At 65.1% G+C, this 54,025-nt stretch carries 63 protein-coding genes, 1 tRNA gene and 1 riboswitch (1 of these 65 cut by a window edge); of the genes, 45 read left to right on the top strand and 19 right to left on the bottom strand.

Annotated elements, in window-relative coordinates; all coding sequences use genetic code 11:
- Positions 1-825, bottom strand: the 5' portion of a protein-coding gene (locus ACPYOD_RS07785; RefSeq protein WP_481301167.1) for an ABC transporter ATP-binding protein. The gene continues 108 nt to the left of window position 1, outside the view; only the first 825 of its 933 coding nucleotides appear in the window; the start codon lies at positions 823-825; the stop codon falls past the left edge of the window.
- A gap of 82 nt (positions 826-907) precedes the next feature.
- Here ACPYOD_RS07785 and ACPYOD_RS07780 point away from each other — a divergent pair, with 82 nt between their 5' ends.
- The 5 genes from ACPYOD_RS07780 to ACPYOD_RS07760 all read left to right on the top strand — a co-directional run bounded on the left by ACPYOD_RS07780 (position 908) and on the right by ACPYOD_RS07760 (position 8,929).
- A complete protein-coding gene (locus ACPYOD_RS07780; RefSeq protein ID WP_481301166.1) occupies positions 908-1,654 on the top strand; it encodes an FAD-binding oxidoreductase in 747 nt (248 codons plus the stop codon).
- A gap of 98 nt (positions 1,655-1,752) precedes the next feature.
- Positions 1,753-3,033, top strand: coding sequence for a peptidase MATCAP family protein (locus ACPYOD_RS07775; RefSeq protein ID WP_481301165.1), 1,281 nt, complete (start codon positions 1,753-1,755; stop codon positions 3,031-3,033).
- Positions 3,034-3,253: 220 nt separating this feature from the next.
- Positions 3,254-5,554, top strand: coding sequence for an NADP-dependent malic enzyme (locus tag ACPYOD_RS07770; RefSeq protein ID WP_481301164.1), 2,301 nt, complete (start codon positions 3,254-3,256; stop codon positions 5,552-5,554).
- Positions 5,555-5,782: 228 nt separating this feature from the next.
- Entirely contained in the window at positions 5,783-8,476 is a 2,694-nt protein-coding gene (gene aceE / locus ACPYOD_RS07765; RefSeq protein ID WP_481301163.1) for a pyruvate dehydrogenase (acetyl-transferring), homodimeric type, read from the top strand.
- 117 nt (positions 8,477-8,593) lie between these two features.
- Positions 8,594-8,929 (top strand): DUF4377 domain-containing protein, encoded by a 336-nt coding sequence (locus ACPYOD_RS07760; RefSeq protein WP_481301162.1) that lies wholly within the window; start codon positions 8,594-8,596, stop codon positions 8,927-8,929.
- Between the two features lie 56 nt (positions 8,930-8,985).
- Here ACPYOD_RS07760 and ACPYOD_RS07755 read toward each other — a convergent pair whose 3' ends face one another.
- The 4 genes from ACPYOD_RS07755 to ACPYOD_RS07740 form a co-directional block, all read right to left on the bottom strand.
- A complete protein-coding gene (locus ACPYOD_RS07755; protein WP_481301161.1) occupies positions 8,986-9,309 on the bottom strand; it encodes a hypothetical protein in 324 nt (107 codons plus the stop codon).
- A 95-nt stretch (positions 9,310-9,404) separates the two neighbouring features.
- Complete coding sequence (locus ACPYOD_RS07750; RefSeq protein ID WP_481301160.1) at positions 9,405-10,088, bottom strand: glutathione S-transferase; 684 nt, start codon at positions 10,086-10,088, stop codon at positions 9,405-9,407.
- Between the two features lie 72 nt (positions 10,089-10,160).
- Positions 10,161-11,462 (bottom strand): thioredoxin family protein, encoded by a 1,302-nt coding sequence (locus ACPYOD_RS07745; protein WP_481301159.1) that lies wholly within the window; start codon positions 11,460-11,462, stop codon positions 10,161-10,163.
- 62 nt (positions 11,463-11,524) lie between these two features.
- A complete protein-coding gene (locus tag ACPYOD_RS07740) occupies positions 11,525-12,784 on the bottom strand; it encodes an MFS transporter (protein WP_481301158.1) in 1,260 nt (419 codons plus the stop codon).
- A 107-nt stretch (positions 12,785-12,891) separates the two neighbouring features.
- On the opposite strand from ACPYOD_RS07740, the gene ACPYOD_RS07735 reads away from it, so the two are divergent.
- Positions 12,892-13,611: a hypothetical protein gene (locus tag ACPYOD_RS07735; RefSeq protein WP_481301157.1), complete on the top strand. Its 720-nt coding sequence runs from the start codon at positions 12,892-12,894 to the stop codon at positions 13,609-13,611.
- Positions 13,612-13,623: 12 nt separating this feature from the next.
- On the opposite strand, the gene ACPYOD_RS07730 is transcribed toward ACPYOD_RS07735, so the two are convergent.
- Positions 13,624-14,445: a ferritin-like domain-containing protein gene (locus ACPYOD_RS07730; RefSeq protein WP_481301156.1), complete on the bottom strand. Its 822-nt coding sequence runs from the start codon at positions 14,443-14,445 to the stop codon at positions 13,624-13,626.
- A gap of 72 nt (positions 14,446-14,517) precedes the next feature.
- Complete coding sequence (locus ACPYOD_RS07725; RefSeq protein ID WP_481301155.1) at positions 14,518-14,931, bottom strand: universal stress protein; 414 nt, start codon at positions 14,929-14,931, stop codon at positions 14,518-14,520.
- A gap of 187 nt (positions 14,932-15,118) precedes the next feature.
- Between ACPYOD_RS07725 and ACPYOD_RS07720 the strand changes: the two genes are divergently transcribed.
- From ACPYOD_RS07720 to ACPYOD_RS07700, 5 genes are all read left to right on the top strand, one after another.
- Positions 15,119-15,574 (top strand): hypothetical protein, encoded by a 456-nt coding sequence (locus ACPYOD_RS07720; RefSeq protein ID WP_481301154.1) that lies wholly within the window; start codon positions 15,119-15,121, stop codon positions 15,572-15,574.
- A 121-nt stretch (positions 15,575-15,695) separates the two neighbouring features.
- The gene (locus ACPYOD_RS07715) at positions 15,696-16,223 is read left to right on the top strand and encodes a peroxiredoxin (RefSeq protein ID WP_481301153.1); all 528 of its coding nucleotides are present in this window, start codon (positions 15,696-15,698) and stop codon (positions 16,221-16,223) included.
- Between the two features lie 23 nt (positions 16,224-16,246).
- The gene (locus ACPYOD_RS07710; protein WP_481301152.1) at positions 16,247-16,768 is read left to right on the top strand and encodes a hypothetical protein; all 522 of its coding nucleotides are present in this window, start codon (positions 16,247-16,249) and stop codon (positions 16,766-16,768) included.
- A 62-nt stretch (positions 16,769-16,830) separates the two neighbouring features.
- Positions 16,831-17,583 carry a DUF2884 family protein gene (locus tag ACPYOD_RS07705; protein WP_481301151.1) on the top strand — a complete coding sequence of 251 codons (753 nt, stop codon included), beginning with the start codon at positions 16,831-16,833 and terminating at the stop codon, positions 17,581-17,583.
- Positions 17,584-17,649: 66 nt separating this feature from the next.
- A complete protein-coding gene (locus tag ACPYOD_RS07700; RefSeq protein WP_481301150.1) occupies positions 17,650-18,084 on the top strand; it encodes a PA2169 family four-helix-bundle protein in 435 nt (144 codons plus the stop codon).
- A gap of 25 nt (positions 18,085-18,109) precedes the next feature.
- Here the strand turns inward: ACPYOD_RS07700 and ACPYOD_RS07695 are convergent, their stop codons facing one another.
- A complete protein-coding gene (locus tag ACPYOD_RS07695) occupies positions 18,110-18,331 on the bottom strand; it encodes a hypothetical protein (RefSeq protein ID WP_481301149.1) in 222 nt (73 codons plus the stop codon).
- 493 nt (positions 18,332-18,824) lie between these two features.
- On the opposite strand from ACPYOD_RS07695, the gene ACPYOD_RS07690 reads away from it, so the two are divergent.
- Positions 18,825-19,463 (top strand): response regulator, encoded by a 639-nt coding sequence (locus ACPYOD_RS07690; protein ID WP_481301148.1) that lies wholly within the window; start codon positions 18,825-18,827, stop codon positions 19,461-19,463.
- A 112-nt stretch (positions 19,464-19,575) separates the two neighbouring features.
- Positions 19,576-20,418, top strand: coding sequence for a DUF2884 family protein (locus ACPYOD_RS07685; protein WP_481301147.1), 843 nt, complete (start codon positions 19,576-19,578; stop codon positions 20,416-20,418).
- 12 nt (positions 20,419-20,430) lie between these two features.
- Here the strand turns inward: ACPYOD_RS07685 and ACPYOD_RS07680 are convergent, their stop codons facing one another.
- The 3 genes from ACPYOD_RS07680 to ACPYOD_RS07670 form a co-directional block, all read right to left on the bottom strand.
- Entirely contained in the window at positions 20,431-21,381 is a 951-nt protein-coding gene (locus tag ACPYOD_RS07680; protein ID WP_481301146.1) for a D-2-hydroxyacid dehydrogenase family protein, read from the bottom strand.
- A gap of 118 nt (positions 21,382-21,499) precedes the next feature.
- Positions 21,500-22,003: a DoxX family protein gene (locus ACPYOD_RS07675; protein WP_481301145.1), complete on the bottom strand. Its 504-nt coding sequence runs from the start codon at positions 22,001-22,003 to the stop codon at positions 21,500-21,502.
- A 144-nt stretch (positions 22,004-22,147) separates the two neighbouring features.
- Entirely contained in the window at positions 22,148-23,179 is a 1,032-nt protein-coding gene (locus tag ACPYOD_RS07670; RefSeq protein WP_481301144.1) for an aldo/keto reductase, read from the bottom strand.
- 188 nt (positions 23,180-23,367) lie between these two features.
- On the opposite strand from ACPYOD_RS07670, the gene ACPYOD_RS07665 reads away from it, so the two are divergent.
- Genes ACPYOD_RS07665 through ACPYOD_RS07650 form a run of 4 tightly spaced genes read left to right on the top strand, consistent with a single transcriptional unit; the run spans position 23,368 to position 26,624 of the window.
- Positions 23,368-23,964, top strand: a complete 597-nt coding sequence (locus tag ACPYOD_RS07665; protein ID WP_481301143.1) for an anthranilate synthase component II — start codon at positions 23,368-23,370, stop codon at positions 23,962-23,964.
- A gap of 12 nt (positions 23,965-23,976) precedes the next feature.
- Complete coding sequence (trpD, locus tag ACPYOD_RS07660) at positions 23,977-25,008, top strand: anthranilate phosphoribosyltransferase (RefSeq protein ID WP_481301142.1); 1,032 nt, start codon at positions 23,977-23,979, stop codon at positions 25,006-25,008.
- 49 nt (positions 25,009-25,057) lie between these two features.
- Positions 25,058-25,909 (top strand): indole-3-glycerol phosphate synthase TrpC, encoded by an 852-nt coding sequence (trpC, locus tag ACPYOD_RS07655; RefSeq protein ID WP_481301141.1) that lies wholly within the window; start codon positions 25,058-25,060, stop codon positions 25,907-25,909.
- Positions 25,910-25,916: 7 nt separating this feature from the next.
- The gene (locus ACPYOD_RS07650; protein ID WP_481301140.1) at positions 25,917-26,624 is read left to right on the top strand and encodes an HAD family hydrolase; all 708 of its coding nucleotides are present in this window, start codon (positions 25,917-25,919) and stop codon (positions 26,622-26,624) included.
- Positions 26,625-26,640: 16 nt separating this feature from the next.
- On the opposite strand, the gene ACPYOD_RS07645 is transcribed toward ACPYOD_RS07650, so the two are convergent.
- Positions 26,641-27,387: a sulfite exporter TauE/SafE family protein gene (locus ACPYOD_RS07645; RefSeq protein ID WP_481301139.1), complete on the bottom strand. Its 747-nt coding sequence runs from the start codon at positions 27,385-27,387 to the stop codon at positions 26,641-26,643.
- A gap of 136 nt (positions 27,388-27,523) precedes the next feature.
- Between ACPYOD_RS07645 and ACPYOD_RS07640 the strand changes: the two genes are divergently transcribed.
- Positions 27,524-28,474, top strand: a complete 951-nt coding sequence (locus ACPYOD_RS07640) for a bifunctional helix-turn-helix transcriptional regulator/GNAT family N-acetyltransferase (protein WP_481301138.1) — start codon at positions 27,524-27,526, stop codon at positions 28,472-28,474.
- 17 nt (positions 28,475-28,491) lie between these two features.
- On the opposite strand, the gene crp is transcribed toward ACPYOD_RS07640, so the two are convergent.
- Positions 28,492-29,169, bottom strand: a complete 678-nt coding sequence (gene crp, locus ACPYOD_RS07635; RefSeq protein WP_481301188.1) for a cAMP-activated global transcriptional regulator CRP — start codon at positions 29,167-29,169, stop codon at positions 28,492-28,494.
- 353 nt (positions 29,170-29,522) lie between these two features.
- Between crp and speD the strand changes: the two genes are divergently transcribed.
- Positions 29,523-30,308, top strand: coding sequence for an adenosylmethionine decarboxylase (speD, locus tag ACPYOD_RS07630; RefSeq protein ID WP_036109987.1), 786 nt, complete (start codon positions 29,523-29,525; stop codon positions 30,306-30,308).
- A 165-nt stretch (positions 30,309-30,473) separates the two neighbouring features.
- The gene (locus tag ACPYOD_RS07625; RefSeq protein WP_481301137.1) at positions 30,474-31,160 is read left to right on the top strand and encodes an extensin-like domain-containing protein; all 687 of its coding nucleotides are present in this window, start codon (positions 30,474-30,476) and stop codon (positions 31,158-31,160) included.
- On the opposite strand, the gene coq7 is transcribed toward ACPYOD_RS07625, so the two are convergent.
- Positions 31,157-31,798 (bottom strand): 2-polyprenyl-3-methyl-6-methoxy-1,4-benzoquinone monooxygenase, encoded by a 642-nt coding sequence (gene coq7 / locus ACPYOD_RS07620; protein ID WP_481301136.1) that lies wholly within the window; start codon positions 31,796-31,798, stop codon positions 31,157-31,159. The genes ACPYOD_RS07625 and coq7 overlap by 4 nt on opposite strands.
- Before the next feature lie 263 nt (positions 31,799-32,061).
- Between coq7 and rplM the strand changes: the two genes are divergently transcribed.
- The 4 genes from rplM to ACPYOD_RS07600 all read left to right on the top strand — a co-directional run bounded on the left by rplM (position 32,062) and on the right by ACPYOD_RS07600 (position 34,339).
- Entirely contained in the window at positions 32,062-32,490 is a 429-nt protein-coding gene (gene rplM / locus ACPYOD_RS07615; protein ID WP_166699779.1) for a 50S ribosomal protein L13, read from the top strand.
- A gap of 9 nt (positions 32,491-32,499) precedes the next feature.
- Positions 32,500-32,892: a 30S ribosomal protein S9 gene (gene rpsI / locus ACPYOD_RS07610; protein WP_481301135.1), complete on the top strand. Its 393-nt coding sequence runs from the start codon at positions 32,500-32,502 to the stop codon at positions 32,890-32,892.
- A gap of 66 nt (positions 32,893-32,958) precedes the next feature.
- Positions 32,959-33,032, top strand: a tRNA-Gln gene (locus ACPYOD_RS07605).
- 254 nt (positions 33,033-33,286) lie between these two features.
- Entirely contained in the window at positions 33,287-34,339 is a 1,053-nt protein-coding gene (locus ACPYOD_RS07600; RefSeq protein WP_481301134.1) for a class I SAM-dependent methyltransferase, read from the top strand.
- Positions 34,340-34,386: 47 nt separating this feature from the next.
- Here the strand turns inward: ACPYOD_RS07600 and ACPYOD_RS07595 are convergent, their stop codons facing one another.
- On the bottom strand, positions 34,387-34,938 hold the full coding sequence (locus ACPYOD_RS07595; RefSeq protein WP_481301133.1) for a winged helix-turn-helix domain-containing protein: 552 nt from the start codon (positions 34,936-34,938) through the stop codon (positions 34,387-34,389).
- A 117-nt stretch (positions 34,939-35,055) separates the two neighbouring features.
- Here ACPYOD_RS07595 and ACPYOD_RS07590 point away from each other — a divergent pair, with 117 nt between their 5' ends.
- The 10 genes from ACPYOD_RS07590 to ACPYOD_RS07545 all read left to right on the top strand — a co-directional run bounded on the left by ACPYOD_RS07590 (position 35,056) and on the right by ACPYOD_RS07545 (position 40,110).
- Entirely contained in the window at positions 35,056-35,820 is a 765-nt protein-coding gene (locus tag ACPYOD_RS07590) for a response regulator (protein WP_481301132.1), read from the top strand.
- A 115-nt stretch (positions 35,821-35,935) separates the two neighbouring features.
- Positions 35,936-36,484, top strand: coding sequence for a glycoside hydrolase family 108 protein (locus ACPYOD_RS07585; RefSeq protein ID WP_481301131.1), 549 nt, complete (start codon positions 35,936-35,938; stop codon positions 36,482-36,484).
- 12 nt (positions 36,485-36,496) lie between these two features.
- Positions 36,497-37,030 (top strand): DUF2589 domain-containing protein, encoded by a 534-nt coding sequence (locus tag ACPYOD_RS07580; protein ID WP_481301130.1) that lies wholly within the window; start codon positions 36,497-36,499, stop codon positions 37,028-37,030.
- 68 nt (positions 37,031-37,098) lie between these two features.
- Entirely contained in the window at positions 37,099-37,734 is a 636-nt protein-coding gene (locus tag ACPYOD_RS07575; RefSeq protein WP_481301129.1) for a DUF2589 domain-containing protein, read from the top strand.
- 106 nt (positions 37,735-37,840) lie between these two features.
- Positions 37,841-38,101: a hypothetical protein gene (locus ACPYOD_RS07570; protein ID WP_481301128.1), complete on the top strand. Its 261-nt coding sequence runs from the start codon at positions 37,841-37,843 to the stop codon at positions 38,099-38,101.
- A 22-nt stretch (positions 38,102-38,123) separates the two neighbouring features.
- A complete protein-coding gene (locus ACPYOD_RS07565; RefSeq protein WP_481301127.1) occupies positions 38,124-38,468 on the top strand; it encodes a hypothetical protein in 345 nt (114 codons plus the stop codon).
- A complete protein-coding gene (locus ACPYOD_RS07560; protein ID WP_481301126.1) occupies positions 38,465-38,857 on the top strand; it encodes a hypothetical protein in 393 nt (130 codons plus the stop codon). Before ACPYOD_RS07565 ends, ACPYOD_RS07560 begins: the two co-directional genes overlap by 4 nt.
- A gap of 12 nt (positions 38,858-38,869) precedes the next feature.
- Positions 38,870-39,196, top strand: coding sequence for a hypothetical protein (locus ACPYOD_RS07555; protein WP_481301125.1), 327 nt, complete (start codon positions 38,870-38,872; stop codon positions 39,194-39,196).
- Positions 39,193-39,489, top strand: a complete 297-nt coding sequence (locus tag ACPYOD_RS07550; RefSeq protein WP_481301124.1) for a hypothetical protein — start codon at positions 39,193-39,195, stop codon at positions 39,487-39,489. Before ACPYOD_RS07555 ends, ACPYOD_RS07550 begins: the two co-directional genes overlap by 4 nt.
- 129 nt (positions 39,490-39,618) lie before the next feature.
- Entirely contained in the window at positions 39,619-40,110 is a 492-nt protein-coding gene (locus ACPYOD_RS07545) for a hypothetical protein (protein ID WP_481301123.1), read from the top strand.
- Positions 40,111-40,161: 51 nt separating this feature from the next.
- Here ACPYOD_RS07545 and ACPYOD_RS07540 read toward each other — a convergent pair whose 3' ends face one another.
- From ACPYOD_RS07540 to ACPYOD_RS07530, 3 genes are all read right to left on the bottom strand, one after another.
- Positions 40,162-41,097, bottom strand: a complete 936-nt coding sequence (locus ACPYOD_RS07540; protein WP_481301122.1) for an MASE1 domain-containing protein — start codon at positions 41,095-41,097, stop codon at positions 40,162-40,164.
- 209 nt (positions 41,098-41,306) lie between these two features.
- Positions 41,307-41,948 (bottom strand): DUF1109 domain-containing protein, encoded by a 642-nt coding sequence (locus ACPYOD_RS07535; RefSeq protein ID WP_481301121.1) that lies wholly within the window; start codon positions 41,946-41,948, stop codon positions 41,307-41,309.
- Entirely contained in the window at positions 41,945-42,541 is a 597-nt protein-coding gene (locus tag ACPYOD_RS07530; protein ID WP_481301120.1) for a sigma-70 family RNA polymerase sigma factor, read from the bottom strand. The genes ACPYOD_RS07535 and ACPYOD_RS07530 overlap by 4 nt, the downstream gene beginning before the upstream one ends.
- Before the next feature lie 221 nt (positions 42,542-42,762).
- Here ACPYOD_RS07530 and ACPYOD_RS07525 point away from each other — a divergent pair, with 221 nt between their 5' ends.
- The 11 genes from ACPYOD_RS07525 (at position 42,763) to pnuC (ending at position 52,558) form a co-directional block, all read left to right on the top strand.
- A complete protein-coding gene (locus ACPYOD_RS07525) occupies positions 42,763-43,041 on the top strand; it encodes a BufA1 family periplasmic bufferin-type metallophore (RefSeq protein ID WP_481301119.1) in 279 nt (92 codons plus the stop codon).
- A gap of 4 nt (positions 43,042-43,045) precedes the next feature.
- The gene (bufB, locus tag ACPYOD_RS07520; RefSeq protein WP_481301118.1) at positions 43,046-43,879 is read left to right on the top strand and encodes an MNIO family bufferin maturase; all 834 of its coding nucleotides are present in this window, start codon (positions 43,046-43,048) and stop codon (positions 43,877-43,879) included.
- A complete protein-coding gene (locus ACPYOD_RS07515; protein ID WP_481301117.1) occupies positions 43,876-44,610 on the top strand; it encodes an HvfC/BufC family peptide modification chaperone in 735 nt (244 codons plus the stop codon). Before bufB (ACPYOD_RS07520) ends, ACPYOD_RS07515 begins: the two co-directional genes overlap by 4 nt.
- Positions 44,611-44,621: 11 nt before the next feature.
- A complete protein-coding gene (locus ACPYOD_RS07510) occupies positions 44,622-45,089 on the top strand; it encodes a DoxX family protein (protein WP_481301116.1) in 468 nt (155 codons plus the stop codon).
- 121 nt (positions 45,090-45,210) lie between these two features.
- Positions 45,211-45,474, top strand: a complete 264-nt coding sequence (gene bufA2 / locus ACPYOD_RS07505; protein ID WP_481301115.1) for a BufA2 family periplasmic bufferin-type metallophore — start codon at positions 45,211-45,213, stop codon at positions 45,472-45,474.
- A 53-nt stretch (positions 45,475-45,527) separates the two neighbouring features.
- On the top strand, positions 45,528-46,370 hold the full coding sequence (bufB, locus tag ACPYOD_RS07500; protein ID WP_481301114.1) for an MNIO family bufferin maturase: 843 nt from the start codon (positions 45,528-45,530) through the stop codon (positions 46,368-46,370).
- Positions 46,367-47,101 carry an HvfC/BufC N-terminal domain-containing protein gene (locus ACPYOD_RS07495; protein ID WP_481301113.1) on the top strand — a complete coding sequence of 245 codons (735 nt, stop codon included), beginning with the start codon at positions 46,367-46,369 and terminating at the stop codon, positions 47,099-47,101. Before bufB (ACPYOD_RS07500) ends, ACPYOD_RS07495 begins: the two co-directional genes overlap by 4 nt.
- A gap of 185 nt (positions 47,102-47,286) precedes the next feature.
- Positions 47,287-48,474: an AAA family ATPase gene (locus ACPYOD_RS07490; RefSeq protein ID WP_481301112.1), complete on the top strand. Its 1,188-nt coding sequence runs from the start codon at positions 47,287-47,289 to the stop codon at positions 48,472-48,474.
- A gap of 10 nt (positions 48,475-48,484) precedes the next feature.
- Positions 48,485-49,618: a phosphotransferase enzyme family protein gene (locus ACPYOD_RS07485; protein WP_481301187.1), complete on the top strand. Its 1,134-nt coding sequence runs from the start codon at positions 48,485-48,487 to the stop codon at positions 49,616-49,618.
- A gap of 21 nt (positions 49,619-49,639) precedes the next feature.
- Positions 49,640-49,736, top strand: a riboswitch (TPP riboswitch).
- 55 nt (positions 49,737-49,791) lie between these two features.
- The gene (locus ACPYOD_RS07480) at positions 49,792-51,969 is read left to right on the top strand and encodes a TonB-dependent siderophore receptor (RefSeq protein ID WP_481301111.1); all 2,178 of its coding nucleotides are present in this window, start codon (positions 49,792-49,794) and stop codon (positions 51,967-51,969) included.
- Positions 51,959-52,558: a nicotinamide riboside transporter PnuC gene (pnuC, locus tag ACPYOD_RS07475; RefSeq protein WP_481301110.1), complete on the top strand. Its 600-nt coding sequence runs from the start codon at positions 51,959-51,961 to the stop codon at positions 52,556-52,558. The genes ACPYOD_RS07480 and pnuC overlap by 11 nt, the downstream gene beginning before the upstream one ends.
- Before the next feature lie 174 nt (positions 52,559-52,732).
- Here the strand turns inward: pnuC and ACPYOD_RS07470 are convergent.
- Positions 52,733-54,025, bottom strand: a 1,293-nt coding sequence (locus ACPYOD_RS07470; protein ID WP_481301109.1) for a calcium-binding protein, incomplete at its 5' end; no start/stop codon positions are given.

Below are 54,025 nucleotides of genomic sequence, written 5' to 3'. Positions count from 1 at the left end.
CGCGAACAGGGAATTGAGGTCGTGGGCCCGGGACATTTCGGCCTCGATGGTGTGGTCGTCGAGCTTGCGCAGGGTGACGCCCGGCAGGGAGGGCAGGGTATCCGGCACGTTCGACACGTCGAGCACGAAGGTCTCGACGTCGAGCGTGGCGAGGAGGCTGCGCATCGTGGTGTTCTTGACGATGCGGCCCTGGTCGATGATGGCGATGTTGCGGCAGAGCTGCTCGGCTTCCTCGAGGTAATGCGTGGTGAGGATCACCGTGGTGCCGGCGGCATTGATGCCGCTGACGAACTGCCACATGGAACGGCGGATCTCGATGTCGACACCCGCGGTGGGCTCGTCGAGGATCAGCAGCTTTGGCTCGTTCATCATGGCGCGTGCGATCATCAGGCGCCGCTTCATGCCTCCGGAGAGCATGCGCGCCTGATGGTGCGCCTTGTCCCACAGGCGCAGTTCCTTCAGGTACTTCTCGGCGCGCTCCGAGGCTTCCGCGCGACCGATGCCGTAGAAACCGGCCTGGTTCACGCAGATGTCGAAAGGTTTCTCGAACTGGTTGAAGTTGATCTCCTGGGGAACCAGGCCGATCAGGCGCATCGCCTCGCTGCGGTGCTTGTGGATGGACACCCCGAAGACCTCGGCGTCGCCCGAGGAGGCGTTCACGAGGGAGGACAGGATGCCGATGAGGGTGGACTTGCCGGCGCCATTGGGGCCGAGCAGGGCGAAGAAGTCCCCCGGCTGGACGGTGAGGGAGACACCCTTCAGGGCCTCCACGCCGTTTCCGTAGGTCTTCCGTAAATCGTTGACGTGCAAAGCGGGAGTGGTCATGGGCTGCGCCGAAATGACAAGCCGCCTATTATACCGGGCTTTGCCGAGTCGCTTTGTTCCCCGGCGTCAACAGAGACTTTCCATGGCCGAACAGTTCCAGCTCCGCCTCGTCGACAGCTTCATGCTGGCACCGACGGTGCGCCACCTCTCCTTCGAGCGGGCTGACGGCCAGCCGCTGGCCTTCGTCCCTGGCCAGTTCCTCCAGGTGCATTTCCATTACGACGACGGCAAGCCGACCAAGCGCAGCTATTCGGTGGGCACGGTGGGCGACGGAAGCGGTCCGGTGCAGCGGATCGAGATCGCCGTGAGCTACGTGGATGGCGGCGCGGCGACGGCCCTCCTGGGTGGGCTCGAGCAGGGCGGCACGGTCGACGCGAGCGGGCCCTACGGGCGGTTCTGTCTCATGGACGGTGATACGAACAGCCGTTACATCCTCATCGCCACCGGTACGGGCGTCACGCCGTACCGGGCCATGCTCCCGCAGATGGAGGCGCTCATGGCGTCGCGTGGCTGCCGCTTCGTGCTCCTGTATGGCGCACGGAACGAAGGCGAGCTGTTGTATGGGGAGGAATTCGAGGCCTTCGCGCACAAGCACGAGGGGTTCACCTTCCACGCCTGCCTCTCCCGCGGTGCACGCCCCAATCCTCGTCCGCACGACCGCCTGGGCTACGTGCAGGAGATGCTCGCCGAACTGGAGCCGAGCGCCGAGGGCGACATTGCCTACCTCTGCGGCAATCCGAACATGGTCGACGCCGCGTTCTCGGCACTGAAGGACTTCGGTCTGCCGGTACAGCACATCCGCCGCGAGAAATACATTTCCTCCCGTTGACAGACCGCCTGTGGGAGCCGCTTCAGCGGCGGCAGGTGCTTGCCCCTTGCCGCGGGATCGCCGCTGAAGCGGCTCCCACAGGGCTATAATCCGGCCCCATGCACGCTCAAGCCGTCCCGTTACACCTCTCTCCCGAGATGCGGCGTTACGCGGCGCTCGACCAGCGTCTCCTGGCCGCGGCCGGGGCCATTCGCATCCTGCCCACCGTGTCGTGGCCGGCTTCCGTGGAAGAGCGGTTGATCGAGGAATTCAGCGCCGGTCGCGTGTCGATCCCCGACATCCGTTACCGCCCGCCGATGCTCGACCAGACACGGGCCGAGCTGGAGGCCATCGAGGCGGAGGCCGACGAGGACCATCCCATCGCGGAATACCTCCGGCGCACGGCCGAGTCCTGGCGCATCGCCGCAGACATGCTGCACGCAGCCGGCACCGAACGCGTGACGGAAACCTCGGTGCTGCTTTACGGCAAACCGGGGGACGCCATCCCCGGCAGCAACCGCAGCAACCTCGACGCGGCACGCTACTTCGTCGACCTCGCCGACGAGCTGGGCGCGGACCTGGAAACGGAGGATGCCACCGGCAACATTCCCGCTGAGGAACTCCGCCGCGACATGAGCGAGCGGCTGGATGCATTCTTCGCGCCGGGCACCATCTCCGTCCAGGTCGATCCCGAACTGACCGCCAAGGCGGCCGCCGGCGCCACCCGCATCCGCCTGCGCGGCGGTGTGCGCTTCACCGAATACGACCGCCACCAACTCCTGGCCCACGAAGCGTTTGTGCACTCGCTCACGGCGTTGAACGGCCGCGAGCAGCCGGTATTGGCCTCGCTGGCGCGCACGTCACCTCGGGTCACGGCGACACAGGAAGGCCTGGCCGTCTTCGCCGAACTGATGTCCGGTGCCATCGACATTTCCCGGCTGAAGCGCATCAGCCTGCGCATCCTCGCGATCGACATGGCGCTCAACGGCGCCGACTTCGTGGACGTGTTCCGCTATTTCCGCGACTGCGGACAGAACGTGGCCGACAGTTTCCATTCCGCCCAGCGCGTGTTCCGCGGCGTGCCGCTCACAGGGGGCTCGGCTTTCGCGAAGGACAACGTGTACCTCAGCGGTCTGCTGGCGGTGCACACGTTCTTTCGCTGGGCGCTGCGCCAGCGCCGCCTCGACCTGCTGCGCAACCTGTTCGCGGGAAAGCTGGCCCTGCACGACGTGATGAGCCTCGAACCGCACTTCGAAAGCGGCGATATCGCCCTGCCGCGCTACCTCCCGCCGTGGATGCAGCACGTGCACGGACTGGCCGGGAAGCTGGCCTTCTCCCTATTCGTGAACCACATCCACATGGCGGGTGTGGAAGCCGAGGAAATCTCGCTCGGTCTCTGATCGCGCCTGGGGTTCCACGCCGGCCCGTACGCCCACGCATGGGGCGCATCGCAGGTATGCATCGCGCTGATAGGTCGGCATCCGTATTACTGCATGTCGTATTGCCACACAGTACCGGCGGCGGCCAGTTCGCCTGCCGGTGCTACCATGCCGGCTTGCATCGCACGCCCCGGAGGGGCGGCATGCACCCCTTCCGACCCGTTACGTCCCACAGGATCCCATGGCCATTTCCGAGGAACTGAGGCAAGCCGCTCTCGAATACCACCGCCTTCCGCGTCCGGGCAAGATCAAGGTCACGCCCACGACGTCGCTGCTCACGCAGCGCGACCTGTCGTTGGCTTACTCGCCCGGTGTCGCCGCGGCGTGCGATGCGATCGTGGCGGACCCGAAGCAGGCGGCCGAGCTGACCGCGCGATCGAACCTGGTGGCGGTGATCTCGAACGGCACGGCCGTGCTGGGCCTGGGCAACATCGGCGCGCTGGCGGGCAAGCCGGTGATGGAGGGCAAGGGCGTCCTCTTCCAGAAGTTCGCCGGCATCGACGTCTTCGACATCGAGATCGACGAGACCGATCCCGACAAGCTGGTCGACATCATCGCCAGCCTCGAGCCCACGTTCGGCGGCATCAACCTCGAAGACATCAAGGCACCCGAGTGCTTCGTGGTCGAGCGCAAGTTGCGCGAGCGGATGAAGATCCCCGTGTTCCACGACGACCAGCACGGCACCGCGATCATCGTCGGCGCAGCGGTGCTCAACGCACTGCTGGTCACGGGCAAGAAGATCGAGGACGTGAAGCTGGCCACCACCGGCATGGGCGCGGCGGGTATCTCGTGCGTGGACATGCTGGTGACGCTGGGCATGCGCAAGGAAAACATCCTCGCGTTCGACCGCGACGGCGTGCTGCATACCGGCCGCACCGACCTCGATCCCGACAAGCAGCGCTATGCGCGCGATACCGACAAGCGCACCCTGGCGGAGATCGTCGAGGGTGCGGACATCTTCCTGGGTCTGTCGGCCGGCGGCATCCTGAAGCCGGAGATGGTCGCGACGATGGCGGATCGTCCCATCATCTTCGCGCTGGCCAACCCGAACCCCGAGATCCTTCCCGAAGACGCGAAGGCGGTACGTCCGGATTGCATCATGGCGACGGGCCGTTCGGATTATCCGAACCAGGTGAACAACGCGCTGTGCTTCCCGTACCTGTTCCGCGGTGCGCTGGACGTCGGTGCCACGGTGATCAACGAAACGATGAAGGTGGCTTGCGTGCAGGCCATCGCCGAGCTTGCGCGCCGCGAATCGTCCGACGTCAGCGCGCGGGCCTATGGCACGAAGCCGCCGAGCTTCGGTGCCGACTACCTCATCCCCCAGCCGTTCGATCCGCGCTTACTCATCCAGCTTCCGCCGGCGATCGCCCAGGCGGCCATGGATTCGGGGGTGGCCGAGCGCCCGATCACCGATTTCCCCGCGTACATCGAGAAGCTGACCAGCTTCGTCTTCCGCACCGGCCTGCTGATGAAGCCGGTGTTCGATCGCGCGAAAGCCGACCCGAAGCGGGTGGTGTACGCCGAAGGCGAGGAAGAGACCGTCCTGCGCGCCGTGCAGACCGTGGTCGATGAAGGGCTGGCGCGGCCGATCCTCGTCGGGCGGCCGGACGTCATCGAGAAGCGCATCGCGCGGGCGGGCCTGCGGCTGAAGCCCGGCGTGGACTTCGAGATGTGCAACATCCATTCCGATCCGCGCTTCGAGGCGTATTGGAAGCTCTACCACTCCATCATGGAGCGTCGTGGCGTCACCCCAGCCTCGGCGAAGGCGGTGGTGCGTTCGCGTCCCTCGGTGATCGCGGCGCTGATGGTGGAGCGCGGCGAGGCCGACGCGATGATCTGCGGCCTGGTGGGCACGTACCAGAGCAAGCTCGGCTATATCCGCGACATCATCGGGCTCGACGAAGGCGTCACCGAGGCCTCCGCCATGGCCGCCGTGGCCACCGAGAAAGGCACGTTCTTCTTCCTCGACACCTATGTGCAGGAAGACCCCACCGCGGCGGAAATCGCCGAGGCGACGTTGCAGGCCTCCCTCCGCCTGAAGCTGTTCGGCATCCAGCCAAAGATCGCGCTGCTGTCGAACTCCAATTTCGGCAGCCGCGAGACGCGCAACGCCAAGAAGATGCGCGAGGCCCTGAACCTGATCCGGGAGCGGGCGCCGCGCCTGGAGGTGGAGGGCGAGATGCAGGCCGACGTGGCGCTCACCCCGGAACTGCGCGAGCGGATCTTCCCGAACTCGCGGCTGGAGGGTAAGGCCAACGTATTCGTGTTCCCGAACCTGGACGCCGCGAATACCACCTACAACATGATCCGCGTGCTCTGCGACGGCGTGGTGATCGGGCCGATCCTGATGGGCGTGGCCAAGCCGGCCCACATCCTGACCCCTCAGGCCACCGTGCGCCGCGTGGTGAACATGACCTCCGTGGCCTGCGTCGAGGCGCAGATCCGGGCCGGGAAGCCGCGTAACGTCGTAACCGATTGATTTACCTGCGCCAACTGTAGGAGCCGCTATAGCGGCGAGAAGCCAACGCAGCGATGAGGCGTCGCGGCGGATTCCGCTCGCCGCTATAGCGGCTCCTACAGGAAAGCCCGATTTCACACGATCCAATCCCGCCTGGGGAACCTTGCGCTATCATTAAAAGGTTTTCCCGCCACCCCAGCGGCCTCTCTTAGTCCCCATGAGCGCGCGTCACGCGCGAGCGGAGCATCCATGGACCAGATCGACGACATCCTGAACCAGGACCTCGACCCTACCGAAACCCGTGAATGGGTCGAGTCGCTCAACGCCGTCATCAATCACGACGGTACCGAGCGCGCGCATTTCCTGCTCGAGCGCATGGTGGATTCCACGCGTCGCTCGGGCGGCTACCTGCCGTTCGACCCGACCACGGAATACGTGAACACCATTCCGCCGCACATGGAAGCGCGCAGCCCGGGCGATGCCGCGATCGAATGGCGTATCCGCTCGCTGATTCGCTGGAACGCCCTGGCCACCGTCGTGCGCGCCAACCGCAAGCCCGGCGACCTCGGCGGCCACATCTCCAGCTTCGCCTCGTCGGCCACGCTGTACGACGTAGGCTTCAACCATTTCTGGCGCGCGCCCAGCGCCGACCATCCGGGCGACCTGGTATTCCACCAGGGCCATTCGGCGCCCGGCGTGTATGCGCGCTCCTTCCTGGAAGGTCGCCTGAGCGAAGACCAGATGGACCTCTTCCGCATGGAAGTGGCGGGCAAGGGGCGTGGCCTCTCGTCTTATCCGCACCCCTACCTGATGCCGGACTACTGGCAGGTGCCGACCGTCTCCATGGGTCTCGGCCCGATCCAGGCGATCTACCAGGCGCAGTTCTGGAAGTACCTCGAGCACCGCGGCCTGATGCCGAAGACCGATCGCAAGATCTGGTGCTTCATGGGCGACGGCGAGTCGGACGAGCCGGAATCGCTGGGCGCCATTTCGCTGGCGGGCCGCGAAGGCCTCGACAACCTCATCTTCGTCATCAACTGCAACCTGCAGCGCCTCGACGGTCCGGTGCGCGGCAACGGCAAGATCATCCAGGAACTGGAAGGCGTGTTCCGCGGTGCCGGCTGGAACGCGATCAAGCTCGTCTGGGGCAGCTACTGGGATCCGCTTCTCGCGCGCGACACCACCGGCAAGCTGCGCCAGCTGATGATGGAAACCGTGGACGGCGAATACCAGGCATGCAAGGCCTTCGGCGGCGCGTACACGCGCGAGAAGTTCTTCGGCAAGTATCCTGAAACGGCCGCACTGGTCGCCAACATGTCCGACGACGACATCTGGCGCCTCAACCGCGGCGGCCACGACCCGCACAAGGTTTACGCCGCCTACCACGCGGCCGTGAACACCAAGGGCATGCCCACGGTGATCCTCGCCAAGACGGTGAAGGGCTACGGCATGGGCGCCGCGGGCGAATCGCAGAACCCCGCGCACAACCAGAAGAAGATGGACGCCGATGCGGTGCGCGCCTTCCGCGACCGCTTCAACATCCCGGTGCCCGACGACAAGCTGGACGAAGTGCCGTACTACCACCCGGGCAAGGACTCGGAAGAAGTGCAGTACATGCTCGAGCGCCGTCGCGCGCTCGGCGGCTCGCTTCCGCAGCGCCGCCGCAAGGCCGACCAGTCGTTCAAGGCGCCGCCGCTGGAAGCCTTCGAGCAGATCACCAAGGGCACGGGCGATCGCGAGATCTCCACCACCATGGCGCTGGTGCGTGGCATGAACCTGATGCTGCGCGACAAGGAACTCGGTCCGCGCCTGGTGCCCATCGTGGCCGACGAGGCGCGCACCTTCGGTATGGAAGGCATGTTCCGGCAGATCGGCATCTACGCGCCGTTCGGCCAGAAGTATCGTCCGCAGGACGCCGACCAGCTGCTGTACTACCGCGAAGACCAGAAGGGCCAGGTGCTGCAGGAAGGCATCAGCGAAGCCGGCGGCATGAGCGCGTGGATCGCGGCAGGCACCAGCTACAGCATCAGCAACGTGCCGATGCTGCCGTTCTTCATCTACTACTCGATGTTCGGCTTCCAGCGCATCGGCGACCTCTGCTGGGCGGCGGGCGACATGCGTGCGCGCGGCTTCCTCATCGGTGGTACGTCGGGCCGCACCACGCTGAACGGCGAAGGCTTGCAGCACGAAGACGGCCATTCGCACCTGCTGTCCGGCGCGATCCCGAACGTCGTCTCCTACGACCCCACGTTCTCCTACGAACTGGCGGTCATCCTGCAGGACGGCACACGTCGCATGATGCAGGAGCAGGAAGACGTCTACTACTACATCACGGTGATGAACGAGAACTATGCCCACCCGGACCTGCCGAAGGGCAGCGAAGAGGGCATCGTCAAGGGCATGTACCTGTTCAAGGACGGCGGCAAGGCCAAGAAGAACGAGCCGCGCGTGCAGCTCATGGGTTCGGGCACCATCCTGCGCGAAGTCATCGCTGCCGCCGAACTTCTCGAGAAGGATTTCGGCGTCACCTCCGACATCTGGTCGGTGCCGAGCTTCACGGAAGTGCGCCGCGAAGGCTTCGATGCGGAGCGCTGGAACCGCCTGCATCCGGAAGCGCCGCAGCGCGTGCCGTACGTCACCGGGCTCCTGGCGGATCGTCAGGGTCCGGCCATTGCCGCCACGGACTACGTGCGTGAGTTCGCGGACCAGATCCGCGCCTTCATGCCGGATGGCATGCGCTACACGGTGCTGGGCACGGACGGCTTCGGCCGCAGTGATACCCGCGCCAACCTGCGCAGCCACTTCGAAGTGGACCGCTATTGGATCGCCCATGCCGCGCTGGCCGCGCTCGCGAAGGACGGCAAGGTCAATGCCAAGGACGTCAGCCGGGCTATCAAGGAATACAAGCTGGACATGGATAAGCCGAACCCGATGACGGTCTGACCGCAGCGGCATGTAGTATCGCGAAGGCCGGGTATCCGGCCTTCGTCGTTTCCGCATCACGCATCGTCGATGGGCCGGGTGCTATTCCTCCGTATACCACCGATTCCGGACTCCGCCATGCGCCTGATCGCCATCGCCTGCACCGTCGTTGCCCTGGCCGCCTGTGCCACCACGCCGCCCGATCACGGTTCGCGCTCGCGGTTGCTCTACATCGCCGGCAGCAAGGTGCCGTGCAGCAACGGCGTGATGCAGACCGATTGCCTCCAGTACCGCGAGCAGCCCACGGACCCGTGGCAGCCCACGTATGTGCCGGTGGAGGGTTTCGACTGGAAGGCCGGTAACGAATACCTGTTGAAGATCACCGAGGTACACGGCGCGGGCGACACGCCGCAGGATGCGTCGCGCGTGCGCTGGCACGTGGACAAGGTGGTCGAGCAGCATCCGGTGCAGTAGGCAAAAAAAAGGCCGGGATCGCTCCCGGCCCCTACTGCCCTGCGCAGGCAGACAGGTCAATCGTCGTCGCGCAGCGCGTGGCGAATCAGCAGGAAGGTGCCGATGGCAGCCGCGGCGATGCCGATGGTGACGCCCGGATGCCGCTGCACGCGGCGGCGCAGCTTCCGGTACTGATAGGTGGCCTCGTCGGCGAGGTCTTCGGCAAGGTAGCGGATGCGCTGGTCGTTGGCGTTGCGGCCCAGTTTTCCAGTGATGCGGCGGCTGCGGTCGAGAAGGTCGCTACCCACTCCCGCGGCTTCGTCGGCATAGTGACGGACGCGGCCGGAGACCCCGTTGACGGCGCTCTCGACCTGGCGCGCGAACTCGCGGTTTCTGCTCATCGGATGACTCCCTCACGTGTTTGCTACAGGCTGCAAACTTTGCAGTCCATGCCGTGAGGGGGGCGTAAACAGGTCTGGCCCAGTTGAGGCCCGATTCAGCGTGAGGCCTTGGGCACCAGGTCGTAATCGCCGCCGCGTTCCAGTGCGGCGCGGTAGGCGGGCCGCGCATGGATGCGTTCGAGGAACGCGTGCAGGCCGGGCCGCGACGTGTCCAGGGCGGCGCGGCTCGCCGCCGCTTCGAGCGGAAAACTCATCTGGACGTCCGCCGCCGTGAACTCGGCGCCCGCGAACCAGCCCGTCTTGCCGATTTCGCCTTCGAGATAATCGAGGTGGAGCTTCAGTTGGGGATCGACGAACGTCTTCTGTGCCCCGCGCGCGAGCATCCGGGCGATCGGCTTGGCGAAGAAGGGCACGGGCGCGGATTCCATGCGCAGGAAGACCAGCTTGAGCAGCAGGGGCGGCATGGCGGAGCCTTCCGCGTAGTGCATGAAGTACCGGTAGCGCAGCGCTTCGGAGGTGCCGGCAAGGGGCACGAAGCGTCCGTTGCCGTACCGGTCGAGGAGGTATTCGAGGATGGCCGCGGACTCGGCGAGTACATGCTCGCCGTCGACCAGCACGGGCGATTTACCCAGCGGATGGACGTCGCGCAGGCTCTTGGGCGCCAGCATCGTCTTCGGATCGCGCTGGTAGCGCACGATCTCATAGGGGAGGCCCAGCTCCTCCAGCATCCAGAGCACGCGTTGCGAACGGGAGTTGTTCAGGTGATGGACAACAATCATGGAACGGCTCGCGCTGGTGGAGCGGCGAAGGGTAGCAGTTCCCCGGCCCGCGAAAGGCCGGGGAGCCGCCCGTCAGCCCGCGGTGAGCGATTCCTGGAGCTTCTTAGTCTGCTCCGGGAAGGCCTTGCCTTCCGCCGCGACGGTTTCCGCTACGCGCTTGCGCGCTTCGTCGTCGCGATGCAGAGCGCGAAGCGCCTTCACCTGGAACAGAGTGACCGTGATGCGGTTCGCCCCGTACGCCTTCTTCGCGGCGGTATCGAGATACGGCAGCCCTTCCGCCGGCTTGCCGTTCTCGACGAGCCGACGGCCGTACCGATAGTTGTAAACGTAGTCTTCGGGATAGGCGGCGATCAGCTGCTTCTCCAGCGTGTCGAGTTCTTCTCCCGCCTTCGCGCGCACGAGGTAGACACGAAGGTTGTCCGCGAGGTTGCGGTCGCTGCGCAGGTTGCCGTGCAACTTGTCGCGGCTGAGGTCGATGGCCTTGCGCAGTACTGCCTGCTCGCCCTCGTGGTCGTCCAGCGCGGCAGCCAGGTCGGCCGCCGTGAGCACCGCGCTGCGCTGGTCGGCGCAGGCAGGCGATGGGGTGAACACCTGCGAAGCGAGGTACTGCTGGTACGGTGCCTTCTGTGGCGCGAGCAGCCGGCGGCGTTCGTCGGGTTGCCGCGATGCGCTGGCCTCGATCAGGTCGTCGAGCACATAGGGCCGTTCGCAACCGATCTTGCCGTCGAGTACGCGAGTCGCCGCATCGACGATGCCGGCGTCGTCCTTCTTGTCCTTCGCCTGCAACAACAGGAGCCGTTGCTTCGCGAGCGCGACGCGCTTGTCCTTGTCCGAGACGTTCCTGACCATCGGCGGCAGGGAATCGAACCACGCCATGCCCTCGCTGCCCTGGTAGCGCAACTGGTAGGTGTCGAGCACATCGGCAACGGCCGCCATGGAGCCCTTGGCGGCATCGGCTTTCTGCTTCGACAGCCGCGCATCGCCGGACAGGATGCCCGCTACCTCACTGTAGAACGTGGCGCGAGGCCGTTCCGCGAGGATGCGGCCGAGCTCTTCGCCATCGGGACCGACGAGCACATAGGTCGGCAGGAAATGCACGTTCCATTTCTGCATCCATGCCTTGTCGGCGGGCTTGTCGGCGTCGGCTTCGTAGAAAACGACCTTGGCGTTGAGGTCGTTCCATTCCTTGCCGTTGAGCACATGGCTGGCCATGAAGTAGCACGAGTAACACCAGACCGCCTGGAAGTCGACCAGCACAGGCTTCTGCTCGCGCTTACCTTGGGCCAGTGCCGCGTCGAGGCTGGCGGGACCCGGGTGCGCGGCCTGGGCCGTGGCAACGAAGGCGAAAAGCAGGGTGGCGAGCAGTCGCTTCATGGTGGCTTCTTCCCCTTTGGAGGTATAGACGTCCACCTAATAACACGCTTTGGGTGCCCGTGTCAGATCGTGCCGCTGGCGCCTTCCACGGGCTCCGGGTCCGAAACCAGCCCCTGGCGGCGCCGGAGGGACGGAAACCACCACATCCATAGACCGACCACGACGAGGGTGCCGATACCCCCGATCAGGGTCGCATTGACCGCCCCCATGGCCGCGGCCAGCAGGCCCGACTCGAATTCGCCGAGCTGGTTGGAGGTGTTGATGAAGATGGCGTTGACCGCGCTGACACGCCCGCGCATGTCGTCGGGCGTTTCCAGCTGCACCAGCGCGCCGCGGATCACCATGCTCACCATGTCGAACGCACCCAGCGCGAACAGCGCCACGACGGAAACCCACAGTACGTTCGACAGGGCGAATACCAGCGTCGCCACGCCAAAACCCGCCACGGAGGCGAACATGATCGGCCCGACACGCCGCTCCAGCGAATGCCGCGAAAGCCACAGGGACATCAGCAGGGCACCCACGGCAGGTGCCGCGCGCAGCACACCCAGCCCCCACGGTCCCGTATGCAGGATGTCTTTCGCGAAGATGGGCAGCAGCGCGGTGGCGCCGCCGAGCAGCACGGCAAACAGGTCGAGGGAAATGACCCCGAAAACCGCTGGCCGGTGGCGGATGAAATGGATGCCGGCGAACAGGGTCTTGAGCGTGGCGGGCTCCCGACGCGGCGGCAGGTGGTCGTAGGCGAGACGCGCGATCAGCACCAGGGCAACGAGGTATAGAAGCGCAGACACGCCGTATACCGTCGCGGGGCCGGCTACGTAGAGGATGCCACCCAGCGCCGGGCCGGCGATCATGGCCGCCTGTCCCGCCGCCGCATTGGCCGCCATGGCGCGCGGAAGCACGTTCATCGGCACCAGCGCGGGCAGCATGGATTGCAACGCGGGAAATTCGAACGTCTTCGCGAGGCTGACCACGAAGACGAGCGCCAGGATGCCCGTTTCAGTGAGATGGCCGAAGAAGCTGAATGCGGCAAGGAGCGCGATGGCCGCCCATTCGATCGTCTGGCAGACGGCGACGATGCGGCGTCGGTCGAACTGGTCGGCCACGTGGCCCGCGGGCAGGGCGAGCAGTACCGACGGCACGAACTGGACGAGGCCGATGAGGCCCAGGTCGAGCGCGCGGTGGGTGATCTCGTAGACCTGCCAGCCCACGGCGACCGACATCATCTGGAATCCGAAACTGGACGCGTTCTTCGCGAACCAGAATTGCACGAAAGCGCGGTAGCTGAGCAGCGAAACGGCTTCCCGGGGCGAAGACGACATCGGCGATCCTTGGATATGTGCGGCAATTTTACGCCTTGCCCTTGTCGTTTGATCGCCGCCGCCGTATCGGGGAAGCTAGGCGCTTTCCAGCCGGGGTCCGCAAGATCATGCGCCGTATCGCCTCCCTTATCGCCCTCGCCGCGCTCGTCGCCGCCTGCTCATCGCCCCAGGACCAGCAGGCCGCACAGGCTCCCGCTCCGGACAACAGCGCCGAGGAAGCTGCGAAGAAGCTCGAGACCTATCAGCAGCTGCTGAAGCTCCACAACGACGGCCCCGCCGTACAGCTGGGGCACGAGATCGTCGACAAATACCCTGAAACGCCGGCGGCCGCGGAGGTGAAGAAGACCCTTGGCGATCTCGAGGCCACGTACAAGGCGGCCAGTGAGAAGGCCCGCCTCGCGGCCCTGTGGCTCTACCAGACCTCGCCCATGCAGGGCGGCACGCAAAGCACCGCCACCATCCAATCGAGCCGGCCGACGGGCGAGCAGACGGGCGAGCAGACGGTTCGCCTGATCCTGCGCCGGCACACGGCGTGGGGCCAGAGCGTTTTCCTCTATGCCACCACGGGCAAGGGCTTCGTCTGCCAGGGCGACTGCTCGCTGAAGGCCACGTTCGACGGCAAGGCGAAGACCATCAAGGCGTTCCGCCCGCCCACAGGCGAACCGGCGCTGCTGTTCCGCAACGACGCGCAGTTCCTGAAGGACCTGGCGAAAACGAAGCGGCTGACCGTCGACGTGGTGACCGTCAGCCGTGGCGAGACGACGCTGCTGTTCGAAACCGGTGGGTTCGATCCGGAGAAGTGGACGCCGCTGCCGAAGAAGAAGTGAGGCGCCTGGGCCTCAGTGCAGGAACAGCTTCTCCGTAATACGCGTCAGCGGCCATTCCAGCATCGAGTTCACCTTCGGCGGCAGGTCGAGCGGACGCAGCAGCATCTTCACCGTCATTTCGGCGGGGATGTGCCGCTTCAGCAGACCCTCGGCACGCGAGGTGACGCGGCGGAACTCCGCGTCGTCGTGCGCTTTCTCCGGATAGCGCACGTTGAACACGTGGCGCAGGGCGATGTCGCTGTCTTCGTTCTTGATCTCGCGCAGGCGCTTCAGCAGGGTGCGGAACGTGCTGACCCGGCCGATGCCGTCGCGCTCGCGATAGATGCGGAAGTGCTGGTAGAAGTGCTTGTAGTGCCGCACTTCGTCGCTCTTGATGTAATTCGTGAGTTCGCGCAGCACCGGTTCGTCGGTGACGTCGTTCAACGCACGGTAAAGACTGGCCGTGCCGGTCTCGACGACGCAGCGCGCGGCGAGTTCGAGGCCGCGGTTCGGCTCCAGTTCCTCGGACGTACAGACCGAGCCGTAGTGGGCGAAGAAGTTCTTGAATCCGGTGTCCCAGTCGAACTCGGGCCACACGTGGCGAACGTAAGCGGCGAGCGCGCGGCCGTGTTGCAGTTCCTCATGCTCCCAGTGGTCCCGGAGCCAGCCCTGCAACTCGTCGTCGCCGGCGAAGTGGTCCACGAGATTGTGCGTGTACAGGTCGGATCCGCTTTCGACGAAGGACGAGCTGCACAGCAGCAGGAACAGGTCCTCGTTTTCCCTGACCTTCGCGACGTCGATGCGCGACAGGTCCAGTGTTTCGAGCGTCCATGGCAAGGTGGCGGCATAGCTCACTGCTGGCGTTCCCCGGTCTCTTTGTAAGGTCGCCCCCGTGGGCAATGGCAGGATTGTGACAAAGGCGAGGCGTCAGCGCACCACGGTGACAGGAACGTGCGCCTTGGCGAGCACGTCCGTGGAGGTCGAACCGACCAGCCAGCGCGCCAGGGCCCCCCGTTCGGTATGGCCGATCACGATGTGGTCCACCCCGTGCTGGGCCACATAGGAGAGCAGGGCGTCCCCGGGGCTGCCATGGACGAGGTCCACGTCGACCGGCACGCGCGACGCCGGGTTCAGTCCGGCGACCTCGGTGCGCAGGGCGGCCAGCCGCTCCTCGCCGTTGTCGGTCATCATCAGGGCCGAGGTGTCGGCGCCGTTTTCGATCTGGAGCACGGAGACGACGTGCACCCGGGCACCGGCGCAGGCGGCAAGTTCCAGGGCGAAAAGGCAGGCGCGGCGGGCGGTCTCGGATCCGTCGTAGCCGACCAGGATGTGCTTGGGCATGGGGGCGTCCTCTGGCTGGGGATATGGCCATGGTAGGGCGTCGGGCGCGTGCGGCGAAGCGGTTCACGGGCCGTGCACCAATCCGCTGGTCTGCTGAACGGTAGCGATTCCGCTCCGGATTTCTTCACAATCGTGAGTGGAGAATCCGCGTCGTAGTTTCCTGCCACCTATTCCACGGAGAACGAACATGATCAAGCGCATTACGGGTATGGCCGCCCTGGCCCTGGCGGCGGCAGGTTCCTTCGGCATCCAGCCGGCCCAGGCGGCGGAGGCCGCGACGAAGTGCCACATGACCTTCAACACGACGGGCTGGGCGGCCATCTACAAGAAGGCCGACGGCCGCGGCCACGTCCGCTGCGACAACGGCCAGAGCGCCGACGTGATCATCCACGTGCGCGGCGGCGGCTTGACCGCAGGCAAGTTCAGCATCGAAGGCGGCAAGGGCGAGTTCAGTAACGTCAAGGGCATCAGCGAGATCTACGGCGAATATGCCAATGCGGGTGCCAATGCCGGCGTGGTGAAGAGTGCCGAGAGTTCGGTCATGACCAAGGGCGAAGTCTCCTTGGCGGTCACCGGTACCGGCCGCGGCTTCAACCTCGGCGTGGACCTCAGCAAGTTCGAGATCGAGCGCCTCGGCAAGTAAGCAGCGAGCGAGGGACGATCGAGGGCGCCCCGCCGGGCGCCCTCTTTATTTTGCGCCAGCGCAACCTGTCGGCGACCGGGCTACACTCACGTCGATCCCACCCCACCCCGAGGTTCCACCCATGCGTCGCCTCCTGACCTTCCTCGCGTTGTGCATCGTGACCGCCACCGCCTGGGCCGCCGCGCCCGCCGTGGGCGACAAGGCACCCGATTTCCGCCTGCAGGACCAGAAGGGCGATTGGCACACGCTGGAAACCCACAAGGGCAAGTGGCTGGTTCTCTACTTCTATCCGAAGGACTTCACGGCCGGCTGCACCACCGAGGTCTGCACCTACCGCGACGACACCGCGAAGCTGCACAAGGCCGGTGCGGTCGTCCTGGGCGTGAGCCTGGACGACGTCAAGTCGCACAAGGAATTCGCCGAGAAATACCATGTGCCGTTCCCGCTGCTTTCGGACGCGGACAGCGCCGTGGCCGTGAAGTACGACGTGCTCACCACCACGCCCACGGGCCAGAAGTACGCCCGTCGCGAAACCTTCCTCATCGATCCGGCCGGCAAGATCGTCAAGATCTACAAGGACGTGGACCCCGAGAAGAACTCGGGCCAGGTGCTTGCTGACATCGCCGAGCTCAAGAAGGCGGGCGCCTGATCGTGTTCGGTGCCGCCCGGGGCGTGAAGCGCCCACGTCCCTTCGCGCCGTGGCGCATCGTGGTGTGGCTCGTGATGCTGCTGGCCGCCGTCGGCCTCGTCATCAACACCTATGCATCGGTGATCCTCGCGAAGGCCGTCGGCGCGGTGAGCGCGGAGGCCATCGCCGCCGGCGCAGGCGATCCGCGCGTCGGCATGATGTGGTCGCTGGCCTACGCGCTGGCGGCCTTCGTCGTCGTTGCCATTGCGCTTGGTACCCTGCGCTGGCGGGACTGGGGCCGGCGGGCCATGCGCGTTGTCGCCCTCGTGCTGCTCGTCTGGTCGGCATACACGGCCTGGGGTGCGTTCGACCAGTGGCGGCAACTCGGTGTCGTGCTCACCCAGGCCGGGCTGCCGGCCGAACTGCTTGCCACCGGCGAGAAGCACCGCACGATCCTGCTGGTCGGCCTTCTCCTCAAGGTGATCTCGGTACCCTTGCTCGGTTGGCTGTCGTGGGCCCTGGGCACCGTGCGCGTACGCCAGCAATTCGGATACGTCCCGCTCTGAGCGGTTCAGCGGGCATTCGTTCGCGGCCGGGTATCGAGAAGGCTTTCCGCCGGTCTTTCCTCATGAGCGCTCGTCTGCCTGCCTTCGCCATCCTCCTCTGCTTCGCCGGTGGCGCGGCTGCGCAGGATCTCGCGACCACCTGCCAGGTCGCCAGCACCTACGACCTCACCGTGCGGCCCGAGGCCCTGGTATTCGAACGGGCTGACGCCGCTCCGCGCACCGTCCGCATGCACGACGGCACCCTGGAAACCGATGGCAGGCAGGTTGCCCTGCGGCCGGACGAACAGGATCGCGTGGCGCTTTTCGAGCGTCAGGTACGCACCCTGGTGCCCAAGGCGAAAGCCATCGCCAACGACGGTGTGGATCTTGCGGCGCGTGCCGTTCGCGAAGAAGCCGCCACCGCGGCGCCGTCGGCGGTCGCCAGTGGCGAGCTCGATCGGGTGCTGGGCACCCGCGTGGCGGACATCAAACGCAGGATCGCCGCGAGCCAGACCACCCGCGACTGGCAGGAAGACGCCATGCGGGCCTATGCCCAGGAAATCGTTGCCGACGTGGGCCCGATGCTCACCCAGGAAGTGGGTGGGGAAGCCATGGAGCTGGCCATGAACGGCGATCTGCAGGGAGCGGCGTCCCTGCGCGATCGCGTGGCGAATGTGACAACCGGCGGACAGGCACGCGTCATGGCGCGGCTTGAATCGGCGCTCAGACCGCGAATCCAGGCGCTTTGCCCTTCCATCGGGCAACTCGTGGAACTCCAGTCGGGCCTTCATGACGCGGCGGGCAGGCCGTTGCTGCTCGTCGAACGCGGTGGATGACCAGCGGCTGACCGCCAGCGTCCGCATTTAAGACCGGCTAAGTGCGGCAGGACTAAGGTCCGGGCCATGGAAAGCACTTCGAATCGCGTCGTGAACGGCCTGATCAAGCGCGTCATCGCGGATCGCGACCTCTATAAGCAGGCCGCCCGGGGCGTGCGGGAGCCCGGTCTCAAGGTGATCCTCGAAGAATCAGCGGACGCGCTTACCGCCATTGCGCGCGACTTGCAGGGCCAGGTTTCCGCCACTGGCGGCCGGCCCGCTACCGCGGCCGGTGCGATGAGCGGCGTACGGCGGACCATGATCGAGGCTTCCGCGAAGCTATCCCACGACCCCGACGTGACCTATATCCGCATGCTTGAGCAGATGGAGCGCCGCCTGCTGGATGCTTTCCTGCGCCTGGAAGCGACATCCGGCGACCGCGCCACGGTGGGCCGGCACATCGCGCGCCTTCGCCTGCTGCATCTCGACATGACCAACCTGGGCAGTGCCGCCGGGCGTTGAACGGTGGCACCCGCGCTGCGCCGCATTACGCTGCGCTGCGGATCTCCTGCAAGGTCCGATAGAGGTGAACGTCGGCCATGACGTGAACCGGATGCGGTGACATCAGCGTTTCGCGGTCGGCGAAATAATTGGCGAACGCAATGGCGTCGACCGGGTCCTTCCGGACCGCGATCTGCATGCCTTCCCGAAAGATGCCCCAGGCGTCGCCGACGTCGGCGATGTGATATTCGATCGTGTGCGGCAGCATGAACGTTGCCCCATGAGCGCCGGACGTGGCGCGTTGCATACAGGATGGACCGCACATGGGCATCGAGAGAATAAGACAAGTCTGAAAAATCCGACTTATTTTCTTGAGATGTTCCTTAGTCCGGCGCGTTCGCGGGAGCCCACGGCATCGTGTAGGGACAACGCCTCGCATGCGGACCGCGTCGCCGGAGCGAGCATCGTGCGCGTGGTGCAGACGCACGCGTGGGCCCTCGCTCGCGACGTCGCGGCGAACCCGACATCGAGCGCGGGCGCGCCGCCTGCCAGGCGGCGCATCGCACGCAGCAGAGATGCAGGAAGCGGTGCGCGACACGACAACGCATGCGCGATGGTCATGCGTCGAAATGACCAATGTTCTCAATGACGTCGCGGCGTTCCTTCGAACGCGCCCGAACGTTTACTGTAATCTCCGCGCAGTACGACGAGTAACACATCTCACGGATGGCGGCTGCACCTTGCCGCCGGCGAGGAAAGACATGATTCTGCGCACGATCATTGCCGACGATCATCCCGTGGTGCTGATGGGTACGCGAGCGGCACTCGAAGCGGCAGGGGATATCGATGTGGTTGGCGAAGCCGCCAACGGTGACCAGCTCGTCGAACTGCTCGCGTCGCGTCCGTGCGATGTCGTCGTTACCGACTTCTCCATGCCGGGTGGCCGTCACGGCGACGGACTTTCGCTCATCGACCTTATCCGCCGGCGTTATCCGCGCCTTCCCGTGGTCGTGCTCACGATGGTCAACAACGCCGCCGTGCTGCAGACGATGCGCACGCGGGGGGCGCTCGGCCTATGCGACAAGCGTGCGCCGCTCACCGAGGTGGCGGTAGCCGTGCGGCATGCCGCGGCGGGCCATGCATATCTCAGCGAGACCATTCGCCGGCAATTCGACGAGGCGGGTGTCCTGTGCCGCACCGATGCGGTGCGGCTATCCGCGCGCGAGATCGAAGTGGTGCGCCTCTATGTCAGTGGCATGTCCATCGGTCAGATCGCCGAGCGCCTCAGCCGCAGCGTGAAGACCGTCAGTCGGCAAAAGCGCGACGCCATGCGCAAACTCGGCATCGACCACGACAGCCGGCTGTCCGAGTACGCCAGGGAGCGCGGCCTCTCGTCCTGACCGTGCCGGAAGTCAGGGGGTGACCAACCACCCATGCATCCTGACCGCATTCGGCTTAAACCCTGGTGTTGGCAGGCGCATCCTACCCGCGCCAACCCTGGGGAGAAGGACCATGCGACACCCGTTCATTGTAGGAACTGCCGCCCTCGCGCTTTCGCTCGCGGCCTCTACCGTCCCGGCGAAGACCGAGGGGCTCAATTTCAGCATGGATAGTTGCCAGCACGACTACTCCACGCCCTACGACGTGGACGTCACCGCCGCCGGCCTGTCGTTCCATCGCGCCAGCGGCTCGCCTGCGAAGATTTTCCTGCATGACGGTGCCTTGCGCGTCGACGGCAAGGAGATCGCGGTATCGCGAGCCGATGCCGAATCGCTGCGCCGCTATGAGGACGGTGTGCGCCGGCTGATGCCCCAAGTCGCCGATATCGCGAGGGAGGGCGTCCAGATCGGCTTCTCGGCCATGACGAGCGTAACCCTCACCTTCGCCGATGGCGACCAGCGCGCGAGCATGCTGGAGAAATTGAAGCGCAAGCAGGCGCAGGCGCTCCGCGAGATCGACGAGGGCATCGGTGCCGGCCACTGGTCGTCGAACCGAATGACCGAGACGCTGGCGGGCTCGGTCACGGACTCGGTCGGCGAACTCGTTGGTTCGGTCACCTCCAGCGCCGTCACCGCGGCACTCTCCGGGGATTCGAGCAAGGTGGCCGCATTGCAGGCCAGGGCGGACGCACTCGACAAGACGCTCGATCGGGAGATGGACAAGCGCTCCCATGCACTGGATGCAAAAGCCCAGAAGATCTGTCCGCAACTCGACGACCTGGCTGCCCTCCAACGCGGTTGGAACGTACGCCTGGGCGACGGAAAGCCACTCGAGCTGATGACGATCAAGCCGAAGCAGAACAAGGACGGCGATAGCGACAGCGAGGGCGGCCACAAGAAGGTCGCCCAGCTCTGACCCGCGAGCGGCTCACGCGGATTGGCGATCCAGCCAGTCCCGCAGGTTGCGCACGGAGTCGCCGTAGAAGGTGCGGTACATCTCCTCGGTGACGTAGCCGATGTGCGGCGTGGCAAGCACGTTCGGCAACGTGCGGAACGGGTGATCGAGCGGCAACGGCTCCTCTTCGAAGACGTCGACCGCCGCGCCGGCGATGCGTCCGGTGCGCAGCGCCTCCACGAGGGCAGCCTCGTCCACGATGGGGCCGCGCGAGCTGTTGACGAGGCGCGCGGTCGGTTTCATGGCGGCGAGGTCGGACGCGCCGATCAAGCCGCGTGTGCGCTCGCTCAGGCGCATGTGGATAGTGAGTACGTCCGACCCGGCAAGCAGTTCCTGTTTCGAGACACGGCGTACGCCCAGCGCGCTGGCGGTTTCCTCTTCCAGGTTCTGGCTCCATGCGATCACCTGCATGCCGAATACCTGGCCGATGCGCGCCACTTTCGATCCGATGCGCCCCAGGCCCAGGATGCCGAGGGTCTTCCCGTGCAGTTCCGACCCGAGCCCGACCTGCCATCCGCCGGCACGCACGGACGCCGTTTCGTTGCCTACACCACGCATGAGGCCCAGGATGGCCGCCCAGGTGAATTCGATGGTGGGCGTGGACGAGTAGTTCGTGTGGACCACTTCGACGCCGCGTGCGGCCGCGGCGTCCATGTCGATCGAAGCGTTGGCCTGGCCGGTCGATGCGATCACGCGAAGGCGGGGCAGTGCGTCGAAAAGCGCCGCCGTGAACGGCGTGCGCTCGCGCATGACCACCACCGCATCGAACGGCTGTAGCCGCCGCGCCAATGCGTCGTGGTCGGACTCGTGGTCATGGAAAACGGTGATGTCGGCACGGCCGGCCAGCGGCGACCAGTCGGCGCTGCGCAGCGCGACGTTCTGGTAATCGTCGAGGACGGCGATGCGGGCACGTGTGTCGTTCATGGTGCGGTTCCTGGCCGGGCCGACGGGATCAGGTCTCAGCCGTTGCTGTCGAGACGAATGCCTAGCATCCCCGTTGGAGTGACAAGGGGCAAGTGTGTTGGCTACCGGCGTGCACGCATTAACTTGCGCGCACGAGTCGCCGAGCGATGATGCCATCGACGCTCCAGATCCCGGCTCCGAAGAGCATCAGCGCGACAATGCCCGCCAGATAAAGCAGATCGCATTCGTAACCCGGTTGGCCGAAATGCGCCACGCCGTTCTGCACCGACATCAGCTTGATGGAACTGAAGCCGTACGGCAGGTGCACGGTGAACGTGGCGACGAGAAGCACCACGATCATAGGGATGGCGGCGAGCGTGACGAAGGCGCCGACTACGATGGCGAAGCCGCCCAAGATCTCGATAGCCACCGTCAGCCACGCCATAAGTTCCGGTGCCGGTACGCCGATGGCCGCGAGGATGCCGGCGAACATGTCCGGACCCCGCAGCAGCTTCGCGAAGCCGTGCTGCATGAAGCCGCCACCCACGACGAGACGCAGCACGAGCGGGGCGAAACGGGAAAGGCGGGAAGGGCGTGCGAACAGCAGCGAGGCCAGGCCTGTGCCGGGGGGCGGTGCGCTCATGGTGTGCTCCTTGGACGGGTTCAACCAAGGCTGACCGGGGACGCAGCGAATTCCTTTCAGGCGAAGGATGTTGTGGGAAGCGCGCTCGCGCGCGAAGGGTGCTGGCAGCAAGTCTCATCGCGCACCAGCGCGCTCCCAAGGGTGTTACCAGGTAGTCGGCTTCGGATTGCGCTCGTCGAAGCCCTTCTGGTGCCAGTAGGGGTATGGGGGCGTGGTCTGGCTCACGGTATCCAGCCGTGCGATTTCTTCCGGCGTGAGTGTCCAGCCCACCGCGCCGAGGTTCTGCGTGAGCTGTGCCTCGTCGCGGGCCCCGATCACGATGTTGGAGACGGAAGGACGGCTGAGCACCCAGTTGAGCGCCACCTGGGTGATCGACTTGCCGCGCTCGTTGGCGATCGCGTCCAGCACGTCGACGATGTCGTAGAGCTTCTCCTCGTCGACCGGCGGGCCGCCGACCGCACCGCCCGACGCGATGCGGCCCGCGTCCGCGGGTTTGCCGCGACGGATCTTGCCGGTAAGGCGTCCCCAGCCAAGCGCGCTCCACACCATGGTGCCCACGCCCTGGTCGAGCGCCAGTGGCATCAGTTCCCACTCGTAGTCGCGGCCGACGAGCGAGTAGAAGCCCTGGTAGGCGACGTACCGCCCCAGTCCATATTTCTCGGACACGGCCAGCGACTTCATGAGATGCCAGCCGGAGAAATTGGAGGCGCCGATGTAACCGATCTTGCCGCTGGAAATCAGGTCGTCGAGCGCGCGCAGGGTTTCTTCCACCGGCGTGAGCGCATCGAAGCCATGCATGAAGTACAGGTCGATGTGATCTGTCTGGAGCCGACGCAGGCTGGCCTCGCAGGAACGTACGATGTGGTACCGCGAGGAGCCCTTGTCGTTCGGTCCGTCGCCCATCGAGAAGGTGGCCTTCGTGGCGATGAGGGCCTTGTCGCGGCGCCCCTTGAGCGCTTCGCCGAGCACTTCCTCGGCCATGCCGCGCGAATAGATGTCCGCGGTGTCGAACATGTTCAGGCCATGCTCCAGGCACAGGTCGACAATGCGTTTCGCCTCGTCCACCTGGGTGGTGCCCCAGCGCTCGAAAAACTCGCCCGAGCCGCCGAAGGTACCGGTGCCGAGACTGAGGACGGGGACTTTCAGGCCGGAGCGGCCGAGCTGGCGATGTTCCATGGGGGTTCCTTGTGGGGAGGGCGCCCTCCAGCATGGGGCGTCTTCCGCGCATGCTCAACCGTATCGATGCGCGATGGCTTTTCAATGGATAATGCCCGCTCCCCCCACGGCACGCTCGATGGCGCCCGTCACCATCGATCCTGATCGGCTCTCCGTCATTCGTTGTAAAACAACGGCTTGGTGATGTCATGCTCCTGATGATCGACAACTACGACAGCTTCACCTTCAACCTCGTCCAGTACCTGGGCGAACTGGGGCAGGAGGTCAAGGTCGTGCGGAACGACGCGCTCACCGTGGCGGACATCCGCGCGCTGGCGCCCTCCCGGATCATGATCTCGCCGGGACCGGGTACGCCGGACGATTCGGGTGTCTCCGTCGACATCCTGCGCGAGCTCGCGGGCGAACTGCCCATCTTCGGCGTGTGCCTGGGGCACCAGGCCATCGGCCAGGTGTTCGGCGGCAAGGTGGTGCGTGCGCGGGAAATCATGCACGGCAAGACATCGCCGGTACGGCACCGGGGGCAGGGCGTGTTCGCCGGCCTGCCGAATCCGTTCGAGGCCACGCGTTACCACTCCCTGGTGGTCGAGAAAAACTCCGTGCCGGACTGCCTCGAGGTCACGGCGTGGACCGAGCGCGAGGACGGCTCCATCGACGAGATCATGGGCCTGCGCCACCGCACGCTCGATATCGAGGGTGTGCAGTTCCATCCGGAGTCCATCCTTACCCAGCATGGTCACGACCTGCTGCGGAATTTCCTCGGCATGCCGCTGCCGCTCGCCGCGTAAGGAACGCGCTTCATGCCCATCACTCCCTCCGAGGCGCTCCAGCGCACGATCGAGCATCGCGAGATCTTCCACGACGAGATGATCGAGCTGATGCACCAGATCATGCGCGGCGACGTGAGCCCGTTGATGACCGCGGCGATCCTCACCGGCCTGCGCGTGAAGAAGGAAACGGTGGGCGAGATCACCGGCGCGGCTCGCGTGATGCGCGATCTCTCGTCGAAGGTCGAAGCGGGCCCGCACCCGCACTTCCTCGACATCGTGGGCACGGGCGGCGACGGCGCGTCCACGTTCAACATCTCCACGGCGTCCATGTTCGTTGCCGCGGCGGCCGGCGCACGCGTGGCGAAGCACGGTGGTCGCAGTGTGTCCTCCAAATCCGGCAGCGCCGATGTCCTCGAGGCGCTCGGCGCGCGCATCGACCTCCTGCCGGCCCAGGTAGCCGTATGCATGGGGAACGTGGACATCGGCTTCATGTTCTCGCCGAACCACCATCCGGCGATGAAGGTGGTCTCGCCCGTGCGCAAGGAAATGGGCGTCCGCACCATCTTCAACATCCTCGGTCCGCTGACCAATCCGGCCGGCGCTCCCAACATCCTCATGGGCGTGTTCCACCCCGATCTCGTCGGCATCCAGATCCGTGTGTTGCAGGCGCTCGGCGCGCGGCACGCGATGGTCGTGTGGGGCCGCGACGGCATGGACGAAATCTCCCTGGGCGCGGCCACCATGGTGGGCGAACTGCGCGACGGCGTCGTGCGCGAGTACGAGATCGAGCCGGAGGACTTCGGCCTGTCCATGGCGTCCAGCCGGAACCTGCGCGTCGAGGATGCCGCAGGCTCGAAGGCCATGCTGCTCGAGGCCATCGGCGGCGTGCCGGGTGTGCCGCACGACATCGTCTGCCTGAACGCCGGCGCGGCCCTCTATACCGCCGATGTGACGTCTTCGATACAGGACGGAATCGACCTTGCGCGGGCCACCATTGCAAGCGGCGCGGCTCGTGCAAAAATGGAGGCGTTCGTGGCCGAGACGCAGCGGCTCGGTGCCTGATATGGTCGGGGCTCCCCAGTCCCCGGCTCTACCCAAGGAACTCCCTCCGATGTCCGACATCCTCCATCGCATCCTAGATAGAAAACTGGAAGAGATCGCCGAGCGCAGCCGCAAGCGCAGCCTCGACGACCTGGCGGCGCGCATCGCCGACCTCGAGCCGACACGAGGCTTCGTAGCAGAAATCGACAAGCGCCTGCACGAGGGCGAACCGGCCGTCATCGCGGAGATAAAGAAGGCCAGCCCGAGCAAGGGTCTCATCCGCGAGGATTTCGATCCCGCCGCTATCGCCCGCAGCTATGAACTGGGCGGTGCCGCGTGCCTTTCGGTGCTTACCGACGCCGACTTCTTCCAGGGGCACGAGGATTTCGTGGGCCAGGCGCGCGCAGCGTGCAGCCTGCCGATCCTGCGCAAGGATTTCATCATCGACGAGTACCAGGTGTACGAAGCCCGCACGATCGGCGCCGACTGCATCCTGCTGATCGTCGCCGCGTTCGCGCAAAAGGAGCCCGACGGCGACCGCATCTACGACGAGGGGCGTCTCACCGAACTCTCGCTGCTCGCCGCGGAGCTCGACCTCGACGTGCTGATGGAAGTGCACAACGAAGAAGAGCTGGAAATCGCCCTCGGTACGCCGGCACCGCTGATCGGCGTGAACAACCGCAACCTGCGCACGTTCGAAACGTCCCTCGGCACCTCGTTGCGCCTGAAGGATCGCGTCGGCTCGGAAACGGCCATCGTGGCGGAATCCGGCATCCACACGGTGGAAGACGTGCGCAAGCTGCGCGAGGCGGGCATCCACACTTTCCTGGTGGGTGAAGCCTTCATGCGCGCGCCAGACCCGGGCACCGAACTGCGGAAGCTGTTCGGCACGCATCCCCACCAAGCGACGCACAAGCAGTAACGAAAACATGGAACAGGGGACGGAAGCGGTGGCGGCTGAAAGCCCCGCCGTCGACGCAAGGCGCGTCGTATTGTTCGATTTCGATGGCGTGATCGTTCGCCACCAGACGCTGGAGCTGTTCTATCGCGAGCGCCTTTCCGGTATGGGCCGATGGCGCGCACTGCTGGCGCTGCCTTTGTTGCCGTTCGTACCGTTCCTTATCGGCAGCGTCGCAGGCAACCGTTTCCTGGGTCGCGTCTTCCTGCGTGTGGTCACCTTCGGCCGCAGCGAGGCGGCATGCCGGCGGATCATGGCCGCGTTCGGCCGCACCTATGCGCGGCGCCCCGGCGTTTTTTGCCGCGACGCGGTGGCGACGCTGCGCAGGCACATCGGCGCGGGCGACCGGGTGGTGATCGTGACCGGCAACGAGCAGAAGATGGTGGAGGCCATGCTCGACGAGGTGAGTCTCGGAGGCTGCGAGCTGGTGGCCTCGCAGGCCCGGATGGGCCTCTTCGGCATGCGCTTCGTCAGCCACAACGTGCACCATGCCAAGGTGCGCACGCTCGACCGCGCGGGCATCGCGCGGCCCTGGACGGTCGCCTACGGCGACTCCTTGTCGGACATGCCCATGCTGAAAGCGGCCGATGCGGCGCGGCTGGTCAATCCCACCCCGAAGACCGCGAAAAAGGCTGGTCGGCTGCTCGGGGACAAGCTGGAAATCCTGCACTGGTACTAGGACAGCATCCCTGGCCTCATCCCAATGCGTAACGGGTGAGCTGGTACAGGCTGATGCCGACGATCAGGCAGCCCGCGGCCGTCATCACGTAGCGGGGCGGCAGGTGGCGCACGAGCCATGCGGCCACGGGCGCGGCAAGCACGCCGCCCGTGAGCAGGCCCAGCACGATCGGCCAATGCTGGACGCCCATGTGCGCGATCAGGGTCGACGAAATGGCGATGGTCACGACGAATTCGGCGGCGTTGACGGTGCCGATCGTCTGCCGCACCGGGCCGCCGCGGGCCAGCAGCGTGGAGGTGGCGATAGGCCCCCAGCCGCCGCCACCGATCGCATCGAGGAGACCTGCGAAGAAACCGAGAAGGCCCTTGTGCCGCACCCGATGGTGGGACACCACGCGTCCGGCGGCGCGCACCAGCACGACCACGCCGAGAATGAGCAGGTATGCGTACACGAAGGGTTTGATCGCGTCGCCGGGCACACTGGCGAGAAACCATGCGCCGATGATGCCGCCGATCACGCCGGGGATGGCAAGACGGCGGAACGCGCGCCAATCCACGTTGCCGAACAGCGCGTGGGCGCCGCCGGATACGCCGGTGGTGAACACTTCGGCGGTGTGCACCGTGGCGCTCGCGACCGCCGGCGGCAGGCCGAGCGCGAGCAATACGGCATTGGAGACGATGCCGTAGGCCATGCCGAGCGCGCCGTCGACGAGTTGGGCCAGCAGGCCCACGCCGACAAAGATCAGGAATTGGTTCCAGTCCATGGTTTCGTCCTCCGGTGGATCCGGGAACCACCATATACGAGGACGGCGGCACGAGGGCATGAAGACCAACTTCTGGCGCTTGCACGCGTCATCTCGCCGCAGCTAGCCTGATCCTTCACAGTCCGCGAGATCACAGATGTACCTCTCTTCCTTGCGCGAGTTGGCCCTCGGTAGCCGGCTCAAGGCCTTGAGCGACCAGTTCTATTCGGCCATCGACGAGGTCTATCGCTCGTGTGGCGCGGCCATCGAATCGCGGTGGTTCCCAGTGATGCGCTATCTCCGCGACGTGGGGCCGACCACCGTCACCGACATGGCCCTGGCCATCGGCCAGACTCACTCTGCCGTAAGCCAGCTGGCGGATCGGCTCGTTGAGGCGGGCATGGTTGAGCGCCGGCGGGATCCGCACGACGGCCGGCGCAGCGTGCTGGCGCTCACGGAAGATGGCGATCGCGCCCTCGGCACCCTGGGTCCGGTGTGGCTCGCCATCCGTCGCGGCATGAACGAAACGCTGGGACCGCGTGGCATGGCCATGCTGGAAGCCATCGAAAACTGCGAGCAGGCGTTGCGCGAGCGTCCACTGGCGCCGACCATCCTGCAACAGCGGGAGGCCCTGAGCCGCGCCACCGTCCAGGTGGTGCCGTTCGAACCGGGTCTGCGCGATCACTTCCGCCGGTTGAACGAGCAATGGCTGGAGCGCCATTTTCGTGTCGAAGCCGTGGACCGAAAGCTGTTCGCCGACCCCGAAGGCCTGATCATCGCGCCCGGTGGGGCGATTTTCTTCGCCCTCTATGCAGGTGAGGTCATAGGCACCTGCGCCCTCATCCACGAGGGGGAGGGCGTCTACGAGCTGTCCAAGATGGGCGTGGACGAGAACTTCCGGGGCCTGCGCGCCGGCCGGGCGTTGCTGGACGCGGCGATCGCCGAGTACCGCCGGCTCGGCGGCCGGCAGCTCTTCCTGGAGTCCAACAGCCGGCTGGATCGCGCCCTGGCCATGTATGAACGGGCGGGGTTCGTGCGGCAGCCCTCCATCCGCCCGGGCTCGCACTACAACCGGGCCGACGTCTACATGGTGTACGGGGGCGCCTGACCCCAGGGGCGCGGCCCTCAACGGGTGCCGCGCACCACGATCGTCTTGCCCGACACGTCGATCATCCGTTCTTCCTCGAGCTGCTTGAGCACGCGGCCCACCATTTCCCGGGAGCAGCCCACGATGCGGCTGACTTCCTGGCGCGAGATGCGGATCTGCGTGCCGTCCGGATGGGTCATGGCATCGGGTTCCTGGCAGAGGTCGAGCAGGGTGCGCGACACCCGGTTCGTCACGTCCATGAACGCCATGCGGCTGACCTGTCGCGACGTGCGCAGAAGGCGCTGGGTGAGCTGCGAGCCGATCGCGAAGAGCAGCTTGGGGCATTCCGCCGCCAATGGCCCCTCGAGCAGCTGGAAAAGCCGCTCGTAGCTGATTTCGGCCATTTCCACGGCGGTGCGGGTGCGCACGAGCGACTCGCGCTGCGCTTGCTCCACGAACAGGCCCATTTCACCGATGAACTGCCCGCGGTTGATGTAGGCCAGGATCAGTTCGCGGCCTTCCTCGTCCTCCGTGCAGACGGCAAGCGACCCGTCCATCACGTAGTAGAGCGTGTTGGCCGGGTCGCCCGGCCGGATGATCGCCGTCTTCCCCGGATAACGGCGGCGGTGGCAGGCATCCAGGAAGCGACCCATCGAAGCCGGGTCGGGTGCAAAGCTCGAGGGAGCCTGCGACCTTTCGAACGCCTGTTGCAACATGTATTTAAGTTGAGCCACAGCAGATTCCGTTGAGCCTCAATGGCATGGCGTCCCCTTCGGTGGTCCGATGACGGTTTTCCGTCATGCGTCGCCGACTCGCCATGTCCCTTTCGGATTATTGCAGACATCCGGGCGCCAAAATCCACCATTCAGGGGGATCTGCTCCGGCCTTGTTCAAATCCTTGCCATCTTGCCCCATAATTTCACCCCCTCGGCGTCCGGACCCCCTTGTCTCACGCCGTACACAAGCATCGGGCAGGCTGTGGCCCGCCGGATGCTTTCATCTTTGCGGGGACCCTTGCTGCTAACCCGCGTCTGCTGCTGGCCGTCTCCCCCGGCCTCGGAGAGTCGCTGTGGTCAAACCGCTTCCCCGCCTTCGCCTGCAGGGTTTCAACAACCTCACGAAGGCGCTGAGTTTCAACATCTACGATATCTGCTATGCCGTTTCCGAACAGCAGCGGCAGAACTACATCGAATACATCGATGAACAGTACGATGCCGACCGCCTCACCCAGATCCTAACGGATGTGGCGGAGATCATCGGCGCGAACATCCTGAACATCGCGCGCCAGGACTACGATCCGCAGGGCGCGTCCGTCACCATCCTCATTTCCGAGGAGCCGGTGGTGGAGAAGCTCGGCCGCGATACCATCTCGGGCGCCGTCGTGGCGCATATGGACAAGAGCCACATCACCGTCCATACGTACCCGGAGACGCACCCGCACAACGGCATCGCCACCTTCCGCGCCGACATCGATGTGGCCACCTGCGGCGTCATCTCGCCGCTGAAGGCCCTGAACTACCTGATCGACAGCTTCGAGTCGGACATCGTCATCGCCGACTACCGTGTACGTGGGTTCACCCGCGACGTGAAGGGCAAGAAGCACTTCATCGACCACAAGATCAACTCGGTGCAGGACTACCTGGCCAAGCACATCCGCCAGAAGTACGAGATGTTCGACGTGAACGTGTACCAGGAGAACATCTTCCACACGAAGATGCACATCAAGGACTTCGACCTCGACACCTACCTGTTCGAGGCCCAGGCCGACGATCTCTCCTTCAAGGAGCGTCAGCGCATCGAGTCGCTGCTCCGCAGGGAGATCGAGGAACTGTTCCACGGCCGCAACCTGATGTGACGAAGAGCCCCGCGAAAGCGGGGCTTTTTTCTTGGGGGGCGACACTCTTGTGGGAGCCGCTTCAGCGGCGATCCCGCGGCAGCGGGCAAGCTGGCCGCGAGCACCCATCGCCGCTGAAGCGGCTCCCACAGGACGGCTTCACGAACGGTCCGCTAGCGTGGCCGCATGCGCCCGCTGCTGCTCCTTGTCCTCCTGCTGGCCCTGGTCGCGCTCGTCTGGTCGCGAGGGTGGCGGCCGCCGGACCGCTACAACCCCTGGGCGCCGCTGGACCTCGCGGCAGAGCCCGACATGTTCCTGCGCTTCAAGCTCGGCGGGCTGGACGACGATCCGGCCATGTGCCGGGCGGCGATCAAGGAAGCGGGTGCCGTGTTCATAGCCGTTCCGGATCGCCATGAATCGAACGGCTGCGGGTGGAGCGACGCGGTGCGATTGTCGTCGATAGGCCCGGCCCGTCTGGCTTCGCCGGCGATACTCACGTGCCCGCTCGCGGCCTCGATGGTGCTGTTCCACCGCCACGTGCTCCAGCCGCGGGCCGAGGCGACCTTCGGGGCGCCGGTGCGCGTCGTCGACCATGTGGGCAGCTACGCCTGCCGGAATGTCTATCACCGGGACCAGGCCCCGCTGAGCCGGCACGCGCAGGCCGATGCCATCGATGTCACCGGGTGGCGGCTCGCCGACGGGCGGCGCATCACGGTGGAGAAAGGGTGGACGGCCAGGGGCGAGGCCGATTTCCTGCGCGGCCTCGAAGCGGATGGCTGTCGCTACTTCGGCTCTATCCTGGGCCCGGACTACAACGCCGCCCACCGCACGCATTTCCACCTGCAGGGCCGCGGATTCGGCTACTGCCGCTAGAGGCGGTATGCCACCGTCTTCATCACCGCCGAGGCGGCGTGCATGAGGCCGGGGAGGGGCCAGGGGAGGTCGATGCCGCCGCGCGCCTGGGCGGCCTCGGCATGACGGATCTCGTCGGCCTGCATCTGGGTGAGGATCGCGCGGGAACGCCCATCCTGCGGGGGAAGCCGTTCCAGGTGGTCGGCCAGGTGCGCCTCCACCTGCCTCTCGGTTTCGACCACGAAGCCCAGGCTTACCGGGTCCCCGATCGCGGCGGCGGCCATCCCGATGGCGTAGCTGCCCGCGTACCACAGGGGATTCAGCAGGCTGGGGCGGCTGTCCAGCTGCTTCAGGCGCTCGGCGCACCAGGCCAGGTGGTCGGTTTCCTCCTGCGCGGCATGCATCAGGTGCCGGCGGGTTTCGTCGGTACGGGCGAGCGCCGCCTGGCCGACGTAGAGGGCCTGGGCGCAGACCTCGCCCACATGGTTGATGCGCATCAGGCCCGCCGCATGCCGCCGCTCGGCCTCGTTCAGTTCGGCATCGGGCAGGGCATCTCCCGGCGAACGGCGGGACGGTTCCGGCGAACCCGCGACCGCTTCCATGGCCCGCTCCAGGCCTTCGAGCAGGCGATCCAGGGGGCTCAGGGTACGAACGGACATGGGGGGACTCCTGCGTGGGGACGACACACGTTACAATGCCGGGCGTCGCCTACCGGGTGAAGGCGCTGCGGCTGGTTGCCGCGCCCCTTGCCGGATGCGACGGGCTTGTGAAGATTCCCGGCCGTCATGCTATGATTGTCGGCCCGAAGCTCACCACCACCGTGGGCTTGCGCGATGAGGGAAAAGTTCGCTATTCTCTCGCGCCTTTGCTTTCACCGATTCCGTGTTCCGCCGTTCACGGCGGCAAACCAGGTATTTTCGAAATGAAAACGTTCAGCGCCAAGCCGGAGAGCGTCAAGCGCGATTGGTTCGTGATCGACGCCACGAACAAGACCCTGGGTCGCCTGTCGACCGAGGTCGCGCGCCGTCTCCGCGGCAAGCACAAGCCCGAGTTCACCCCGCACGTCGATACCGGCGATTACATCGTCGTGATCAACGCCGGCAAGGTGGCGGTCACCGGTGCGAAGCTGGACGACAAGATGTACCACCGCTTCACCGGCTACGTCGGCAACCTGAAGACCACCAGTCTGAAGGACCTCCTCGCCACGCACCCTGAGCGCGTGATCGAGATCGCCGTCAAGGGCATGCTGCCGAAGAACCCGCTGGGTCGCGCCATGTACCGCAAGCTCAAGGTGTACGGCGGCGCCGAGCACCCGCATACCGCACAGCAGCCGCAGGCGCTGGAAATCTAAGGAATCGACATGGCTACCCAGCAGAATTACGGTACCGGCCGCCGCAAGACCTCCGCCGCCCGCGTGTTCCTCCGCAAGGGCACCGGTGGCATCGTCGTCAACGGCAAGCCCCTCGACCAGTTCTTCGGTCGTGAAACCTCGCGCATGATCGTCCGCCAGCCGCTCGAGCTGACCGACAACAGCGGGAAGTTCGACATCATGGTCACCGTCGCCGGTGGCGGCATCACGGGCCAGGCCGGCGCCATTCGCCTCGGCATCGCCCGCGCCCTCGTCGAATACGACGAAGCGCTGAAGTCGCCGCTGCGCAAGGCCGGTTTCATGACCCGCGACGCCCGCGAAGTCGAGCGTAAGAAGGTCGGTCTCCACAAGGCCCGCCGCGCCACGCAGTTCTCGAAGCGCTAATCCCCTTCGGGGTAGTGCTTCAAACTTTGGTGCTTCAAGGTCAGAGCGCGCCAAAGCCCGGTTTATTGGGAGATCGTCTAACGGTAGGACAACGGACTCTGACTCCGTTTATCTAGGTTCGAATCCTAGTCTCCCAGCCAAACCAAGAAACCCCGCCTCGCGGGGTTTTTTTTTGCCCGCCGACGTTAGGCGGTCCACGAGCTACCTCGCTAAGACATCATGTCCGCGGCATGGACCGCCCGCGCAGCCGATCTATACTCCAGCCGCCGCCGGCACACGGCGCGCAGCAGCTGAGACCCTCCGTTGGCAGGACGAAGTCTCCGGTTCCACGCCTCGCGGCGGGCCGGGACCGTTGGCATTCGCCGCGTCGAACATCGCTTCGGAGCGCGTCCTCATGACCATCGACGAACAAGAACTCAATGCCTTCCTGGGGAAGGCCGTTGGCGACATGGGCGCCGCGTTCAGCGCGGTGCTCGTCCTCCTCGGCGACGAACTGGGGTTGTACAAGGCCCTTGCGTCGTCGTCGCTTACGCCTGGGGAGCTGGCGGCGAGAACCGGTACGAGCGAGCGCTACGTGCGCGAATGGCTGGGCAATCAGGCCGCGGGTGGCTACGTCGAGTACGACGCGACCGCGGGCACGTACCGGCTCAACGAGGTGCAGGCGGCGTGCCTGGCCGATCCCGCCGGTCCGGTGGACCTGGCCGGTGCCTACGAGATCGCCCTTGCCCTGTTCCATGCGTACCCACGCGTGCGCGAAAACTTCCGTACCGGCGGGGGCATGGAATGGGGCGAGCACCACCCGTGTCTCTTCCACGGCGTCGAACGATTCTTCCGTGCGGGATACAACTCGCATCTTCTCGGTGAATGGTTGCCGGCCCTCGAAGGCGTGGTCGAGGCGCTCGATCGCGGCGGCAAAGTCGCCGATATCGGCTGCGGTCACGGTGCCAGCACCTTGCTGATGGCGAAAGCGTTCCCAGCGTCGCACTTCGTGGGTTACGACTACCACGCGCCCTCGATCGAGGTTGCCCGGCAGCGGGCGAGCGAGGCCGGACTGCGCAATGCGACGTTCGAACAGGCGGATGCCACGAGCTACGAAGGCGACAACTTCGACCTGATTGCGTTCTTCGATTGCCTGCACGACATGGCGGATCCGGAAGGAGCCGCCCGACACGCCCGTCGCGCGCTCAAGGACGACGGCGCCTGCATGATCGTCGAGCCTTTCGCTGGCGACACGGTGTCTGACAACCACAACCCTGTGGGACGCGTGTACTACGCGGCATCGTCGATGATCTGCGTGCCCGTGTCGCTCGCGCGCCATGGGCCGGCACTGGGTGCACAGGCAGGCGAGGCGCGCCTGCGCAAGGTTGTGGTGGACGCGGGCGGCTTCGGCCGCTTCCGCCGGGCTGCCGCGACGCCGTTCAACATCGTGCTGGAAGCCAGGCCCTGAGACGACCACCGCATACGAGTGCAACGAACCGGCGATGGTGACATCCATTACCTGAAGGTTCCGCTGAACGGCCTGTGGAGGAATCTCATCGGTCGCCGCCCATAGGGGCTTTTCCGCGGCCCGCATCGCGACCAATGATGAGAACTTTCGCACATCGTGCCTGTTTCGAACGCTGTCGGACCGCGATCGAGCGCATGGACGTCGGGAAGTTCGATCACGGTGGATTTCCTGGTGGAGGGTGAGCGCGCGCTCGGTATCGCGGCTGCGCCACGCCGCTTCCCGCAGGGTGTGACGGTAGCCACGATGCGATAGCCGCGCTTGCGCACCGTCGCAATATAGCGAGGCGATTTTGCGTCGTCGCCGAGTGCCTTGCGAAGCAGGGCGACAGCCTTGTGGACGGGATTGTCGCCATAGATACCGCGCGGCCAGCACCGCTCGAGCAGCTGGTCGATGCTGATGACGTCGTCGGCATTTTCGACGAGAAGAACCAATACATCGACCAACTTTGGCTCGAGTAAAACGCGCTTCTCTTCGTTCTCGATAAACCCGTGCCGCGGGTAGACGAACCAATTGCCGAGCATGAAAGCGGGGGTGAACATCCTTCGTTGCTCCATCGCGAACGCCACCCTTGACGGTGGCGCCATTCTCCTGGCTTCTCAAAAAAAATCGGACCGTAAGGTTTTCGAAAGGACAATCGCACGTCTTCTCGACGAGGCTTGCCGCCCTTCCAAGGGAGTGCCTATATGCCAGATAAGAAGTCCGGGGGCCATATGTCCCCCAACATTCCATCGTCGATGCTGCCGGCCGGCTCCGGGCCGGGTGGTCTGCTGAGGGTGGCGATCGGCGACGAGCATGCCATTGCGAGGGAAGGCCTCGCCGCACTCTTGCATATGAGGGAAGGGGTCCGCGTCACCGGAAGCACCGGCGATGGCCGCGAGTGCGTACGCCTGGTGCTTCGGGAGGAGCCCGACTTGCTCATCTTCGACAACGCCATGAGTGGGATCAACGGTGCGGAAGCCGCGCGTCGTATCGGAGCGCAGAAGCCGAGAACACGGTTGGTATGCCTTTCGTCGCGCGAAGACGCGCGATCGGTGCGTGAAGCATTCGATGCGGGCGTTCACGGCTACGTCGCTAAACGAAGCGGCTTCGCCGCGCTGCTGGAGGCCATCGATCGGGTCTTTCGTAGCGGCTATTACGTCAGCCCCGACATTGCGCATGTACTGGTCGAGGGCTTCAGGGGACGCCACGATGCCCCCGCGGCAGACGCTCCTGTGCTGACGGCACGAGAACGCGAGGTGGCGAGATTGTATGCGGAAGGCTTGGGTACGCGTGACATCGCAAATCGCCTCAACGTCAGCATGAAGACGGTCGGCACCCATCGCGAGCACGTGATGGAGAAGATCGGCGCGCGAAGCATCGCGCACCTTACCCGATACGCCATACGGGCTGGGCTGGTGTTGATCGACGACGAGATGATGTAGGCATCGGTCGCGCGCTCCTGTCCGAATCGGGCCTCGCCCGATATCGGGTTCGATCCGGATTTCGCAAAGTGTTGGCCACGGCGAGGCATCCCGGCCACAGTAGAAAGGACATTCCATGGCAGACTTCCATCGATTCGCGCCCATCCTGTTCAAGCATGAAGGCGGATACGTCAACGATCCGCTCGATCCCGGCGGCGCAACCAATCGTGGCATCACCATGTCGACGTTCAAGTCCTGTGCCAGGGGACTCCTCGGTATCGAGCCCACGCTTGAGGCATTGCGGGAGCTCACCGAGATGCAGGCGGCGACCATCTACAAAGCCCTGTATTGGGACGTCGTTCGCGGCGACGAGATGCCGTCGCAGCACATCGCGAACATCGTCTGCGACTTCCAGGTGAATGCCGGGGCGAGTTCAGCCCGTCTCCTGCAGCGTGTGTTGAACCTGCTCGGCGCGGAGCCGCGGCTACGTATCGACGGACGCATCGGCAGGGCGACACTCAAGGCGCTGCGTGCTGCCGATCCCAACAACGTGCATGTGCTTTTCCAGAACGGGCGGCGCGACTACTACCGGGAACTGGTGCAGCGCCGGCCCCCACTCGCGAAGTTCCTGAAAGGCTGGCTGCGGCGCGTCGACTCATTCGAACCGTCAAAGCCGAAGACCTGAGCATAGATACCCATGCATACCTCACTACCCGGATTGATCGAAGCCATGGCGGGCGCGGTGATCGACGCGCAGGAACAAGTCGAGCAGCGTCAGCTGGCGTACCTCGGCGACTACTTCGATGACGACAACCGACCGAAGAGCATCGTCATTCGCGTTCCGTCCATGCATCCGGATGCAACGGAAGACCACGAGGACCTCTATCGGGCTCCGTTGCTTCCCCTGGTGTCGACGAACTTTCTGCGTATCAAGGACGTGAAGATCAGCTTCGATGCCGACCTGGGCAACTTGCTCGAGGAAGAGCAGAAGCCGGAGTCGGAGGAGGAGAAGTCGAAGTCGAAGTCGCGCCCGTGGGGAAGGCGTCGGGAGGGCAAGTCGCGTGTCCTGCAGGTGGACACATCGATCAAGGCAAGGAAAGGCAAGTCCGGCACGGTGCATGTCGTGCTTAAGGTAGAAGGCACCGAGCCGACCGAAGGTTGCGCAAGACTCATGAACCATCTGGCTCAGACGCAAGGTGTGTTCCGCACGTTCAGGACCGACGAGTCATAGCTCGCCGGGCCGAACCGCGAGGCGCATGGTGCGCCCCGTGTACCAGCAGTAAGTAAAGGAGCTACGCCATGACCGGATTGGTCAACATGTCCCAGCAGTTCCAGGGTCTGCCCATGGGCGACCTCATTGGCGCCCCCCTCGGAGCGGCGTGCGATGCACAGGTGAAGCTGGCGCAGGCCACGGCAGACTTCATCAAGAACGTCGGCTTCGTGGAGAAAAAGGACGGTAGCACGGCAACGCGCACCGCCGATTTCCGCTTCAAGCGCCCCGTGATCAACCCGGACGGCACGCCCGGTGAGGAGGAGGTCTCGATGGAGGTCCCCATGCTCGCCATCGTGAAGGTACCCAACCTCGGCGTGTCCACCGTGGACATCACCTTCGACATGGAAGTGAAGTCGTCCTTCGCCGAAAAGGCGTTGAAAAGCTCCGAAATGACGTACGAGGTCAACACCGGTCTGAAGATCGGCCCGTTCTCCATGAGTGCCAAGGTCGCAGGCTCGGTGACTTCGCATTCGGAGAACACGCGTACGTCCGACAATTCGGCGCGCTATACCGTGAACCTGAAGGCCGAGGACAAGGGTATGCCGGAAGGTCTCGCTCGCGTCATGGACATCCTGCACACCGCTTGCGTACCCAGGGTCAAGGACCTCGCCACGGGCGAAAAGACCCTCGGGAACGAAAACCCGGGCAGCGGAGCCGAGTAACGAAGTCCTCGGCATCGGGTAGCCCCCATTACCCCAAGCCCGAGCCGTAACGGACCAGGCTGGCCGTGGTGCCTCGTGTGCCACGGCCAGCATGAATGGAATTGCGATGTTCGATCTTACCGATGTGAAATTCGTGAAACGCATCGTCGTTGGAAGCAACGACCCCGGCCAGATGAGCACTGAGGCAAAGATCGAGGAGGCGCGCGCTCTGCTCAATCGCTGCCTCACCGAATCCCCCAAGGGCAAGATCATCGGCCTGGAGAAGAGCTTCACCATCCTGCAGATCGGAGAACACCAGGTCGTGCTGCAGTGGCTTTCCTACCACGTGGGATTTCCTCGAAAGCCGGGATGGATCACCGATGCGTGACACAACCCATGGACGGCCCCTCATGAGCGACGTGATCGAATCGGTGCGAGCCACGGCACGGAAGGCAGAGACGCGACTGCGGCGGCGAGAGGACGGAAGCCGTGCGGCATTTGCCGAGATAGCCATCGAGTTCCAGTGCAGGATGAGCGCGCATTGGAACGAGCGCGGGCGAAAGGCAGACGTGCTTCTGAAGATGGGGCGGCCGCGCTTCCCATGGCTCGATCGCAGGACAGTTCACCGTGTCCGAATCGTCTGTCGTCGCGTCGACGCATGGGAACCGCTTTTGTATGTGAATGGAAAATTCGAGACGTCGGCCACGGCAGTGGCCGGACTACCCAATCCGCGCAAGGAAGGAGAGAAAACATGAGCATGTCTTCGGCAAAGTATGTCCTGGTGTTCGCGAGCGCGCTCGTCGCTGCATTCGGCCCGGCGGAAGCAGAGGCCTCTTCGTGGGTCGGAGTGATGAAGTCGGATCAAGGCAGGCGAACGCGCGTGACGGCCTCAGTGAACGCAGAGACAGTGGAGCTTCGTTTCGGCGATCCGGGCAATTGCACCATTACCGCGAACTTCCTCGACGTGGAGAAAGGTACTTCTGTCTACCAATTCGACGTATCACAGAACGGCGGGGCCTTCTGCGACCGGTTGTACCCGGGCGAACTGACGGTCACGCCCTCGTCGACCGACTCGCTGCACATGCACTTCCGCCGCCAGCTCGTGCCGTGGTCGGGCGTGCTGGAGCGCGGCACCGACCGGTGAGGAGCAATGGCCATGGACAAGGCAGGAATCGCAGACTTGTGGCTCTTATTGGCTGCCGTCGCCGGAGCGATCATGCCGGTGGCGATGTACACCGATAAATCGCAGGGCCGGGCCGTCGTTCGTGTCGTGTGCGGCACGCTGATCGCAGTGTTCCTGGCGCCGGTGATAGAGAAGCACTATATGACGGATACCGATCTTGATATACAGGCCGCGGTGTCGTTCCTGGTTGGATGCTTCGGTCTCAATCTCACCGCGCTGGGACAGAAGATCCTTGCCGACTACGGCGAACTCATCGCAAAGCGGATCTTGGGCGGCCTGACAAAGGGAGTTGGAAAGTGATACACGCGCTCTTGTTCGTGAACCTAGGCGCATGCTGTCTCATTGTCATCAGCGCGCTCTGGCTGGTGACGGATCATTCGAAGACCCGCATGGTGCGCATGTGCTTCGGACTGATCATGTGCGGAGCGTTCGTGAACGTCTTCGCGCTCTGGACTGCGTTCGAGCAGTTTCATCCTGAGCACCCGGTCACGTGGCCACCGGAGGCCATGTTGAACCTCGGATCGTCGATCCTGCTTGGGCGATGGGCACTGTTGTCCCTGCGTCCCGGCAGGCCGGCCACCCCGCCGGGATAGCCGCGTGCCAGGCGCGCATGGTGATCGATATGCGGATTCGGCAGCCATCGCCGTATTGGCAGGATTCCTGCGGGAAAGTGGTCTTGTTCGGCCGTGAATCCCCATGGCCGGATCGCGTGATCTTGCGCCATGGAGGTGCAGACTGCGCACACCACCAACGAGGACACCACCATGCAGAACGTTATCCGCACCCTGCTCGCTTCAATCGTCATGCTTGCCCTCGGCATCGGGGCCGCGCAGGCGCAAACCGCCCCTGCCGGCCTCGGCCAGTCATGGCCGAATGCTGCCGACGTCAGCAGCAGCCCCAACTACCATGTGTATGTTTTCCGGCGCGGCACAACCCGTTACATACAGGTCAACGATGCCGCAGGTACGGTACGCGGGGCATTTGCCCGTACGCCGTACACCCTGGTGGGCACCCCCATCGGCACGGACACCGCTGGGCTCGCCACGCCGGATGAACCGCTGTCCAGCCCGCCTGCCAGCACTACCGGCGAGACGGTATACGACGACGGAGCGGTGCAACTGTTCGTGGCGCCGCAGTCCGATGGAACGATGCGGATGATGCTGGTCCCGGTCGAATGCAAGAATCCGGTCGAGTGCACCACCCGCGGACCGTAACGTCGGTTGTTGCGGCAGCAACGGAAGAGATGGCCGGCAGGGGCCATCTCGTCAATGGCGGGTGCCGATCGTCGCCTCGTGCATCATGTGGCTCGCCGCCATGCGGCGGGTCACGCGCACCCCGAAGATCAGCGACGTGGAGACGACGAAGGCCAGCACCGTTTGCGCTTGGATCATGGCGGGGTCCTGCAACTGGAACGACGTGGAGGCCATGGCGATGCTGGCGAGCATGCCACCCACGGCGCTGCCATGCCATCCGTGGCGCAAGGTCAGCAGGACGACGGGAAGTCCCATTGCGACGCGCGTGGCCAGGAGGCTTCCATCGGTTGTCTGCGTCGCGAGCACCATGAGCAGGGCAAGCGATGGCAGGGCTATCAACAGTGCATCCCGCGAGAGGCGGCTATGCCACACGGCGTGCCAGGTCAGCACGCCCAGTGGCTGAGCGTCGAGGCGTTCGCGCAGTGCCATGATCGTGGGGGTGAGTGTCAACGCGCCAAGATAGGAACCTAGCGCCCACGCCAGGAAAATCGGCACCGTGGCCGACGCCCTCATGCCATCTTCCATCACTACTGTGGAGAGGGTGAGCGAGTTGTCCAGCGCGCTCAGCAGGGCGCAGGCCAGCGTGGCGAACATCACCATGCCCATGTTTATCTGCCCATCGGCCCGCCGAAGCGTAGTACGGGCACGAAGCCAGCCCACCACAGGCATGCAGACGAGGATCAGCGGAATGGACGTAAGGACAGCCCACAACGTTCCGTAGAGGTGTGCGTGCAGGGCTGCGCTTTCTGCCGTCGGCAGGGCTTCGCCGATCGCGAGCGCGACCCAGTAGCGCTTCGGAACGAGCAGCAAGCATGCCAGGCGAAGGCCCGCGGTAAGTGTCCAGTGCGAGAACGAAAAGTAACGCGTCAGCTCATAGCAGGCCGCATAAGCGCCCGCCACGGCAAGGTAGCGTCCCCAGACCAACGGATCCCTGTTCGTTCTGCCCACGTTTGTAGCCCCTCCGACGTTCGTCCTGACACGTGTGGCCAACCGATGACGAGGCGCTTCATCCACTGACCGCTGATGGTCCAAGGCCCCGGCGGCACCCAGGGGTGCTCTCGACCTTGCGTCTAGTTTGAAGGTATAGCGGCCCCTTCGCCATCGACTGAATGGCGTTTTGGACGATTTGCCGAATAAGCGCCGGGATTTGCCGGGTATTACCAGCGCAGCGCGCGAGGACCGACCAGCGTACCGAGGGCGGCCGGGATCAACATGCCCAGCAGGTACCAGGTCGACCAGAACGGCGGCGCCATTTCCGGGCAGTGCAGGCAGTACGCCACCGTGCCGGTCGCGCCTGCGAGCAGTCCCACCGCGGCTCCGGCCAACCGCGGCCGAACGGGCGCCATGCCGCGCACCGCCCAGAGCATGGCCACGAATGCCGGCATGGCAAGTGTGGCGATCAGGACGGGGCAGACCCGCCAGGTATGGCCAAGGATCAGCGGCAGGTGGGTCCCCGGAGCCGCATGGGCAAGCACCCAGCCCATGGCCACCCACCCCAGCGCCACCGGCGTGGCCAGCACGGCCCACGCGCCGCCCACTCGCACGCCGGGCCGTGCCAGGCGGGCCGTAACCCAAAGGGCGGCGGCGGCGATCGCGGCGGCGTAGCCCAAGCGGAACCAGAAGGTCGGTATCCGCACCGCCTCGCCGATGTCCGGCCGCACGCCGAGCAGCAGCACCATGAGCAGCAAGGCGGTGCCGAATCCGGTGATCCAGGCAAGCGCGAACCGGCGCGCCGGGGCATGGCGATCGACGGGCGGCGCCTGGGTGGCGAGCAGGGTGATGAAGTCGTCGGTCTTCACGTGTTCCCCCGGATGCGTGCCGCCAGTGCCTTCAGTCCCCGGTGGACGCCGACCTTCACGGCCGATTCGGACATTCCGCTGCGCCGTGCGGCCTCGGTCACCGACAGGCCTTCCAGCTTCACCATCTGGATGGGCACGCGATGCCGGTCGGGCAGGGCCTGGAGCAGGATCGCCACGTCCCGGCGGGCATCCGTGGGCTCCACGTCGGACGCGACGAAAAGCCCCCCGTCGTCGTCGAAGGGTTCATGCAGGGCCTCTCGGCGCGAATGGGCTCGGAAGAAATCCATCAATTTGTAGCGGGCGATCGCGTGGACCCAGGCGGTGAGGGGTTGTTCGGGACGATAGGTATGCCGCGCGTTGTGCACCGCCAGGAGCGTTTCCTGGAGGATGTCTTCCACGTCGTCCTGCGCGCGCGGCAGGCGGCGACGGAGATAGGCGCGAAGGTGACTCGAGAGCCCGTCGAGGAAACGCCGATACCGCGTGGCGTCACCGGCCAGGCCGCCGATGAGGCACATGCGCAACTCCACCTCGGCCGCGGAGGCTCCGGCCGACCGCTGTTCCAATGGGTGCGCATTCGCCGGCCGGCTCTTCATCGGCGGGGATTTAGCCGCATCGCGTGGGACATCGCAAGGACCTGGGCGTATGGATAAGGCAGATAACCATGGCGATGCCTGGGCGCTCATGTACCTGTATTCGTCGGAAGGAGGTATCCGGTTACATATTTCGTGCCATGCGCTGTAACCGCACGGCCCGCACCGGCGAATTCCAGAAGGCGTCCCGGACATTCCCGTCCATCACCCGAAGGAGTTCCCGCATGAATCGTCACGCCGCCACGCTCGCCCTTACCCTTGCCGCTCTCGTTGGCGGTGTCGCCCACGCGGACGACAAGCAGCAGATGAAGAAGCCCGCCTTGGAGAAGTGCTGGGGTGTGGCCAAGGCCGGCCAGAACGACTGTGCCGCCGGTCCTGGCACCACGTGCGCGGGCACGGCCAAGGCCGACTACCAGAAGAATGCGTGGAAGCTGGTTCCCGCCGGCACCTGCGTATCGATCAAGACGCCGAACGGCAACGGTTCGCTGACGAAGGCAGGCTGACGTCGTGCACGGACCGCTCGCCGCCGGCGTGAGTTTCAAGCCACAACACATCGAGGATGCGCTGCGTTGCGTGTCGCCGGGGCTGTGGTTCGAAGTGCACCCGGAAAACTACCTGGGCGGCGGTCCGCTTCCGGCCATGCTCGACGCCCTTGCGGACAGGCACCCGCTGTCGCTGCACGGGGTGTCGCTCTCGCTCGCATCCGCGACACCACCCGATCCGAACCACCTGCGCCGCTTGCGCGGGCTCGTCGACCGCTTGAACCCCGCCCTCCTGTCCGAGCACCTGGCGTGGTCGTCCTGGGGTAGGGTCTACCTTCCCGATCTGCTGCCGTTTCCGCGGACCCACGAAGCCCTTGCGCACGTGGTGGAGAACGTGCAGCGCAGCCAGGACGTCCTCGGTCGCACCTTGTCGCTGGAAAATCCTTCGCACTATCTGCCGCTCGACGGGCACGACTGGAGCGAAACCGATTTCCTCGCCGAACTGGTCCGCCGCAGCGGCTGCGGCCTGCTGCTCGATATCAACAACGTGCACGTGAGCGCACGCAATCTCGGCATCGACGGGCGCGCCTATCTTGAGGCGTTCCCCCTTCATGCCGTGACCGAAATCCACCTTGCCGGCCATGCTATCGATGAAGGCGCTGCCGGCGAATTGCTCGTCGACTCGCACGACGCCCCCATTGCCGAACCCGTCTGGGAGCTCTACCGCCACGCGCTGGCGCTCGGCGGCAGACGGCCTACGCTGATCGAACGCGACGGCAACATACCGGCCTTTGCCGAACTGCATGCGGAATGCGTGCGGGCGAGCGCGTTGCTGGCCGAAGGCCGGTTGGCGGCATGAGTGAGCTTCATGTCTTCCAGTGCGATTTCGCCGCCGCGCTTTTCGACGACGCACCGGCGTTCGCTCCCGCGCGTCACCCGGCGTTCGCCGTCTACCGCAACACCGTCATGCGCGCGTGCCTGGACGCGCTCGAAGCGAACTTCCCCGCCGTGTCGTGCCTGGTGGGCCGCGAGTGGTTCCGGTCCGCCGCGGCGATTCACGTTGCATCCGCCCCGCCGCGCGATGCCAGGCTTGCGATGTACGGCGAATCGTTTGCCGATTTCCTCGCAAGCTTCGAACCGGCGGCTGGCCTCCCGTACCTTGCGGACGTGGCCAGGCTGGACCGGTTGTGCACGGAGAGCCTGCATGCCGATGAAGCGCCGCCCCTTGGACCCGGCCAGCTCGCGGCATTGGGCCCCCAGGCGTTGGCTGGAATGCACCTTCGTCCCCATCCGGCCACGCGCTGGTTCTCCTCCGCGTTGCCTTCGCGAACCATCTGGGAGGCGAGCCGCCGCGGTGAGGCAGTGGACGAACACCTCCATTGGCAGCCCGAACACGCGCTCGTCCTCCGCGCGAGGCACGACGTGCGGGTGCTGCCCGCCGATGCGCTGGCGATCGATCTCCTCGAGGTGTGTGCCGCCGGCGCCACGCTGGGCGAAGCCACCATGACCGCCGCGAAGGCGCATCCCGACGCACGCATCGATCTCACCCTTTCCGGGCTCTTGCGGTCCGGTGCATTCGCCACCCCATGAACGAGCCGCCCATGACCTCCACCATCGTCGCTTCTACTCGTCCCACCTTGCGCAGCCGCTGGAACGCCCTCGCGGACCGTCTCCAGGCATGGATCGGCCACGACCTGCTGGCGCTGGCGGCGCGTTTTTCCATCGCCGCCATCTTCTTCCAGTCCGGGCGCACGAAGGTGGAAGGCTTCCTCACCGTCACTGACGCCACTTACGAGCTGTTCCAAACGGAATATCGGTTGCCGTTGCTGCCGCCGGAAATCGCGGCGCATCTCTCGGCGGGCGTCGAAACCTTCGTACCCATCCTGCTGGTGCTTGGCCTGGCGACTCGCTTCTCCGCCTTCGTCCTGTTGGGCATGACGACCATCATCGAGATCTTCGTGTATCCGGATGCCTGGCCGACTCATCTCTCGTGGGCCGCCATCCTGCTCTACCTCCTTGGTCGGGGCGCGGGACGGTTGTCCCTGGACAGGGTCTTCGGCATTCGCTGACGTGAAGGGGCGGGCGGTACCGGCGGACGACGAAAAAGGTATCCTCCTGTAACCGGCGGGCCCGGTCTGGCGAATCAGACAATGCCACTCTGGCAAACCATCCTGTTACGGAGAAAAAACCATGCATACCGCCACCCACAGCATCGCCGCCGCCGCAGCCATCTTCGCCATCTCGGCCGCCGCGATTTCCGCGCCCGCCCAGGCCGCGGAGCAGGGCGCCGGCAAGACGGTGCATTGCTACGGTATCAACAGCTGCAAGGGCACGTCGGACTGCAAGACCGCCCACAACGACTGCAAGGGTCAGAACACCTGCAAGGGCCAGGGCTTCAAGGAAGTGTCCGTGAAGGAATGCAAGGCCCAGGGCGGCAGCGAGACCGCAAAGTAATCTTCGTGGCCCGGCCTGCCTCGCGGCGGCCGGGCCTCTGCGTGGAGCGTTCGATGTCCCACCCCACACCGACAGCGTTGTCCGGGTTCGGATTGGGCCTGCGCATTCCGCACTACGACGATTTCCTCGAGACGCGCCAGCCGGTCGATTTCCTCGAGGTCATCTCCGAGAATTTCATGGTGGATGGGGGCAAGCCGCTCGACGTGCTTACCCGCATCCGCGAACGCTATCCGGTCGTCCTGCACGGCGTGTCGATGAACATCGGTTCGAGCGACGGCGTCGACCCCGACTATCTCCGCCGGCTGCGCCGGCTGGCGGATCGCATCGAGCCGTCGTGGGTGTCCGACCACCTCTGCTGGACGGGCGTGGATGGTTTCAACTCCCACGACCTGCTTCCGCTGCCGTATTCGGAAGAAGCCCTGTCCCTCGTGGTCTCCAATGTGCACGCAGCACAGGACACCCTCGGGCGCCCGCTGGTGCTGGAGAACCCGTCCACCTACCTCGACTTTCCCGAGGCGGCCATGGGCGAAGCGGCATTCCTTGCCGAACTGTGCTCGCGCACGGGCTGTTACCTGTTGCTCGACGTCAACAACATCTACGTCAGCGCCACGAACCACGGGCACGATCCGGACGACTGGCTGCGCCGCCTGCCGCTCGATCGCGTGCTGCAGGTTCACCTCGCCGGCCACAGCCAGGGCGCCGACATGCTGATCGATACCCATGACGCACCGGTGTGCGATCCCGTGTGGAACCTGTACGGCCGCTTCGTCGAACGCCTCGGCGATGTCGCGGTCATGATCGAACGCGACGACCGGATCCCGCCGCTGGCCGAGCTTCTGGACGAGCTTGCGCATGCACGCGAGCTGGCACGTCGGGCAGGCGTCCGCGCCGCATGAACCTCAGGGATCGCCAGCGCGGATTCGCCACGGCTCTCGCCATGGGGGCGGTGCCCGAAGGCATCGACGCGCGCGGTATGGCCGTGTATGCGAACAACTATCGCGCGCAACTCCTCGCCTGCCTGCGCGATACCTATGCGAAAACCGTTCTCTGGCTTGGCGACGAGGCTTTCGACGCCAATGCATCCCGCTACATCGACCGCCATACGCCATCGTCCTGGACGCTCGACGCCTATGGCGAACAGTTCGTGGAGTGGCTGGAGCATGCCTATCCCGCGGACGTGGAGGTGAGCGAACTGGCATGGCTGGACTGGCACCTGCGCCGTGCGTTCGCCGGTCCCGACGTGCAGCCGATGGACGTGCGCGACCTCGCGGCCGACGACTGGGACCGCGTGGAGATCGACTTCGTGCCGACGCTGCGCTTCCGGCCCATGTGCAGTAACGCCGTGGCGCTGTGGCGCGCCCTGGCCGACGAGGTGTCCCCGCCACCGGTGGTCGTCGTGGATGCCGGCGTCGGCGCACGGGTGTGGCGGCAGGGCTTGTCGCCGCGGTTCGCCAGCATGACGGCCGACGAATCCATGTGCCTGGACCTCGCGCTGGCCGGTGCCAGCTTCGGTGAAATATGCGCCGGCCTTCGCCGTATCCACGACGAGGAACAGACCGCCCGCATCGCCGGTGGCTGCCTGGGTGCCTGGACGGCCGAGGGTATGATTCGCGGCCTGCGACCCTAGGCGCGTTCGAATCTGTCCTCATGGGACCGGAGGGGCGCAGCCCGACACCTTTCCGGTCACCAGGGCCGTGTGACAGGAAAAAGCCGCATCCCACCGCCGTAAAATGCCTACCGAGAAACCTTTTATAGCGAAATTAGCAAAGTTATGCTCGAATGCTAACTTTTCAAATCTCGCTATAAATAGCCATGGACCCGATTACCAATCCCTATTCCCCTGGCGCCGGCTCTCAGCCCCATGAACTGGCAGGTAGAGACGAAGTTCGCGAAATGGTGCGTATCGCCATTGAGCGGGTGCGCCTTGGAAGAAGCGCCAAGAGCGCGATGCTGGTCGGCCTTCGAGGGGTAGGGAAGACGGTTCTCCTGGACCGCCTGCGGGCTGATGCCGAGGCAGCTGGAGTCCAGACGGCGAGGATAGAGGCGCCCGAGGGTCGATCATTGCCAGCCATGCTTGCGCCTCAGTTGCGGGTAGCCCTGACCCGATTGAGCAAAATTGCCGCTGCAAAGGATGCGGGTACGAAGGCGTTACGTGCTTTGGCGGGCTTCGCAAAATCCTTGAAGTTTAAATACAACGACATTGAGGTCGGCATTGACTATGAACCCGAGCCCGGCGTAGCCGACAACGGGGACCTCGAACATGACATGCAGGCTCTCTTCGAAGCCGTAGGCGATGCTGCAAAGGCGGCAGGTACAGTCTTCGCCATGTTTATCGATGAACTGCAATATGTGGAGGAGGATCAGCTCGCTGCCCTCATTACTGTTATGCATCGCGTCTCGCAACGAAACCTGCCAGTCATGCTGGTGGGCGCGGGCCTGCCGCAGTTGCGTGGAAAAATGGGCGAAGCGAAGTCTTATTCGGAACGGCTCTTTGAGTTCCCGGAGATAGGAGCGTTGAAGGAACCTCACGCGACGGCTGCGATCGTCCTTCCCGCTGAAGAAGAAGGAGTCTCCTTCGAGCCCGCCGCCGTCGAACTCATCCTCGAACATACCAAGGGCTATCCCTATTTCATTCAAGAATGGGGGGCGCATACGTGGAACTACGCATCTTCCTCTCCCATTACGGTTGCCGATGTCTCCATGGCGTCGGATTCGGTAATCTCGGCGATGGATGAGGGGTTCTTCCGTGTCAGGTTCGATCGGATGACTCCGACAGAGAAGAAATATCTTCGCGCGATGGCCGATCTGGGCCCAGGTCCGCACCGCTCAGGCGATATTGCTGAGGTACTGGGTAAGAAGGTTCAATCGACGGCTCCCACGAGAAGCGCGATTATCGACAAAGGCATGATCTGGTCTCCAAGCCATGGCGACACTGCTTTTACCGTGCCGCTATTCGATGAGTTCATGAAGCGCATCATGCCTGGCAACGACTGGCGCTGACTTGCAGTCGATGATCGACGAGGCACACCTCTCGCACGGACTTGCCGGCGACCAACTGGAACCCGACTGGCCGCCGTTGACGATGGCCGAGGTAGCTCCGGTCGTCGCGCGCGTTCCCTCGCTGGGTGCGCTGCGCTCCGTCGACTGGCGCAGTCCGCGGCCGCTTTCCGCCGCGGCGCTGGCGACTACGACGGCGGGGCGCGTCTTCATCAAGCGCCACCACCGGCGTGTGCGCGACGAGGCCACCCTTGCCGAGGAACATCGTTTCGCCACCTTCGTCCGCGAAGCGGGCATGCCGGTGCCGCGCATCCTTCACGACGCCGACGGCGTCAGCGTGTTCGGATCGGGAGACTGGGTCTACGAATTGCACGAACCTGCGCGTGGTGTCGACATCTATCGCGACGCGTTCTCGTGGTCGCCGATTGGCGGGGAGGGCCACGCGCTGGTTACCGGGAGCATGCTCGCGAGGATGCATTCGGCGGCGGAAGGCTTCGACGCTCCGCAGCGCGACACGCATGTACTCGTCGCACGCGCGGACATCCTCGCCTCCAAGGACCCGCTCGCCATGATCGCCGCCCAGCTTCCCTGGCGTCCCGCGCTGGCGCGATACCTGAACGAGCGCGACTGGCGCGGCGAGATCGGTGCGGCCATCGCGCCATGGCACGCGCGCGTGGCCGATGCGCTGGCGAGCCAGCCGCGCCTTTGGTCACATGGCGACTGGCACGTCTCCAACCTTTGCTGGAGTGGCCCAGAAGACGATGCGCGCATCACGGACGTGCTCGACTTCGGCCTGAGCGCCGCCACGTTCGCCTTGTTCGATCTTGCGACAGCCATCGAACGCAATACCGTCGCATGGCTGGAGGTCGAGCGGGGCGATATCGCAAGGCAAGATCTTGCCCTGGCGATCATCGCAGGCTACCGGTCGGTACGCCCGCTGGATGGCGCCGCACTGGATGTGCTGGCGAACCTGCTCCCCCTCGTGCACCTGGATTTCGCCCTCTCGGAAGTGGAGTATTTCGAGGGCATCACCGGCCGCCGCGACCATGCCGACGTGGCGTACCACACCTTCCTGCGCGGCCATGCCGCGTGGTTCCGAGGGCCCTATGGCCAGGCCCTGCTTGAGGCGATTCGCAGCGCCCCCTGACGATTCGTGGTTCAATACGCATTCTAGAAGCGGGGGTGCCCGGCGAATGCCGGGCTGAGAGAGTCCCTTGGAACCTGACCCGGTTAGTACCGGCGTAGGGAGCTTGCAGAACCACGGAGGCCGGTGGCGCCCGTGGTTCGCCGTCGCTTCGTCCGTGAACCCCGAAGACGACGATGACCCTCTCCCGCACCCCGCTTTTCCTGGCCCTGCTGTTCGTCGCGTCCGCCCACGCGGCCGACGAAACGTCCTCCCCGCAGCAAGCCCGTACCCTGCCCACCGTGGATGTCCACGCGACCACCGCGAACAGCTACCGCGCCACCGACTCGCAGCTGGATACGTTCGGCAGCTTCGGCAGCGCGCCGCTGCACGACACGCCGGCATCGATCACGGTCATGACCCGGGCGCAGATCGACGACCGCCAACCGCGCACGCTCAGCGAACTGGTGCGTGGCGACGCCGCGATCAACGACAACTACGCGCCCGCCGGCTATTACCAGGACGTGTCGATTCGCGGCTTCCCGCTCGACCTCGCCACGGGCTTCCGCTTCAACGGCATGATCATGTCGGCGGAGCAGCTGCTGGCGCTCGAAGGCAAGGAGCGCGTGGAGGTGCTGAAGGGCCTGGGCGGGCTGGAGGCCGGCGTGGTCGAACCGGGCGGCCTCGTGAACTACGTGAGCAAACGCGCGGCAGACGTCCATACCGCCACGATCGGCACCGACTCGCATGGCTCGAGCTACGAAGCGCTGGATCTCGGCACATGGTTCAGCCCGAACTTCGGCATGCGCGTGAACGCGGCCAACGAGAAGACCCATTCGTACATCGAGCACACCGACGGCCGTCGCAGCTTCGTCTCCGTCGCCGCGGACTGGAAGATAAGCGACAAGGCCACGCTGCTGTTGGACACCGATTACCAGACCAGCGGCCAGCGCTCGGCGTCGGGTTACCAGTTGCTGGGCGGCACCGCATTGCCGCAGCACCCGAGCCGCACGCGGCTGCTCGGTTACCAGCCGTGGCAGCGTCCCGTGGGCATCCATTCGAGCAACACGTCGCTGCGCTTCAACTATCGCTTCAGTGACAACTGGAATGCGCAGGTCTCTGCGGGGCACAGCCACACGGTGATCGACGACAACGTGGCCTTCGCCTATGGCTGCTTTTATTCCGAAGCGTGCGCATCCGGTGCGACGCCGGGCTATTTCTTCGCGCCGAATGGCGACTATGACGTCTACGACTTCCGCAGCCCTGACGATACCCGGCAGAACGACGAACTGCGTGGCGTGGTGACCGGCAGCTTCGCCACGGGATCCGTCGATCACGAGGTGAACGTGGGTGCGACGTCGTTCCGCCGCACCGTCGACCAGCGTCCCTATGTGTACGACTACGTAGGCACCGCGAATATCGACGACCGTGTGGTGCCGGTATTCGACCCGTCGCCGAACCAGCCGGGCGCCTCGGTGCGCCGCCTCACGAGCTGGCAGCGCACGTTGTTCGCCATCGACCGCGTGCACCTGGGCGAGACATGGCAGGTGCTGGCGGGCGCGCGGCTCGTCCGGCTCGACGAGCGATCGTACGACGATGCCGGCGCGCTCGAGCGCAACACGCGCATGAGCAAGACCCTTCCCCAGGCGGCCGTGCTTTGGCAGCCCACTGCGCCGCTTACGACGTACGTGAGCTATGGCGAGGGATTGTCGCTCGGACGCGAAGCGCCCTATTGGGCCTCGAACGGCGGCACCACCCTCGCGCCGCTGCATTCGCGCCAGGTGGAGGCGGGCGTGAAGTACGCCGTGAGCGACGCCCTCGATCTCCAGGCCGCCGTCTTCCGCATCCGGCAGGCCTACCAGTTCGCACGCCCCGACGACACGGCCGAGGGATTCACGTTCGTCCAGCAGGGCCAGGAAGTGCATACCGGCGTGGAGCTGAATCTCGCGGGCCGCGTCACCGACAACCTGCGCCTCACCGCTAGCGCGAACTATATTCGGGCACGCGCCGAGGACACGGGCGCCAAGGCGTACGAGGACCATCAGGTGGTGAACGTGCCGCGCTGGCGCACGGCGCTCTATGCCGACTATAGCCTGCCGTTCGCTCCCGGCCTCGCGGTGCTCGGCGGTTGGCGCTACGCCAGCGCGAACGTGGCGACGCCCGATGGTGCGCACCGGGTGCCGGCATACCATGTGTTCGACGCCGGCCTGCGCTACGCGACCAGCGTAAGCGGCCACGCGCTTACCTTCCGGCTGAACGTCGACAACGTCTTCAACCACTTCTACTGGCGCGATACGGGAACATCGGGAGGCGACAGCTACCTGTTCCCCGGCATGCCGCGCCTCGCACGCCTCTCGATGACCTATGACCTTTGAGTTGTCGCCCTTCGAGGTGTTCGCCGCGCTGGTGAGCGCGGCGGGGGTGTGGCTCACCGCACGGCGCAGCCCGTGGTGCTGGCCGGTGGGCCTGGTCTCGGTTATCGCCTACGCCTGGATTTTCGTCGATGCGCGGTTGTACTCGGACACGCTTCTGCAGGTCATCTTCGCCGTGCTGATCCTGTACGGATGGCACCGCTGGCTGCGCAACCTGGACGGCAGCGGCCACGTGCGCGTCGCCGCACTTTCGCCGCGCGAGGCGCTCGTGCACCTGGCCCTCGGCACGGCGGCCGCACTCGCGCTCGGTTACGCGATGCATCGCTACACCGATGCATCGCTGCCCTGGCTCGATGCCGCCCTCACTGCGTTCAGCCTCGTCGCGCAGTGGTGGCAGGCGCGGCGCCACGCGGCCGCGTGGTGGCTGTGGATCGTGGTCGACGTAATCTATGTGGGTGAGTACGTGTACAAGTCGCTGCCGGTCACGGCGGTGTTGTATGCGGGCTTCGTCGTGTTGGCGGCGATGGGATTGAAGGCATGGCGCACCTCGACGCCCCCGATGCCACAGAACCAAAACTCACTCAACAGTTGAGCCGTGCCCTCCCCAAGCCGCCGTTCCTGCGAAGGTGGAACTCGGCACCTTCTTGTGCCCGAATCGTTTCATCCATAACGTCTCTTCAGTACGTTGTTCGATGCAAGGAGCCGGCCGTGCACGCAGTGCCGGCCGGCTCGTTTGCCGATAGAAGTACTTCCTGCGTATAGAGCGCTACACCGACATCGAAGCCCAATTCGGCTGGGTTTGCTGGGCCGGCGGCATCACGGGACCGGCCGTGTCGCCAGCCGGGCCAGCGCCGGCCATGGCGGAGATGAGCGCGTTGAGGTCTTGCTCGATACTCCAGGCGCCCGGTGAATCAGAAGCCTGCATGGAAGCGGTCCGGCCGTTTGTTGCCGAGAGGCGGCTCTGGATGTACTCGTACGACCATTCCGTCCCATCGTCAAAGCGGATGGCGTCCACGCGGTAGTTCGACCCACGGAAATAGTCGCTGACCCGAATACGGTCCGATCTGTCTTCCAGATACAGATAAAGATCGTTGTTGACGCGCTCAATGGCGACTTCGCTCATTGAGACCCCTTCGAGGAACCGAAGTACGTCGTGCCGACCCTTGCTGCTGTCATTGTTGTTGACAGTGACGAGACCATCGCCATGGCCGAACAGATAGGTGTCCGACCCCGCGCCGCCAGTAAGCCAGCCACCACCGGTGCCGGTGTGGAGCGTGTCATCTCCATTGCCGCCCTCAAGCGTATCAAGACCGATGCCGCCTTCCAGGACGTCATTGCCGTCGCCGCCGTAAAGCTTGTCGTCGCCCAGACCACCAGTCAGGATGTCGTCGTTGTCGCCACCATAGAGCTTGTCGTCGCCCTCACCACCATCCAGGCGGTCATTGCCCCCATTGCCGTAGAGCACGTCCTTACCAAGTCCTCCGTCGATCGCATCGTCGCTGGCATACCCATAGAGGGTGTCGTCGCTGTCGCTGGAAGCCAGGACCATGGCCTTGATCTGTTCGTACGACCAGGAGGTGCCGTCGGCGAAGCGAATGTCGTTGAGGCGGTGCTCTTCGTTGTAGAAGTAGTAGTCGATGGTGAGGCCGTCCTTGGTACCGCGGATGTACAGGTAAACCTGATAGCTGCTGCCACGCCGGACGTAGACATCATCCGGTGTGATCCCTTCGCGGAATTGCAGGACATCCCAGCGATCTGCTGATGTGTCCTTGTTGTAGATGGCGTCCCACCCGTCGCCTCGGCCAAAGAGATACGTGTCAGAACCGGCACCGCCTTCCAGTCGGTCGTCGCCTGAGCCGCCGGTCAGAACGTCGTTCCCGTCACCGCCGTAGAGCTTGTCGTCGCCCGCACCGCCGTCGAGACGGTCGCTGCCTCCGTTTCCGTAGAGCACATCCTTGCCCAGCCCGCCGTCGATCGCATCATCGCTGGCATACCCATAGAGGGTGTCGTCGCTGTCGCTGGAAGCCAGGACCATGGCCTTGATCTGTTCGTACGACCA

It is taken from the genome of Luteibacter sp. HAY1-4A (genome assembly GCF_056755355.1).
Note: the sequence above shows the minus strand (reverse complement) of the source record. Positions and strands in the feature narration are given on the sequence as shown.

Coding starts and splice junctions, on each gene's coding strand:
- ACPYOD_RS07780 (WP_481301166.1), top strand. CDS start 908: ATGGCCGAACAGTTCCAGCTCCGCCTCGTCGACAGCTTCATGCTGGCA.
- ACPYOD_RS07775 (WP_481301165.1), top strand. CDS start 1,753: ATGCACGCTCAAGCCGTCCCGTTACACCTCTCTCCCGAGATGCGGCGT.
- ACPYOD_RS07770 (WP_481301164.1), top strand. CDS start 3,254: ATGGCCATTTCCGAGGAACTGAGGCAAGCCGCTCTCGAATACCACCGC.
- aceE (WP_481301163.1), top strand. CDS start 5,783: ATGGACCAGATCGACGACATCCTGAACCAGGACCTCGACCCTACCGAA.
- ACPYOD_RS07760 (WP_481301162.1), top strand. CDS start 8,594: ATGCGCCTGATCGCCATCGCCTGCACCGTCGTTGCCCTGGCCGCCTGT.
- ACPYOD_RS07755 (WP_481301161.1), bottom strand. CDS start 9,309: ATGAGCAGAAACCGCGAGTTCGCGCGCCAGGTCGAGAGCGCCGTCAAC.
- ACPYOD_RS07750 (WP_481301160.1), bottom strand. CDS start 10,088: ATGATTGTTGTCCATCACCTGAACAACTCCCGTTCGCAACGCGTGCTC.
- ACPYOD_RS07745 (WP_481301159.1), bottom strand. CDS start 11,462: ATGAAGCGACTGCTCGCCACCCTGCTTTTCGCCTTCGTTGCCACGGCC.
- ACPYOD_RS07740 (WP_481301158.1), bottom strand. CDS start 12,784: ATGTCGTCTTCGCCCCGGGAAGCCGTTTCGCTGCTCAGCTACCGCGCT.
- ACPYOD_RS07735 (WP_481301157.1), top strand. CDS start 12,892: ATGCGCCGTATCGCCTCCCTTATCGCCCTCGCCGCGCTCGTCGCCGCC.
- ACPYOD_RS07725 (WP_481301155.1), bottom strand. CDS start 14,931: ATGCCCAAGCACATCCTGGTCGGCTACGACGGATCCGAGACCGCCCGC.
- ACPYOD_RS07720 (WP_481301154.1), top strand. CDS start 15,119: ATGATCAAGCGCATTACGGGTATGGCCGCCCTGGCCCTGGCGGCGGCA.
- ACPYOD_RS07715 (WP_481301153.1), top strand. CDS start 15,696: ATGCGTCGCCTCCTGACCTTCCTCGCGTTGTGCATCGTGACCGCCACC.
- ACPYOD_RS07705 (WP_481301151.1), top strand. CDS start 16,831: ATGAGCGCTCGTCTGCCTGCCTTCGCCATCCTCCTCTGCTTCGCCGGT.
- ACPYOD_RS07700 (WP_481301150.1), top strand. CDS start 17,650: ATGGAAAGCACTTCGAATCGCGTCGTGAACGGCCTGATCAAGCGCGTC.
- ACPYOD_RS07695 (WP_481301149.1), bottom strand. CDS start 18,331: ATGCTGCCGCACACGATCGAATATCACATCGCCGACGTCGGCGACGCC.
- ACPYOD_RS07690 (WP_481301148.1), top strand. CDS start 18,825: ATGATTCTGCGCACGATCATTGCCGACGATCATCCCGTGGTGCTGATG.
- ACPYOD_RS07685 (WP_481301147.1), top strand. CDS start 19,576: ATGCGACACCCGTTCATTGTAGGAACTGCCGCCCTCGCGCTTTCGCTC.
- ACPYOD_RS07680 (WP_481301146.1), bottom strand. CDS start 21,381: ATGAACGACACACGTGCCCGCATCGCCGTCCTCGACGATTACCAGAAC.
- ACPYOD_RS07675 (WP_481301145.1), bottom strand. CDS start 22,003: ATGAGCGCACCGCCCCCCGGCACAGGCCTGGCCTCGCTGCTGTTCGCA.
- ACPYOD_RS07670 (WP_481301144.1), bottom strand. CDS start 23,179: ATGGAACATCGCCAGCTCGGCCGCTCCGGCCTGAAAGTCCCCGTCCTC.
- ACPYOD_RS07665 (WP_481301143.1), top strand. CDS start 23,368: ATGCTCCTGATGATCGACAACTACGACAGCTTCACCTTCAACCTCGTC.
- trpD (WP_481301142.1), top strand. CDS start 23,977: ATGCCCATCACTCCCTCCGAGGCGCTCCAGCGCACGATCGAGCATCGC.
- trpC (WP_481301141.1), top strand. CDS start 25,058: ATGTCCGACATCCTCCATCGCATCCTAGATAGAAAACTGGAAGAGATC.
- ACPYOD_RS07650 (WP_481301140.1), top strand. CDS start 25,917: ATGGAACAGGGGACGGAAGCGGTGGCGGCTGAAAGCCCCGCCGTCGAC.
- ACPYOD_RS07645 (WP_481301139.1), bottom strand. CDS start 27,387: ATGGACTGGAACCAATTCCTGATCTTTGTCGGCGTGGGCCTGCTGGCC.
- ACPYOD_RS07640 (WP_481301138.1), top strand. CDS start 27,524: ATGTACCTCTCTTCCTTGCGCGAGTTGGCCCTCGGTAGCCGGCTCAAG.
- crp (WP_481301188.1), bottom strand. CDS start 29,169: ATGTTGCAACAGGCGTTCGAAAGGTCGCAGGCTCCCTCGAGCTTTGCA.
- ACPYOD_RS07625 (WP_481301137.1), top strand. CDS start 30,474: ATGCGCCCGCTGCTGCTCCTTGTCCTCCTGCTGGCCCTGGTCGCGCTC.
- coq7 (WP_481301136.1), bottom strand. CDS start 31,798: ATGTCCGTTCGTACCCTGAGCCCCCTGGATCGCCTGCTCGAAGGCCTG.
- rplM (WP_166699779.1), top strand. CDS start 32,062: ATGAAAACGTTCAGCGCCAAGCCGGAGAGCGTCAAGCGCGATTGGTTC.
- rpsI (WP_481301135.1), top strand. CDS start 32,500: ATGGCTACCCAGCAGAATTACGGTACCGGCCGCCGCAAGACCTCCGCC.
- ACPYOD_RS07600 (WP_481301134.1), top strand. CDS start 33,287: ATGACCATCGACGAACAAGAACTCAATGCCTTCCTGGGGAAGGCCGTT.
- ACPYOD_RS07595 (WP_481301133.1), bottom strand. CDS start 34,938: ATGTTCACCCCCGCTTTCATGCTCGGCAATTGGTTCGTCTACCCGCGG.
- ACPYOD_RS07585 (WP_481301131.1), top strand. CDS start 35,936: ATGGCAGACTTCCATCGATTCGCGCCCATCCTGTTCAAGCATGAAGGC.
- ACPYOD_RS07580 (WP_481301130.1), top strand. CDS start 36,497: ATGCATACCTCACTACCCGGATTGATCGAAGCCATGGCGGGCGCGGTG.
- ACPYOD_RS07575 (WP_481301129.1), top strand. CDS start 37,099: ATGACCGGATTGGTCAACATGTCCCAGCAGTTCCAGGGTCTGCCCATG.
- ACPYOD_RS07570 (WP_481301128.1), top strand. CDS start 37,841: ATGTTCGATCTTACCGATGTGAAATTCGTGAAACGCATCGTCGTTGGA.
- ACPYOD_RS07565 (WP_481301127.1), top strand. CDS start 38,124: ATGAGCGACGTGATCGAATCGGTGCGAGCCACGGCACGGAAGGCAGAG.
- ACPYOD_RS07560 (WP_481301126.1), top strand. CDS start 38,465: ATGAGCATGTCTTCGGCAAAGTATGTCCTGGTGTTCGCGAGCGCGCTC.
- ACPYOD_RS07555 (WP_481301125.1), top strand. CDS start 38,870: ATGGACAAGGCAGGAATCGCAGACTTGTGGCTCTTATTGGCTGCCGTC.
- ACPYOD_RS07545 (WP_481301123.1), top strand. CDS start 39,619: ATGGAGGTGCAGACTGCGCACACCACCAACGAGGACACCACCATGCAG.
- ACPYOD_RS07530 (WP_481301120.1), bottom strand. CDS start 42,541: ATGAAGAGCCGGCCGGCGAATGCGCACCCATTGGAACAGCGGTCGGCC.
- ACPYOD_RS07525 (WP_481301119.1), top strand. CDS start 42,763: ATGAATCGTCACGCCGCCACGCTCGCCCTTACCCTTGCCGCTCTCGTT.
- ACPYOD_RS07515 (WP_481301117.1), top strand. CDS start 43,876: ATGAGTGAGCTTCATGTCTTCCAGTGCGATTTCGCCGCCGCGCTTTTC.
- ACPYOD_RS07510 (WP_481301116.1), top strand. CDS start 44,622: ATGACCTCCACCATCGTCGCTTCTACTCGTCCCACCTTGCGCAGCCGC.
- bufA2 (WP_481301115.1), top strand. CDS start 45,211: ATGCATACCGCCACCCACAGCATCGCCGCCGCCGCAGCCATCTTCGCC.
- bufB (WP_481301114.1), top strand. CDS start 45,528: ATGTCCCACCCCACACCGACAGCGTTGTCCGGGTTCGGATTGGGCCTG.
- ACPYOD_RS07495 (WP_481301113.1), top strand. CDS start 46,367: ATGAACCTCAGGGATCGCCAGCGCGGATTCGCCACGGCTCTCGCCATG.
- ACPYOD_RS07490 (WP_481301112.1), top strand. CDS start 47,287: ATGGACCCGATTACCAATCCCTATTCCCCTGGCGCCGGCTCTCAGCCC.
- ACPYOD_RS07485 (WP_481301187.1), top strand. CDS start 48,485: ATGATCGACGAGGCACACCTCTCGCACGGACTTGCCGGCGACCAACTG.
- ACPYOD_RS07480 (WP_481301111.1), top strand. CDS start 49,792: ATGACCCTCTCCCGCACCCCGCTTTTCCTGGCCCTGCTGTTCGTCGCG.
- pnuC (WP_481301110.1), top strand. CDS start 51,959: ATGACCTTTGAGTTGTCGCCCTTCGAGGTGTTCGCCGCGCTGGTGAGC.